The following is a 54,547-nucleotide window of genomic DNA, read 5'->3' on the forward strand; positions in this document are numbered from 1 at the left end:
CCGCACCGGACGATGACCGCGCGCGACGGCTCCTCGCCGGGGTTCGACTCCCGGTGGACCGCGCCGGCGGGGACCCGGATGAAGTCCCCCGGCCCCGCCTCGACGACGTGGCCGCCGCCCTCCCCCGACTCCAGCCGCATCCGGCCCGACACGATGTACAGCGTCGTCTCGTGGTCGCCGTGGTGGTGCCAGCCGGACACGGCGCCGGGCTCGGTGTCGACGAGTCCGGTCCACATGCCGTCCTCGTGCATCGCCAGGCTACGGGCCATCCCGGGGGTCGGGTCGGCGGGCGCGAGGTCGTCGCCGCTGACGTGGGTGCACGGCTCGGCGGCCCGGTCCGTGGTCATCGGCCGGCAGCGGCGTGTGTCGATGCCATGTCCCCACCGTAGGTCACGCGATCCGGCGTCGCCGCGAGCCGGCGCGACCGATGAGTCCGGTCGCTCGTCCGGGTCTGCCCGGACAGGAGGTGGGGCCGATGGAGGGTCACCTGTTCGCCGGCGTCCCCGTGAGTGACTTCGAGCGCGCCGTGGCCTGGTACACGCGGCTGTACGGCGTGCCCGAGTCGTTCCGCGCGCACGAGTCGGAGTACATCTGGACCCTCGCCGAGGACCGCTCGGTCTACGTGCTGCTCAAGCCGGAGTCGGCCGGGCACGGGCTGGTCACGGTGATGCTGGACGACCTCGACGGGTTCGCCGAGGCCGCCGCTGCGAGGGGCATCGAGCCGACGACGAGCGAGGACTACGGGGGCGGGGTGCGCAAGCTCGTCTACCGCGACCCCGACGGCAACGAGCTCGGCTTCGGGAGCGTGCCAGGCGACTAGGCACCTGGCCCGGTGTCAGGGGAGCACCATCGGGCTCGCACCGATCCTCGCCATCAGCGCCTCGCCCTCGGCGCGTGACCCCCCGCCGGCGAGCACCAGGGTCCGGGCCTGCTGGTACGGGCAGCCGGCTGCGCCCAGCGCCTCGGCCGCGGAGACCAGGCCCTCGTGGTCGCCGGCGTCGAGGGCGACGGCCCGCTCGACGACGGCCGCGGCGACCGGGTTCGCCCGTACGACGTACCGCGCACGGTCGAGGCGGTCCCGTCGGTCTGGCAGACGGGCCAGCACCCCCGCCTCCGCCCAGACAGCGGTGTACCACGGCCGCCAGGCGGAGTCGTGCCACGGCTTGAACGACTCCGGGTCGCCGGCCACGTCCCCGAGGGCGACGTCGACCTCACCGCGGTGGAGGGCCACCATCCCGTCGAACGCCGGCCGGTAGATGGTGTGCCTGCCCCGGGTGGGCGTGACCACCCGGTGCATGTCGTCGGTGATCTGGAGCCATTCGTCCCGGGCATCCGGTTCGCCGCGGATGCCGTACGCCATGGCTGCCGCAGCCGGCGCGAAGGCGATGCCCCCGAGCGTCGGGCGGCCGGCCTCCTTCCAGCCCCGGCGGAAGCGCTGGGCCAGGGAGTCTGCCTCGTCGAAGTCACCCGCGATCGCTGCGGTGGGGAGCAGCCACTCGACGGCGAGGTGCTCGGCCTCGCTGAGGAACGGCACCTCGCTCCGCTGCTGCGCATAGCGGCGGGCGGTGGCGAGGTCGCCCGCCGCCATGGACACCATCGGTGCCATGTGCAGGGCGTCCGTGTACTCCCAGGCCAGCTCGACGTCGTGGACCCGCGGCGCGAGCAGATCGAGACGCCGGCGGACGGCGGCGACCGCCCCGTCAACCTCACCGGACATGAGGCGCACCGCCGTCACCTGGTCGAGGGCGTGGCTCTCCAGCCGGGCATCGCCCACCCGGTGGGCCAGCTCGACGGCGCGCTCGGCCAGGTCGCCGTACCCCGGGTCGGACTCGTCCGCGGGTGTGGTGACGGTCAGCACGGCCGCCTCGACGTGGACGTCGCCGGCCGCCAGGGTGAGTGCCTCCCCCAGAAGGGCCTGCGCCTCACCGGGCGCCGGGAGCGTGGACATGATGCCGGGCGCGTTCGTGAACAGCTCCGCGACGGACACCAGCTCGAGGGCGGCGCGCGCGTCGTCGCCGGCCTCGCGCGCCGCGTCGGCGGCGGCGCGGAAGAACCCGACCGCGTGCTCCCCGTCGTGACGACCCCACGCCACGGCGGCCGCCAGGTGGAGCGCCTCGGCCGCCTCCGCGGGTCCGCCGGCAAGGGCGGCGGCCTGCTCGTAGCGCTCCTGCGTCTCGCTCAACCTGCCCCGTGCGTAGGAGAGCTCCGCGACCCGCACCGCCAGCCGGTGGGCGTCGGCCCGCAGCCCGGGGCGGCCGGCCGACTCGCGCAGCGCGGCGCGGAGCTCGTCGGCGACGGCATCGAAGGCCTGGGCGTCGGCGGGCCGCAGCCGGGCCGCGGTCTCCAGGCACCAGCGCAGGTGTCGGGCCAGGACGTCGTCCTGCTCCCCGTCGCGGCCCATCCGCTCGGCGCCGTACTGCCGGATCGTCTCGAGCATCCGGTAGCGGGTGCCGGACGGACGTTCGACCACCTCCAGGAGGTGGTGCTCGGCGAGGCTGGCGAGCGCCGTGGCCACCGAGGTGGGGCTGAGCGGTGCGAAGCCCGTGACCTCGGCCGCTGCCGCGGCGGTGAAGGCGGAGGCGAACACCGTCGACCGCCGGAGCGCGGCCTGCTCCTCGGGCGTGAGCAGGTCGAAGCTCCAGTCGAGCACCGCCCGCAGCGACTCGTGGCGCTGGTCCATCCGCGACCCGCCCGTGAGCAGACCGAGCGGGTCGGCGAGCTCCCGGTCCAGGCCGTCGAGGCCGAGCGTCGCCACCCGGGCGGCGGCCAGCTCGATCGCCAGTGCCATCCCGTCCAGCCGTCGGCACACGGACGCGATCCGCCGGTGGTCCTGCGGGTACGACGACCGCCAGCCCGTCATCGACGCGCGCTCGCGGAACAGGGCCACCGCGTCGCTCCGGTCGGCGTCCGACCCGTCCCCCTGCTCGAGCGACATCCCGGGCACCGGGAACACGAGCTCGAACGGCACCCGCAGCCGCGCCCGGCTGGTGGCCAGCACCACGACCCGTGGACACCGGGCCAGCAGCCGCTCCAGCAGGGCGCTGACCCCGTCGAGAAGGTGCTCGCAGTTGTCCAGCACGAGCAGCACGTCGACGTCGGCGAGCTTGGCGATCACCGTGTCCGCGGGTGACCGCCCCGGCTGCTCGCCGAACCCGAAGGCGCTCGCCACCGCGGCCCCGACCATCGTCGGGTCGGTCACCGGGACCAGGTCGACGTAGCAGGCGCCGCTCGTGTGGCGGCCCCCGACGTCGTCCGCCACCGCCAGGGCCAACCGGGTCTTCCCCACCCCGCCCGGGCCGACGGCGGTGACCAGACGGTGCGCGGACAGGGCCTCGGCGAGCGCGGCGCGCTCGGCGGCCCGGCCCACGAACGAGGTGAGCGCGGCAGGTGGTGACGCACCGACCAGCGGTGCGTCGGGTCGTGCGACGGCGAGCCCGGCCAGCTCGCGGCGATCGCCCACGCCGAGCTTGCGCAGCAGCGACGACACGTGGCTCTCGACGGTGCGGACGGACAGGAACAGGCGCTCCGCGATCTGCGCGTTGGTGAGGTGCTCCCCGACCAGCCCCAGCACCTCGGCCTCGCGCTCGGAGACACGGTCGTGGGTGCGGCCCGGGGTCGTGGTCATGTCGACGTCACCACGTCGAGCCGGACGGTGCGGTCCAGCGCCGGTACGTCGAGCCCGGTGCGCGGCTCGAACGACAGTCCCGACCCGGCCGTCAGGTCCCGCACCGTCGAGGTCACCCAGACCTCCCCGGTCGCGGCCCGGTCGGCGACGGCCTGGGCCACGGCCACCCCGGCACCGGAGACGTCGGCCCCGCGCCGCGCGACCTCCGCGGTGTGCAGGCCGATCGACGCCGCCAGGCCGGCAGCCCGGATGCGCTCGGCCAGGGCCAGGCCGCAGCGGATGGCCCGCCCCGGGCCGTCGAAGGTGGCCAGCACGGTCTCCTGCTCCGCCACGGCCGGCACCCCCCGGTGCGCCTCGAGGACCTCCCGCACGATCCCCCTCATCCACGCCGGGTCGATGGGTCTCTCGGGCCGGACGGCGAGCAGCGTCGTGAGCGACGTCTCGGCGGCCGCCGGTGATCCCAGCTCGCGGACGAACTCCTCGACGGGATCGAGGATCTGGTCCGGGTCGACGCCGACGAAGTGGTCGGCGCCCTCCAGCTCGACGAAGCGTGCACCGGGGATCCGGTCGGCCAGGTAGCGCCCCTCGTCGACGTGGCAGTCGATGTCGTCGCGGCGGTGCAGCACCAGGGTCGGCGCCCGCACCGCCCCCAGCACCTCGCGCACGTCGATCAGCGAGGCCATCTCGATCAGGGCGCGCGCCGCTCCCGGACTGGTGGCCGCCCGGCAGCGCTCGCCCCACCACCGGGCCATCTCGTCGTCGGCGTTCGGGGCCATGCGGCGCATGTCCGCCTCGAAGGCCCAGTCCTGCTCGAGCTGGAGCGAGTACCGGGCCCGGTCCTCGGGCCGGAACCCCCACGGGTAGTCGGGCGCCCACAGCCGCCTCGCATAGCTCGAGTAGATGACCAGGGCGCGCACCCGCTCGGGGTGGGTGGCCGCGTAGAGGATCGACATCGGTCCTCCCTCGGAGTAGCCGAACAGCACCGCCTGCTCCGACCTCGCGGCCTCCATCACCGCCCCGACGTCGCCCATCCGCGTCTCGAGGTCGGGCAGCGCGCCGGGCCGGTCGGACATCCCGGTGCCGCGCTTGTCGAACCTGATCAGGCGCGAGAACGTCCCCAGCCGGTTCAGGAAGTGGGCGTGGCGACGCTCGGTCCAGTCGAGCATCAGGTGCGAGACGAAGCCGGCGACCAGGACCAGGTCGTCGTCGCCGGATCCCGAGACCTGGTAGGCGATGTTGAGGTCGTCGCTGCGCGTGTAGCGCACCGGTGACGCGGCCACCGCACCCGGCACCTCCTGTGCCTCGCGCGGCGAGCCGGACCCGTCGGCGTACGACGCCAGCTCCCGCCGGCTGGTCACGTCGAGCTTGCGGAGCAGCGACGACACGTGGCTCTCGACGGTGCGCACGGAGATGACCAGGCGGCTCGCGATCTGCGCGTTGCTGAGGTGCGCCCCGACCAGGTCCAGCACCTCGGCCTCGCGCGCGGAGACGCCGGCGTCCGTCGGCACCCGCGACTCGGCCATGGCACTGATCGTCTGCCGTCGCCGGTCAGTGGTCAATCCGTGTCGGATCCGTGGTCGGCACGGATGCCATGCAGCGGCGCCGCAGCCGACGGTGGAGGCGTCCACGCAGCACACCTCCAGAAGAGGAGTTCCAGAGATGACCACCATCGACGCACCCATGAGCAACGGGGTCGACACCGCCCGGTTGTTCGCCACACTCGACGCGGTCAAGGGCGCCCCGGAGATCGCGAAGTTCCAGTTCCGGGCGAGCAACCGCTGGGTCAGCGGCACCCACAACCAGTCGACGATCCACGGCTTCTACGGGGCGGGCCAGGAGCTGGCGCACCGCCAGCCCAGCACCTTCGACGCCGACCACCCGGAGGTGCTCGTCGGGCAGGACAACGCGCCCACGCCGGTCGAGTTCCTGCTCCACGCGCTCGCCGCCTGCATCACCTCCGGCCTCGCCAACATCGCGGCCGCACGCGGCGTGAACCTGACCTCGGTCGAGTCCACCGTCGAGGGCGACATCGACCTGCTCGGGATCCTCGGGCTGTCCGACGACGTCCGCAACGGGTACGAGCGGATCCGGATCAGCTTCCACCTCGAGGGTGACGAGCCGGACAAGCTGCGCCGCGTCGTGGAGCAGTCGCGGCTGCGATCCGCGGTGTACGACGTGCTCACCAACGGCGTGCCCGTCGACGTCTCGGTCACGACGGGCTGATCGTCGTGGAGGACTTCGACGTCGTGGTCGTCGGGGCTCGGGTCGCCGGCGCGTCGACCGCCCTGCTGCTCGCGAGGGCCGGCGTACGGGTCGCGCTGGTCGATCGCGGGAGGTACGGCAGCGACACCGTGTCGACGCACGGCCTGATGCGGGCCGGCGTCCTCCAGCTGCACCGGTGGGGACTGCTCGACGACGTCGTCGCCCACGGCACCCCGGCGATCCGACGCACGAAGTTCCTCTACGCGCACGGCGAGACGACCGTCGTGGACATCCGGCCCAGCCCCGGCGTCCCGGCGCTCTACGCCCCCCGTCGCTTCCTCCTCGACCGGCTCCTGGTCGACGCGGCCGCCGAGGCCGGAGCGGTGGTGCTCCACGAGCACGCCGTCACCTCGGTGGTCCACGAGGGGAGGCGGGTGGCCGGCGTACGGGCCCAGGACCCGCAGGGGCGGACGGTCGAGCTGAGGGGGGCCGTGACGGTGGGGGCCGACGGCATCCGGTCGCTCGTGGCTGCCGACACGGGCGCACGCATCCACCACCGGGGGGAGGCGGCCGGTGCCGTGCTGTACCGCTACGTCCACGGACTCGGGTCCGACGGCTACGAGTGGGCGTACGGCGCCGGCGCCGCCGCCGGGCTGATCCCGACCAACGACGGGCTCTCCTGCGTCTTCGTCGGGACCTCGCCCGCACGGATGCGCGCGCTGCGGAGCCGGGGGTCGGAGCACGCGTTCCGGTGCCTGCTCGGGCAGTCCTTCGCCGGGCTGCCGGAGCGCGTGGCCGCCGCCGAGCCCGTGGGGCGCCTGCACGGCTGGGCAGGCGTGCCCGGCCATCTGCGGCAGTGCTGGGGGCCCGGGTGGGCCCTGGTCGGCGACGCCGGCTACTTCAAGGACCCGATCACCTCGCACGGCATCACCGACGCCCTGCGCGACGCCGAGCTGCTCAGCGACGCGCTGCTCGAGTCACTGGGCGGCGGGGTCGCGGAGCGGGAGGCCCTGGCGGCGTACCAGGCGACCCGGGACCGCGTGTCCACGCGGCTGTTCGCAGCCACCGAGGCGGTCGCGGCGTACGACTGGGGCTCCCACGACGCCGGGCGGCTGGTCCGCGAGGTGAGCGCGGCGATGGGGGACGAGGTGGAGCTCCTCCAGGACCGCCCCCTCCGGACGGCGGACGTGCGGCTCGGCTCGCGACCGGTCGGCGTCCTGGGCCACCGGCGATGATCCGGAGGTCCCCCGATCGGGGGACCCGCACGTCCACCTCCCCGTCCACCATCGGACGGACGGCCCCGGCGCCCGCCCTGGGGAAGTCTGAGGACACCGACACCGGAAACGTCCTCAGGAGAAAGCCATGTCACCCATCGAGATCATCGCCCTCATCGCACTCGCCGCGTACGCCGTCTACAAGCAGACCACCGTGAGCGAGGTCCGGGAGAACGGTCGCTTCAAGCTCGCGATCATCTACGCGGTCGTCGGAGTGGTGGTGGGCGGGTTCGCGCTGCCGCACGGTGCCCTCACCATCGGCCTCCTGGCCCTGAGCATCGCCCTCAGCGCCGTGGTCGGCCTGGTCCGTGGCTACAAGACCCGGGTCTGGCGCGAGGCCGACGGCCGGGTGCTGCGGCAGGGCACCGTGCTGACGATCACCCTGTTCCTCGGCCTGATCCTCGCGAAGTTCGGCATCGGCACCTACGAGTACCTGTCCGGCCTGCGTGACACCGCGGGCTTCGGCGAGGTCATGCTGATGATCGCCGTGATGGTGGCCGTCCAGGCCCAGATCGTCTGGATGCGGGGCCGGGAGCTCATGGGTGGCGTCCCCACGACCGGGACGCACAGCGACACCGGATCGGTGCTGGAGAACGCAGCAGCCTGAGACCGCCTCCCAACCCTGGGGTGGAGCCGCGAGGCTCCACCCCAGCTGTGTGTGCCCGGCCGGACCGGACACTGCCGCAACTCGCGGATCGTGGCTAGCCTTCACGTGGGACGACGGCGCCGTCGGAGGGACGGGTCGGGAGAGGCCACCGTGGAGCGCAGCCGCACCGGCTCGACCGCTTCCGCGACGTCCACCGGGCGCGCGACGGGGAGCGCACTCACCCGGGCCGTGGTCGTGGACGACCACGAGTTCTTCCGGGACGGGCTGGTCCGCGGCCTCCAGCAGAGTGGCTACGTGAAGGTGGTCGGCGAGGCCGGCGACGGACGAGCCGCCTTGGAGCTGCTGCGGGCCGAACGTCCGGACGTGGCCGTCGTCGACTACCAGATGCCCGACATCGACGGACTCGGCGTCGTACATGCCGTCGTCCGTGACGGGCTCCCGACGCGGGTGCTGATCCTGTCCGCCCTGACCGACGGCGCGGTGGTGTTCCAGGCTCTGCAGGAGGGGGCGGCCGGTTACCTCTCGAAGGACTCGCGGCGTGCCGAGATCGTCGATGCCGTGCTCCGGGTGGCCAAGGGGGAGACCATCGTGCCTCCCGAGCTCGCCGCCGGCCTCGCCACGCAGATCCGGCAGCAGGCGAAGGTCGCCGAGGTGGCTCTGAGCGACCGGGAGCACCAGGTGCTGTCCGGGTTCGCTCGCGGCCTGTCCATCCCGCAGCTGGCGACCGAGCTCTTCCTCGCTCCGAGCACCGTGAAGACCCACGCGCAGCGCCTCTACGAGAAGCTCGGCGTCTCCGACCGGGCGGCAGCGGTGGCCGAGGGCATGCGGCGCGGACTGCTCGAATGAGCCCCGCGCGGCGGCCGAGCGACCTCCTCGCTCCGGTGCCGGCCCTCGAGCGTCCCGACCTGCGGGCACTGCTGCTCGCCCACTTCTACCAGGGGGCACGCATCCAGCGGGCACTCCGGCTGCTGCTGGTCGGGTTCTTCGTGGTCACCCTGCTGACGGTGCCGCCCGCGGAGGACCAGGCACTGTGCTGGGTGATCGTGATCTGTTACGCCGTCTGGTCGGTGGTGGTCGGCATCCTGGTCCGGCTCGCCAGCGCCGCGGCGGCGCCGTACGTGTGGCTGGCGTTGTTCTTCGACGTCCTGGCCGTCACCGCGTTCGCGCTGGTCGCAGACGTCTCCGCAGAGCGGACGTGGACGGCGTTCGTCGCGGTGTTCGCGTTATTCGTCATCCCCGTGCTCGCGGCTGCGCAGCTGAACCCCTGGGCCTGTGGCGTGGTGTCGGCGGCCGCAGTGGGGATGCACCTCGTGGCCAGCGTCTCGACCCGGCATGCCGACGCCGAGCCGTGGGCATCGGTCCTGCTGCGCACCGGGCTCCTCGGTGTGGTCGGGATCGGGTGCGTGATGCTGTCGGCGCTGCACCGTTCGCGCGTCACCGCCATCAGTGGGCTCGCCGCCGACCGGGCGCGACTGGTCGACGAGCTGGTCGAGATCGAGCAGCGCGAACGCAGCGATCTCGCCGAGCACCTGCACGACGGAGCCCTGCAGTACGTCCTGGCCGCCCGGCAGGACCTCGAGGACGTCGCCTCCGACCCGGTGGCGGCCGAACGGGTGGAGCACGCTCTCGGCCAGGCGGTCGGCATGCTGCGGTCGACGCTGACCCAGCTGCACCCGGCGGTGGTGCGCGAGGCAGGACTGCCGGCAGCCCTTGCCGACCTCGCCGACGACATCGGGCGCCGCAGTCGTCTGCGTGTCGAGCTCTCGGCCGAGTCCTGGGGCGACACCGGGACATCGGGCGACGAGCTGTTGCTGCGTACCGCGCAGGAGCTGCTGACCAATGTCGTCAAGCACGCGGGTGCGACCCACGCGTTGGTGGAGCTGGGGCTGGAGGCGGACGGCGCCACCCCCCTGGCCGTGCTGAGGGTGACCGACGACGGTCGTGGGATCGACCCGGACGAGGAGGCAAGACGGGCCCGGATCGGTCACGTGGGGCTGGCGTCCCGCCGAATCCACGTCGAGGCGGCTGGAGGACACCTGCGTCTCGAGCGTGTACCGCCGCAGGGAACCCGGGCGGAGGTGAGGTTGCCCGTGGTCGTCCGGCAGTGAGGCGCCGTCATCCGGCTGCCAGCGTCCTCACTGTCCGCTCGTCACCTGATCGTGCGCCGCGTGAGGGGACGGCGCCCCCGACGTGGGGTCGTGACCGCCGACGCCGAGGACCAACGCCGTCACCAGACCTGCGGCCGCGAGCGCGGCCACCGCGATGCAGGCAACGATCGCCGCACGGTGGGACCGGGACTCCTGCGCCGGTCGATCCGTGCTGACGCCTCCGCCCGGTCGGGGCGACCACGCGCCCCCGTCGTCGCGGGGGGGCCCGTGCGTGCCCTGACTGCCGCTGATCCGGCTCATGTCTCGCCTCCTCCGGGGCGCTGGTTCCCTGCCTTCGAGCCTGCAGCCGGGCCGTCCTCCGCGTCGTCCGCCGACCAGTGGATGGAGGGGTGGAGCCCGGGTCCCCCGATCGGGGGACTCGGGACCTCGGCGATCTTCGGTCGACACCCCTGCGATGGATTTCTCGACACCTGTAGAGCGCCACTCTCTCGACATCTGTAGAGGGAGTGAGGACTCCTGTGGGCACCATCGCGACCGTCGTCGTGATCATCGCCGCCGCCTGGATCGGCTTCTCCGCCTTCAGCCTGCTGACCCGGAAGGCCTTCGTGGTCGACAACCTCGCCGACTGCGGGGTCCCGGAACGCTGGTGGCCGTGGCTCGGCGCCGCCAAGGCCCTCGGCGCTGTCGGCCTGCTCGTCGGCCTGGCCGTCCCCGCGGTCGGCGTGGCCGCCGCGGCGGGCCTGATCGTCTACTTCGCCGGGGCCGTCGTCACCATCGTCAAGGCTCGCGCCTACGGCCACGTGCCGTTTCCCGCTCCTGTACCTGGTGCCCGCACTGGCCGCCGGCGCGCTGATCGCAGGAGCGTGAGCGAGGGAGGCGCACTCCCCCAGCTGGTCGGGCAGGTCCCCGCCGCGACCGCTGCGGTGTGCCGACCTGACGCCCGGCGCGCCACCGGGCGAGGCGTGGCGCTCCACGCCGGCCCGGGGCAGACTGGAGATCTCTCGGGTCCGCCGCCCGGAAGGAGCACCATGCCCATCGTCCTCGACGCTGACGTGCTCCCGCCGGCCGACCGGGCCGAGGCGATCCGCACCCTGATCTGGGACTCGGTCGTGCGCGTGGAGATCGAGCACCAGCCCGACCCGGCGGCCATCCGCGCCCAGGGCCGGATCACCGACGCCGGTCACCTCAACATCTGCTCCATCCGTTCCAACGCCACGACCGTCACCCGGACTCCTCGGCTGGCGCACGACCCCGACGACCCCTACCTGTTCCTGGGCCTCCAGGTCACCGGCGAGAGCATGGTGGTCCAGCACGGCCGCGAGGCCGTGCTGCGGCCCGGCGACCTGGCGGTCTACGACACCCGCCAGCCCTACACGCTGGTCAACGAGCACGGCATCCACCAGCACTTCTTCCGGGTCCCGATCGCCGACCTCGAGCTCTCCGCCAGGGCCGTCGACGCGGTGACCGCCGTCAGGCTCGACGGCGCCCGGCCGCTGGCGCGGGTCGCCGGCAGGCACTTGCGCGAGCTCGCCGAGAATGTCGGCAGGCTCACCGAACAGGAGATCGGGCACCTCGCCGAGCCCAGCCTCGCGCTGATCCGGGCCCTGGTCGCCGCACAGCTCGACGACCTCCCGGAGGCGCGCGAGCACGTCGAGAGGACCCTGGAGCACCGGATCGTCCACTACCTGCGCGCCCACGTGCACGAGCCCGACCTGTCGGCGGCCAAGGTCGCCCATGAGCACCACGTCTCGGTCCGGCACCTCTACCGGCTGCTTGCCGGCTCCGGCATCGTGCTCGGCGACTGGGTCCGCCAGCAACGCCTCGACGCGTGCCGCCGTACCCTCGCGGAGCCGGGCGACACCCGAACCATCGCGGCCGTCGCCCACCAGTGGGGCTTCGTCGACGTCACCTACTTCGGCCGGGCGTTCAAGGCGGCGTACGGGATGACGCCGCGTGAGTGGCGTACGACGAGCCGCGCGCGCCACCTGGACCTCAGGACGGCGGACGACGTGGCGCAGGAGGCCGAGGACGGGTCACGCTGGGCCGAGACGCCCACCCATGAGTCCTCCTAGCCTTCCTGGATCGACGGCGTCCGCGCCGCGCGGCGCCCACCACCGAGGAGGGATCATGTCCGACGCACCTGACACGGCGACCACGTTGACGGCCGCCGAGCTCGAGGAGATCGGGCGAGCCAACGAGAGCGGGAGACGACCGGTCGTGTTCGTGCACGGCCTGTGGCTGCTCTCGAGCAGCTGGGACCGCTGGCGCCGGCTCTTCGAGGACCACGGCTACGTGACGATCGCGCCCGGGTGGCCCGACGACCCCGCGACCGTCGCCGAGGCGAGGGAGCACCCGGAGGTCTTCGCCCACAAGATGGTCCAGGCCGTCACCGACCACTACCTGGCGGCGATCGACGCCCTGGCCGTCGAGCCCGCCGTCGTCGGGCACTCCTTCGGCGGACTGATCGCCCAGAAGATCGCCGGGGAGGGCGTTTCCGCGGCCACCGTGGCCATCGACCCCGCACCGGGTCGCGGGGTGCTGCCCCTGCCGGCCTCGGCGCTCAAGGCGGGGTCGCCGGTGCTCGGCAACCCGGCCAACGCCCGCCGGTCGGTCACCCTGACCTTCGAGGAGTTCACCTACGGCTGGGCCAACAACCTCGACGAGGCCGAGGCGCGGCAGCTCTACGACGAGTTCCACGTCGCCGCGTCGGGTGTCCCGATCTTCCAGGCCGCGGCGGCGAACCTGAACCCGTTCAGCGAGACCAAGGTGAGGTACAAGGCGGCCGACCGTGGCCCGATCCTGCTGATCTCCGGCGAGAAGGACCACACGGTGCCGCACGCGATCACCCACGCGGCGTACAAGAAGCACGCGAAGAACGACGGCGTCACCGAGTTCACCGAGATCCCGGACCGCGGCCACTCGCTCACCATCGATCACGGCTGGGCGGAGGTCGCCCGAACGGCGCTCGACTTCGTGAGCAAGCACGCGCCGACCGAGGGCTGACCGCGATGCAGGCGGTCGACAGTGCGGCCGCGCCGCAGGTCGGTACGGCGGGCATGTATCCGAGGGGCACTGACCCGCCTCTTCTCTGCTAGGGGTGACCGAGGACCGGGCACCCCCGAGGGGAGGCGGGTGGACCGTGACCACCGTGAGCATCGGAAAGCAGGCCGTCGGCGCGCCAGGCCTGCCCGGCCGCGTCCGCGACGCGCTGAAGTCCTCGGTGATCTACCGGACCGCGGTCGCCGCGTGGATGAACGTCCTCATCGGGGTGGTGGCCGTCGGGACGGTCATGCTGGCGCACGTCATCCCGCAGCAGACCTTCCCGGATCCCGAGGTGTGGGCCGAGGGCGCGTTGAAGCTGTTCGGCCTCTGGTGCCTCGCGTTCGTGCCCGGCTGGCTCTACGTCCGCTTCCTCGGGCTGCGCGCCGGCGTGCTGTGGGCGGAGTACGTGCTGCACCTCCACCGGATGGGGTGGGACGACAAGGCGAACCTGCCGGCCCCTCCCCCGGGAGCGACTGCCGGAAGCGACATCGTGACCGGGACGGCGGCCGAGTCCAACGTCTACCGGCAGAAGTTCGACGCCTACTACGGACGCCGGGTGTCGAGCCTGGGGGCCGACCCCTCGGACAACGACAACTTCCGGGTGTCCGTGGAGACCCTCTTCCCCGTGTTCCTGTGCACCACGGTGCTGGCCGTCGGATGGGCCGCCGTGCTGTGGGACACCGACTTCGTGCTGACGCCGTCGGGCCCTTGGGACGCCCTGAAGTTCGGCTTCCTCGGCGCGTACGCCTTCGCCATCACGATGCTGATCCGCCGCTTCTACCAGAGCGACCTCCGGCCCAGCGCGTACGCCGGCGTCGTGCTCCGCATCGTCCTGGTGCTGCTGATCGTGGCGGTCCTGCACCAGTTCTTCGCGCTCAGCTCCGCGCCCGGGACTCCCCTGAGCAACACGGAGATGGTCACCGCGTTCGTCGTCGGCTTCTTCCCGCTCGTCGGCCTGCAGGCGCTGCAGCGGGTGGCCTCGAAGGCGCTGCGGGTCGTCGTCCCGCAGCTGTCGCCGGACTACCCGCTGGACCAGCTCGACGGGCTGAACGTCTGGTACGAGGCCCGGCTGACCGAGGAGGGGGTCGAGGACATGCAGAACCTCACCACCATGAACCTGGTGGACGTCATCCTCCACACGCGCGTGCCCGTCGGGCGGCTCGTCGACTGGGTCGACCAGGCCTTCCTGCTGATCCACCTGGAGCCGGTCGACCGCAAGCTGCTCGCCGCGCAGCGCGCCGGAGCACCATCGGCGTGCCTGGACCCGCGCAGCGGCGTGCGCACCCGGATCGCCCTGCGCCGCGTCGGCATCCGCACCGCCACCGACCTGCTCAAGGCGATGCCCGAGCCGGACGCCCCCAGCGACGCCATGAAGAACTCCGGCGTCGACGTCGACCAGCTGCGGGTCCTCGCGACGGTCCTCGGCAACGAGGAGGCCCTCGCGCCCGTCTGGAACTGGCAGCAGAACGGCGTGCCGGCCGCGGCCTCGTAGGCGTGGGCGCCTCCTCGGGGTCGCGGTGGCGTTGGTCCGCTCACGTCGCCGGACGGGTCGCCACCCAGAGCTCCTCGGCGGGCCACCGGGTCGCCCACTGCTTCGACACGATCTCGTAGAAGTCGTGGTCGGCGGCGTCGGACGGCGCGTAGAGCTCGTGCATCGCCTCGACCACGAAGCCCGCCGCGCGGAGCAGCCGCACCCAGTCCCCGTGTGAGGGATGGAACTCGACGCCACCTCCCGGCCAGGCCACTCGGTAGGCCTCACGCTGACCCCGCAGCAGGCGCTCCCCCGCCACCCCTTCCCCGGTCGGGACGCACAACGCGGACAGCAGACTGTTGGTGAGGAAGACCAGGCGACCTCCCGGTCGCAGGACCCGGGCCGCCTCGGGCAGCCAGCGCTCGGGGTCACACCACGCCGCGGCTCCGTGCTCACTCACGACCAGGTCGCAGGATCCGCTGGACAGCGGGAGCTGCTCCCCGTCGCACTGGACCAGGGCGAACACCGGTCCCACCTGGTGCTGCATCCTGCGTGCGGTCATCAGCTGCTCGTGCGAGACGTCGACGGCCACCGTCCTGGCACCGGAACGCGCGAGCCACCCCGAGAAGTAGGCGGTGCCGCACGCCACCTCCACCACGTCGAGCCCGTCGACGTCCCCCAGGACCCCCAGGTCTCGCTCCGGCACCGCGAAGAGCCCCCAGACCATCTGCTCACGGGCCCACATGTCCTCGGCCGCCGCGTCGGTGAATCGCTCGTTCATGACCGCCCACAGCGCCCGGTTCCGCGCCAGGGCGGCGGCCCTGAGCTCCGTCACGCGCTCATGCTAGGCCGAGCGGCGACGACCGGCTCGGCGTACGCGATGGCCGACCAGCGTCAGCGGTCCGACCTCGGCCAGAGCACGTCGGCGCGGCTGTAGTGGCCGGCCGCGTCGAACCAGCGCTTGGCGTGGAGCGTCTCCCGGAGGTCGCAGTCGGCGACGACGATGCCCTCGGCGTCGTACAGCGGGCCAGCGATGACCTCGCCGGACGCGGGCGCGACGATGGCCGCGCCACCGCGGCCGAAGACCTCGGTGTCGGGGAGCGGCCAGGCGAAGTCTTCGCCGAAGGCGGCGCGCTGGATGTACTGGGGCGCTGACACCACGAAGGCGCCGGACTCGATGGCGACGTGCCGGATCGTGGCCTGCCACCCCTCCGAGTCGTCGGCGGTCGGCGCCAGCCAGATCTGGGGACCCCCCTGGTAGACGGCCCACCGCGCCAGCGGCATCCGGTTCTCCCAGCAGATCAGCCCTCCGAGCCGACCCACGTCCGTCGCGACGACCTGGAGGTCGTCGCCGGCGCCGACACCGTGGAAGAGCCGTTCGTGGTAGGTCGGCATCAGCTTGCGGTGCTTGCCGAGCAGGCCGTCGGGCCCGACGAGCAGCATCGTGTTGTAGAGGCTGCCCGGGCGCTCGGTCTCGCGCTCGTTGACGCCGACGGCGCAGATGACGTCGTGCTCCCTGCACGCGGCGGCGAGCCGGTCGACGACGGGACCGGGGACCTCGACCGAGCTGGCCCACAGCCGCTCCCACAGTGCGTCGCCGTCGCCGCCCGGCAGGTGGGCCCACGCGTACGACGGGTAGAGCGAGAGGAAGGTCTCCGGGAACACGACGAGCCGGGCTCCCTGTCCGGCGGCCTCCGCGACGAGGCCCAGCAGCTTCTCGAGGCTGGCCTCCAGGTCGAGGACCACCGGCATCGCCTGGACCGCAGCCACCCGGACCGTGGGCAGTGCGGACTGGGTCTCCATGTCAGCAGGGTACGGCGCCCGGGACCCGCGTCACTGGGTCCTCGGGGGCGCTGCGCCACGGCCCCACGCTGCCTCGACGCAGTCCGAGCCCGACGTTCCTGGTGCTGGTAGACCGGTGTCATGCGCCGTCTGTTGCTGACCGAGAACATCACCGCCGACGGGCGGATCGAGATGCTCGACGACTGGTTCAACCCGTCGCCGGAGGGAGGCATCCAGGAATGGCTGGACGGGATGGAGCGCTGGGGCGCGAGTTCCGGCTCAGTCCTGGTCGGGAGGCAGACCTTCGAGGACTTCCGCGGCTACTGGCCTCAGCATACGGACGAGCCCGCGGGTGCGTACCTCGACCGGGTGCAGAAGTACGTCGTCTCCACCTCGCTGACGGACGCGCAGTGGCGCAACTCGACGATCCTCTCCGGTGACCCGGTCGAGGAGGTGCGTCGGCTCAAGGACTCCGACGGCGGTGACATCACGTTGTGCGGAAGCATCACCTTGGCGCACGCCGTGCTCGCGGCCGGGCTCGTCGACGAGATCCGGCTGCTCGTCTTCCCTGCCGTCCAGGGACGCGGCAAGGCCCTGGCCCCCGAAGGCACCTCGATGCCACGCCTCGAGCTGCTCGGGTCGGACACGTTCCGTTCCGGGGTGGCGCTGCTTCGGTATGCCGTGCGGCACAGGTGACTCGCCGGCCGAGCCGGAGCCCCGCCTGCGCGAGGACGGCTCCACCGGACGCGCCGGTGGAGCCGTTTCCTCGAGCCCCATCGAGATGGGCGGCCGTGGTTGGTTGGGTGGAGCTGGCGGGAATCGAACCCGCGTCCTCGAGCGCCGAACCAGGTCTTCTCCGGGTGCAGTCAGTGGTGTCGCTTTTCTCGGCCCCGGCGCTGGCACTGACACCTCGCCGACGGGCTCAGTCAGGAAAGAGTCCCGCTCACCCCTCCTGACAGGAGATGAGCAGCGAGTCCTCTAGATGAGGCCTGGGTCCGGGACGAGGACGGGTGCCCGGTCAGACCCTTCGATCACCGCAATCAGGCGGCGAGAGCGAAGTCGTTGCGCTCAGAGTTGGCAACTATGGTTTCCAGCGATCGTTTACGAGATGACGCTGGCTCCTCGACCCGCTTCCCCTGGAACTAGCGTCCCAAGTCGAAACCGATCAGCCCCTGTGGTGTTGTCAATCGAACTGCTCGACGCAGTCTACGGCCCAACGCCCACGGCCGTCGCGCGCATTCCCTCTCCACAGGCCTTGACAACACCCTGTCGTTCGAACTCTTGTTCGAATAGAATGGAGGCATGACCGCAGCACTCGACCTCCACGCCGACCCCGGCCACCCGGTCGCGGTGGTTGCTGCCGTCCATGAGGCGCTCGACGGGTTGGGGCCGGTCGACGACGCCGGCGGCGTGGCCGGCCTGGTGGTCGAGTGCGAGCGCGCCGTACGCCGCTTGGAGGCGCTCAGGCTGAGGCTGCTGTCCCTCGCCGACTCCTCGCGCGTGGCCGCGACGACGGGGCACGCGTCGACCGGCGCCTGGCTCGCCTCTCGCACGCACGGCGCACCTGCCCGGTGTGCGCGTGACGTCCGGCTCGCGGCCGACCTCGGCTCCGGGATGAGGGCGACCGGCCGCGCCCTCGACGACGGTGCGATGTCCACCGAGCACGCCACGGTCATCGCCGAGGCGACCCGACGACTGCCCGACTCGCTCTCCCCCAGCCAGGTCGACCGCGTGGAGGAGCGGCTGGTCGAGAAGGCGAAGACCCTCGACCCGGTGCGGCTCCGTCGGGTCGCCAGGCGGGCCCTCGAGGCCGTCGAACGCGACTGCGCGAAGGTCGACGCCCACGAGGAGTCACTGGTGCGTGACGAGGAGCAGCGCGCGCTCGACCGCACCCGGCTGACCCTCCACGACAACGGCGACGGCACCATCTCCGGCCACTTCACGGTGCCGCTGCTCGCGGGGTCGATCCTGCAGAAGGCGATCCACGCGCTGACCGCTCCCCGACGCGCCGGTCTCGGCGCCTCGTCGGCCCAGGCGGGCGACCCCGAGCGACGTCGCGACCCGGCCCATCGGGCCGGGCTGGCGCTGGTCGAGCTGCTCGAGCACCTGCCCACCGACCGGCTCCACGGGAAGGTCGCCGCCACGGTCGTGGTCACTCTCGACCTGGAGACCCTCCGCGAGCGGCTCCGGGCCGCCGGCCTCGACACCGGCGACCTGGTGTCCGCGTCCGAGGCACGGCGACTGGCCTGTCAGGCCGGACTGGTGCCCGCGGTCCTCGGCGGCCGGTCCCAGCCGCTCGACCTCGGCCGCAGCTCGCGGCTGTTCACCGAGGCGCAGCGCACCGCGCTCGCCACCTGCCACGCCACGTGCGCCGCAGACGGGTGCGAACGCCCGTACGCCTGGTGTGAGCTCCACCACCGACGCCCGTGGGGGCCTGGCGGCCGGACCGACCTGTCCGAGGCGGTCCCCCTCTGCGGCTTCCATCACCGCCGGATCCACGACCCCGCCTACGACCACCGGACGCGGCCCGACGGCGGCGTCGTGTTCCACAGGCGGACGTGACGACCGTCTGCTTGCCCACGGATCGGGGGACGAGGAACCTGAAGGCGCAGGGCAACCTCCCGCCGACGCCAGGGCGTCTTGGGAGAGACGCCGGCACCGGGTCGGCGGATCACCGCGAAGGTCGTGGTCGCATGGCGGACAAGAGGGAGTTCGACGCCTTCGTCGTCACCCGCTCCCCGGCCCTGCTGCGCACGGCCTACCTGCTGGTGCACGACGAGGGACGCGCCGAGGACCTGCTGCAGACGTCGCTGACCAAGGCATGGTTCGCGTGGAGCCGGATCGAGGACCCCGAGGCCTACGTGCGTCGGATCATCGTCACCACGTCGGCGTCGTGGTGGCGCCGGCGCTGGAACGCGGAGATGCCCAGCGCCGACCTGCCGGACCGCGCTCCCGACGCCGTCGACGACCACCGAGACGCCGACCGTGACCTCTGGGTCGCCGTCGGCCGCCTGCCCCGGCGGCAGCGCGCGGTCGTGGTGCTGCGCTACCTCGAGGACCGCACCGAGGCCGAGACCGCCGAGCTGCTCGGCTGCTCGGTCGGCACCGTCAAGAGCCAGGCGTCGAAGGCTCTCGCCAAGCTGCGGCTCGACGCCGCCCTCGCATCCCCCACCGAGGAGAGGAGCCGGTCGTGAACACCGAGCAGCTGACCCGTCTCGCCGCGCGCGCCGACCAGGTCACCGGTCACGGCCACGACCGGCTCGGCGAGGTCCACGACCGGATCCGGGCCCGCCGCCGTCGACGGGCGGCCGGCGCCGTGGTCGGCGCGGGCATGCTGGTCCTGGCCGTCGTCGGTGGCACCGTCGCGGTGCGGGCAGGTCTCGACGACCCGGCCGTCGAGCCCGCGGGGCCGACCCCGGACGTCCGCAACGGCGCTCTCGTCTCGCTCTCCGACAACGGGCTCGACGTGGTGGAGGTCGAGGGCGACGTCGCCCACCTCCCCGACGACGGCGTCCCGTTCACCCGCCTCCAGTTCACCGCCGACGGCAGCGAGCTGGTCTACGTCGCCTTCGACCGGCAGGTCACCGCGCTGGACGTGGCGACCGGGTCGAGCCGGGTGCTGACCACCTGCCCCGGGGACTGCCTGCCGTCGCTGGCCCCCGACGGGCGCACCGTGGCCATGGAAGGCGAGGAGGGGCTGGTCCTCCAGGACGTCGAGGGCGGGCCCGCGGTGCCGCTGGGGGTCCGCGGATCGTCCCCGACGTGGTCGCCGGACGGCGAGCGGATCGCCTACCTCGATCGTCGGGGCCTCATGGTCGTCGGACGCGACGGGGGCGGGGCGCAGCGACTGGCGACGTACGACGTCCGCACGCTGCACCCACCGGCCTGGTCGCCCGACGGCACCTGGCTGGTGTTCGTGATCGCCGAGAAGCGGAGCGAGTACGAGGGCATGCCGATCTACGACCACACCCTCGCCACGGTGGGGCTCGACGGCGCCCCGCCGGTCCGGCTCGCCGACCTGGGGCACTGCGTCTGCCTCGGGGTCTCGGCACCGACGGCCACCTGGAGCCCCGACGGCGAGCTGCTGGCCTACACCCGCATCGATCCGGGGCCGCCCCGCGACCCGGGGGCAGCCCGGGCCGCCGGGGTGCACGTGATGCGTCCGGGCGGCACCGGCGCCGAGCCGGTCGGCGACGGCGAGGCCATCCTCGCCTGGCAGCCGGTCCCCCGCGAGTGAGTCAGCGGTCGAGCAGGCCGGCGGCGTTGCCCCACAGGACCGCCCGCAGCCAGTCGTCGCCGAGCTCGAGCCGCTCCAGCGCCTCCAGCTGGTGGGTCCACGGGTAGGGGATGTTCGGGAAGTCGCTGCCGAGGTAGACCTTGCCGGCGAGGCCGAGGTCGCGCAGCCTGGGCAGCAGCGCGTCCGGGTACGCGGCGCCCATCCCGTCGAAGAAGTCGGTGAACACCATCGTGGTGTCCAGGCCGACCCGCTCGTGGCGCTCGGCGAGCTCGAGGAACTCCGCGTACTCGGGGGCGCCCGCGTGGGCGATCACCAGCCGCAGCAGCGGGTGCCGCGCCAGCAGCTCGGCCACCGGGGCGGGGCCCGTGAACTCGGTGCCGACCGGCCCGCTCCCGGCATGGATCACCACCGGCGTCCCGGCCTCGGCGAGCGGGTCCCACACGTCGTCGAGCCGCGGGTCGCGGACGTCGAAGGCCCCGACCTGCACGTGGATCTTGAACACCTGGGCGCCGGCCGCGAGACGCTCCCCGACGTACGTCGCCACCCCCGGCTCCGGGTAGAACGTCGCACAGCGCAACGCCTCCGGCACCCGGTCGGCGAAGCCGGCGGTCCACTCGTTGAGGAACTCGGCCATTCCGGGTCGGTGCGCGTAGGCCAGGGCGGTGAACCGGCGCACCCCGAGGCCGCGCAGCACCTCCACCAGCGCGTCGTCGGTGTCGCGGTAGTGCAGCGGCCACGGCCGGCCGATCAACGGGCCCGCGGCGTCGAATTGGGCCCGTACCTTGGCCATCACCCGCGGTGGCAGGAAATGGGTGTGCAGGTCGAACACCCCGGGCAGACCCAGCGTCGCGACAATCCCGGGAGCAGCCATGGACGGATACTCGCAGCCCGTCAGGGACGCGCCAGAACCTCCCCGTGCAGCAGCGTGAACCAGGCGTCCGGCGAGGCGGCCCACACCCGCCAGCCCTCGGCGATCCGGGCCAGGTCGGCCGCCGATGCCCCCAGTCGCTGGGCGTCGTCGGCGAACCGCCCCTCGACCACGCGGTCGGCCCACAGGTCTCCCCACCAGACCGCCTCGTCGCCCGTGTAGAGCCAGGTGCCCGTGGACGCCTCGACCGAGCCGGCGCCCGCCTCCCGCGCCCAGGCGTGGAGCCGGCGGCCGGCGTCGGGCTCGCCCCCGTTGGCGCGGGCGACCCGCAGGTACAGGTCCAGCCACTCCTCGAGCAGCGGCGCTTCCGGGTACCAGGTGAACGCCGAGTAGTCGCTGTCGCGGACGGCGACCAGCCCGTCGTCCGCGGTGACCCGGAGCATCTCGCGGAGCGCCACCACCGGCCCGTCGACGTGCTGCAGCACCTGGTGGGCGTGCACGACGTCGTACGTGCGGTCGGGGAGGTCCAGCCGGTGCACGTCGCCCACCAGGCAGGTCACCCCGGACAGGCCGCGGCGCTCGAGCTCGGCCCGGGTCAGCGAGATCGCCTCGTCGGTGTGCTCCAGCGCCGTGGTCGTCGCGGGGCCCACCCGCTCGGCGAGGTCGGCGGTGATCGTGCCGGGCCCCGACCCGATGTCGAGGAGCCTCGTCCCGGGCTGCAGGTGGGGCAGCAGGTGGGGCGCGGAGTTCTCGGCGGTGCGCCAGCGGTGGCTGCGCAGCACCGGCTCGGTGTGGCCGTGGGTGTAGCGGGTCGGCATGCACCAGATTGTGCACAAAAAGGGCCCCTGGACGCCAGACCCCTTGACAGATCGGCTGTCTTGCATACAGTCGCAGGCATCTCGGAATGGAGAGGAACAACCGCATGAGAGGCGAGAGAACCCCCGGTCGCGAGCCGATCACGATGCCGTGGCTCTGGGTGGCCGTGGTCGGCATCATCCTCATCGGAATCCCCTGGTACCTCCCCCCGGGGACGCTGGGCGTGACCCTGTTCCACGTCCCTGCCTGGTTCTGGGTCTCGATCCTCGCGGCGGTGGCGCTGTCGGCCGTGTGCTGCTACGCCTGCCTGTCGCTGTGGGACCTCGAGGACCACGAGGACTGGAGCGACGTCGACGACCCGGCCCGCGACGGTGAGGGGAGCCTCCGGTGAACCTGACCTTCGCCGGCCCCGCCGGAGTGACCATCCTGATCGTGTACGCCGTGATCATGCTCGGCCTGGGTGTCCTGGCCGGCCGTGAGCAACCCGGCGCCAACAAGTCGCTCAGCGGCTACTTCCTCGCCGGGCGCGACCTCGGCATCATCGCGCTCTTCTTCACCCTCTACGCGACCCAGTACTCCGGGAACTCCGTGGTCGGCTACGCGCCGACGGCGTACCGCACCGGCGTCGCCTGGTGGCAGTCGGTGCCCTTCATGACCGCGGTGATCGTGGCGTACCTGCTGTTCGCGCCGCGGCTCTACATCATCGCCAAGCGCCGGCAGTTCATCACGCCGATCGACTGGATCCACTACCGCTTCCGCTCCAAGCCGCTCGCCTACGTGGTGACCTTCCTGCTGCTCTGGGGGCTGGGCAACTACCTGCTCGAGCAGCTGGTCGCGATGGGCCAGGGCATCTCGGGCCTCACCGGCAACACCGTCCCCTACCAGGTGGGCGTGGTCGGCTTCGTGCTCGTGATGCTCGCCTACTCCTGGGTCGGCGGGATGCGCGCGGTGGCCCTCACCGACGTGATGCAGGGCATCGCGCTCCTGATCGGCATCCTGGCCCTGCTCGTCGGCGCGCTCTACCTCACCGGCGGGCTGGGCGAGGTGACCTCCTACCTGGCCGCGAACGAGCCGGAGAAGATCGCCGTGCCGGAGCAGGCGAGCATGGTCACCTGGTTGTCGATGATCGTGATGGTCGGGCTGGCGGCAGCGATGTACCCGCACGCGATCCAGCGGGTGTACGCCGCCGAGAGCGAGCGGACCCTGCGCCGGTCCCTGGCGGGCATGTCGTTCATGCCACTGGTGACGACCGGCGTGGTCTTCGTGATCGGCATCGCCGGCATCACCCTCTACCCCGGGCTCGGCGAGGCCGAGTCCGAGCAGCTGGTCGGGATGATGGCCAACGACGTCGCCGCCCTGAACCCCGTGATGTACCTGCTGATGGTGCTGTTCTTCGGTGGCGTGGTCGCCGCGATCGTGTCCACGGCGGACTCCGCGCTTCTCTCGTTCGCGTCGATGGTGTCGCGCGACGTCTACGCGCCGCTGTTCGGCAGGGGCACGTCGGAGGCCCGCCAGGTGCTGGTCGGCAAGGTGGTCTCGGTGGTCGCGATCGGCGTCCTCCTGGTGATCGCCTGGAACCCGCCGGGCACGCTCTACCAGATCTTCGTGCTGAAGCTGGAGCTGCTGGCCCAGATCGCGCCGGCGTTCATCCTGGGGCTCTACTGGCGCCGGATGTCGGCCGTCGCCGCCCTGGGCGGCGTGGTGGTCGGCGCCGCGGTCGCGGGGTCGCTGGCCTGGGTGAGCTACGAGTCCCCCACCGGCGTGCCCAACGGCCTGATCGGCCTCGGCCTCAACCTCGCGATCTGCGTGGTCGGGTCGCTCCTGCTGCCCGACAAGGACGCACCCGAGCTGCGGCCCCGGCAACGGGCCAGGGCCGAGGTGGCATGAGCACCACCCCCACCACCGAGGCCTACGACCGGCTGCTGGCGATGCTGCTGGCCGGGACCTGGGCCCCGCAGACCCCGCTCCGGGAGGAGTCCCTGGCCACGTTGCTGGGGACCTCCCGGACGCCGGTCCGCGACGCGCTGCGCCGGCTCGAGGGCGACGGCCTGGTGCAGATCACGCCCCGTCGGGGCGCGCGGGTGATCGGGTACTCGGCCGAGGAGATCGACTCGATCTACGACCTCCGGGCGGTGCTCGAGGGGCTCGCGGCCCGGTGGGCGGCCGAGCGTGGCGAGGTCGACCTCGACGCGATGACCCGGCTGGCGGAGCGGATGGAGATCGTGGCCGGGACGGGCGAACGGCAGGAGATCGGCCAGCTCAACCTCGCCTTCCACCAGCTGGTGCACGACCAGGCCGGCAACCCGCTGCTCGCCCGCACCCTCCAGCACGTCATCGTCACCGCCCTGGTCCACGGCGCCTTCGCGGCGTACACCCCGCAGGAGCTGGCCCGCAGCTTCGGCCACCACCGCGAGCTGGTCGAGGCGCTGCGGGCCCGCGACGGCGCCTGGGCGGAGTCGGTGATGGTCGCCCACATCCGCGCCGCCCACATCGTCGTCCAGCGCACCCGAGCCGAGCAGGAGGGTCCATGACCACGTCGTACGACGCCGCCACCGACGCGCCGGCCGGGCCGCTCGCCGGCGTCCGGGTGGTGGAGATGGGCAGCCTGATCGCCGGCCCCTTCTGCGGACAGCTGCTCGGCGACTTCGGCGCCGAGGTCATCAAGCTCGAGGACCCTGCCTCCGGCGACCCGATGCGGCGCTGGCAGGTCGACGAGGCGTCCGGGGAGTCGCTGTGGTGGCCGGTGATCGCGCGCAACAAGCGCTCGGTCACCGTCGACCTGCGCACCCCTGAGGGGCAGGACCTCGCGCGCCGGCTGATCGCGGAGTCCGACGTGGTCGTCGAGAACTTCCGGCCCGGCACCATGGAGCGCTGGGGGCTGGGCTACGAGGAGCTGTCCCGGCTCAACCCCGGCCTGGTGATGACCCGGGTCACGGGCTACGGCCAGGACGGCCCGTACGCCGGCCGTGCCGGCTTCGGCTCCATCGGCGAGGCCATGGGCGGCCTGCGCCACGTCACCGGCGACCCGGCCTCACCACCGAGCCGGGTCGGCATCTCGATCGGCGACTCGCTCGCCGGCACCTTCTCCGCGCTCGGCACCACGATGGCGCTGGTGGCCCGGCACCGCACCGGTCGTGGCCAGGTGGTCGACACCGCGATCTACGAGGCGGTGCTCGCGGTGATGGAGGGCCTGGTCCCGCTCTACCAGCACACCGGCGAGGTGCGGGAGCGCACCGGGTCGATCCTGCCGGGCGTCGCCCCGAGCAACGTCTACCCCACGGCCGACGGGGACGCGGTGCTGATCGGGGCCAACCGCGACACGGTCTTCGCCCGGCTGGTCGAGGTGATGGACCGGCCGGAGCTGCTCACCGGGTTCGGCACCCACGACCAGCGCGGCGAGCGGCAGCACGAGCTCGACGAGGCCATCGCCGCCTGGACCGCCACCCAGGAGACCGAGGCGCTGCTGAAGGCGCTGCACGGCGCCGGCGTCCCGGCCGGGCGCCTCTACACGGCTCCCGACATGCTGGCCGACGAGCACTTCGCCGCCCGGGGGGCGCTGACCACGCTGGTGCACCGCACCCTGGGCGAGTTCACCCAGCAGAGCCCCACCCCCCACCTGTCCGACACCCCCGGCAGCCTGCGGTGGCTCGGGCCGGAGCTCGGGGCCGACACCGTCGCGGTGCTGACCGGCGTGCTCGGCCTGGACGAGGCCGAGGTCCGCGACCTCGCCGCGCGGAAGGTGGTGTGAGGTGACCGGCGTCCAGGTCGTCGAGGTCGGCCCCCGCGACGGCCTCCAGAACGAGCCGGAGCACCTCTCCCCCGCGGTGCGGGCCGAGCTGGTCCGGCGGCTCGCGGCGACCGGGCTCACCCGGATCGAGGTCGGCAGCTTCGTGAACCCCACGCGGGTGCCGCAGATGGCCGGCACCGAGGAGGTCGTCGCCGACAGCGACGTGCCGGGGGTGACCCGCAGCGCCCTGGTCCTCAACCCACGCGGCTACGAGCGGCTCCGGGACCACCCGGTGCCCGAGGTCCACCTGGCGCTGTGCGTGACCGAGACCTTCAACCAGCGCAACCAGGGCCGGTCGGTCGAGCAGTCGCTCGCGGAGGTCAACGACCTGGTCCGTGCTGCCCACGTCGACGGCCGCCGGGTGACGGTCACCCTGGCCGCGTCGTTCGGCTGTCCCTTCGAGGGGAAGGTCGACCCGGAGGTGCCGCTGGACCTCGCGCACCGGCTCGAGGCTCCCGACGAGGTGCTGTTCGCCGACACGATCGGCGTCGGCGTACCGTCCCAGGTCCACGCGCTGCTGCGCGGCTCACAGGACCTCGGGATCCCGCTCGGGCTGCACCTCCACAACACCCGCAACACCGGCTACGCGAACGCGTACGCCGCCCTGGAGGACGGCGTGGCGGTGCTCGACGCCAGCGTCGCCGGCCTCGGCGGCTGTCCGTTCGCCCCGAACGCGACCGGCAACGTCGCCACCGAGGACCTGCTCTACCTGCTCGAGCGGGAGGGCGTCAGCACGGGCGTCGACCTCGACCGGCTGCTCGAGGTGTCGCAGTGGGTGACCGACCTGCTGGGCCGCGAGCTGCCCGGCCAGCTGCTGCGTGCGGGGATCGCACCCTAGTCCTGGATTCCCTTGAGCCGCCGGCCGATGGCCTGCTGCTTCTCCCGCTCGGCCGTCCGGGCGGCGATCGTGTGCCGCTTGTCGTACTGCTTCTTGCCGCGCGCGACGGCGAGCTCGACCTTGGCGCGACCGTCCTTGAAGTACAGCGCCAGCGGCACCAGCGTGTACCCCTTCTCCATGGTCTGGCGCTGGATCCGGGCGATCTCGGTGGCGTGCAGCAGCAGCTTGCGCTTGCGGCGTGCGGAGTGGTTGGTCCAGGTGCCCTGGGAGTACTCGGGGATGTGCACGTTGTGCAGCCAGGCCTCGCCGCCCTCGATGTCGGCGAAGCCGTCGACCAGCGACGCGCGCCCCTGCCGCAGTGACTTGACCTCGGTCCCGACCAGGACCAGCCCGGCCTCGTAGGTGTCGTCGATGTGGTAGTCGTGCCGCGCCTTCTTGTTCTGCGCGATCATCCTGCGCCCCTGCTCCCTGGCCATGGGGCCAATTCTCACATCCAGTTCATCGGGTTCACGGGCTGGCCGTTGACCAGCACCGTGAAGTGCAGGTGGCAGGCCGTGGACCAGCCGGTGGTGCCCATGTACCCGATGGTCTGTCCGCGCCCCACCGTCGCCCCGACGCCGACGTTGTAGCCCGAGGCGTGGTTGTAGACGATCGTGAGGTTCTTGCCGTTGACGGTGCCGACGCTGACGTAGAGCCGGTTGCCGTAGACCGAGGAGTAGGTCCGCGAGATCACCCGGCCGGAGGCGGCCGCGACCAGGGGTGCGCCGCAGCCCTTCCCGATGTCGGTGCCGTCGTGGAGGCTGTAGTAGCCGTAGATCGGGTGGGTGCGGTAGCCGAACGGCGAGGTGACGTAGCCCCCCGGCACCGGCCAGCCGAGGAAGCTGCCGGTCGACCCGGTGTAGCTGCTGCCGCCGCCCGACGACCGCGCGGCGCGGCGGGCGCGGGCCAGGATCAGCGCCTTGACCTTCGCCTCCTGCTGCTTGAGCTCCTGCAGCTCCCGGAGGTCCTGCGCCTTGGCCGCCGCCGCCTGGTTGCGCGCGGTGCGCCGGGCGTCGACGGTGGTCCGGACCTGGGCCCGGGCGTCGCGGGCCTGCTGGGTGAGGTCCTGGGTCTCGAGCAGGTGCTGGGCGGCCCGCTCACGCTGCACCTCGACCAGCTGCTCGGCCTCGGCGACCTGCTCCTCGCGGACCTCGAGCAGGACCTCCGCGGCCCGCAGCTCGTCGTAGGCCCGGGTCTCGTCGCGGACGACGACGTCGCGCGCCTCCTCGGCCCAGGTCAGGTCGGCGGGGTCCTCGGCGTTCATCATCGAGGTCAGCGCCTGCAGGTGGGGGTCCTCGTCCTGGTAGAGGGTGGTGACCAGCTCGGTCACGGCGTCCTTCTGTTCCGCCAGGTCGGCGCGGCCGAGCTCGAGGTCGGCCTGGGCCTGCTCGAGCCGGTCACGGGCCAGCTCCAGCTTCTCCTGCATCTCGAGGTCGCGCTCACGAGCCGCGGCCAGGGCGACCTTGGCCCGGTCGAGCTCCGCGCGCGCGTTGTCGAGCGCCGTCTGGGCGGCGCCGAGCGCGTCCATCGCCCGGCGCATCCGGGCACTGGAGTGGTCGAGGTCGTCGTCGGCGTGCGCGATCCGGTCCTCGAGGCGCTCGCGACGGTCCTTGAGGTCGTCGGCCTGGGCCTGCGGGACACTCAGCACGCCCAGCGCCAGGGCGCCCACGGAGAGGACGCCGACCAGGCGGTGACGGGCGGTACGGGGGAAGGGACGCACCGGGTCTGCCTTCGTTCGGGGAAGTTCGTGCGCGACGAACGTAACCGAGCGGGGTCAGACTTTGAGGTATTTGCGCGTCAGCACGAGTGTCGGAAGCAGGGTGAGCACCGGACCGAGGATCGCCACCGCCGTCAGCGAGTAGACGTACTCCGGCCAGCCGACCCAGGGGATGAAGCCGGCGAAGTCGCTGAGCCGCTGCGCGATGCCGAAGTACATGAACGCCGCCATCGACGCGCCGGCGAGCGCGACGCCGAGGACGGCCGTGACCAGCGCCTCGAGCAGGAACGGCAGCGTGATGTAGAGCGTCGAGGCGCCGACCAGTCGCATGATGCCGATCTCCCGACGGCGCGCCAGGGCGGCGAGCCGGATCGTGTTGGCGACCAGCAGCAGCGCGGCGACGATGAGGAACGCGGCGGCGAGCAGTGCACCCCACTGGATCGCCTCGATCCCGCCGAGCACCGGGCCCACCGTCTCGCGCTGGTCGCGGATCTGGCTCACCCCGTCGAGGCCCTCGACGGCGCTGGTGATGCCGGCGAACTCCGCGGGGTCGTCGAGGGTGATCCAGATCGACTTCGGCATGTCGGCCACGGTGGCGGCGGCGTTCGGGCCCTCGAACTTCTCGGCTCCGACCAGCTCCTTGACCTTCTCGAAGGCCTGCGACTTGGACTCGACGTACCAGTCGGCGACCTCGGGGTTCTCGTCGACGACGTCCTCGATCGCCCGCTGCTGCGGCGCCGTGACCTCGGTCGGGCACGCCGGGTCGGGGTCGTTGTCGCGGCAGAGGAAGACCGTGATCTGCAGCTCGTTGCCCCACTGCTCGCTCATCCGGTCGGCCTGCTGGATCAACAGGGTGCCGAGGCCCACCAGGGTCAGCGACACGAACAGGGTCAGGATCACCGCGATGTGCATCGACAGGTTGCGGCGCAGACCCTGGCCGAGCTCGGAGAAGACGTAACGCAGCTGCATCGTGAGGTGGTAGCTCTCTGTTCGGGGGTGTGGGTCAGTGCTGGAAGCCGTAGACGCCCTGGGCCTGGTCGCGGACCACGCGACCACCCTCCAGCTCGATGACCCGCTTGCGCATCTGGTCGACGATGCCCGAGTCGTGGGTCGCCATCACCACGGTGGTGCCGGTGCGCTGGATCCGGTCGAGCAGCTTCATGATCCCGACCGAGGTCGCCGGGTCGAGGTTTCCGGTCGGCTCGTCGGCGATCAGGATCATCGGCCGGTTGACGAAGGCGCGGGCCACGGCGACGCGCTGCTGCTCACCGCCGGAGAGCTCGTCGGGGAAGCGCTCGCCCTTGCCCTCGAGACCCACCAGCTCCAGGGTCTCGGGGACCAGGCTGCGGATCTCCGAGGCGCCCTTGCCGATCACCTGCAGCGCGAAGGCGACGTTCTCGGAGACGGTCTTGTTGGGCAGCAGCCGGAAGTCCTGGAACACGGTGCCGATCTGGCGGCGCAGCCGCGGCACCTTCCAGCCGGCCAGCCGGTTGATCTCCTTGCCGGCGACGTAGACCCGACCGCTGGTGGGGCGGGACTCGCGGAGCACCAGCCGCAGGAAGGTGGACTTGCCCGAGCCGGAGGCGCCGACGAGGAAGACGAACTCGCCCTTCTCGACGTCGACGGTCACGTTGTCGAGGGCGGGAGCGCCCTGTCCGGGGTAGGCCTTGACGACCTTCTCGAAGCGAATCACCGCATCGAGGGTAGTCGAGCCACACCACGGGTTCCCAAACCACGCGTCCCGGCGTGGCACAGTCTCCCCATGGGGCACCAGCGGAGGGGCCGTACGGCGACGGCGGCCGCCCTCGTCGTCCTGCTGGGCGGGTGCTCCACCGGCTCCCCGGAGCCGGCTCCCGCGGCCCCGGACGACACCCACGCGGTCGAGCGGACCACGCTCGAGACCTACGACACCGCCGGGGTGACCGTGGAGCGCTCCCCCTTCTGCGACCGGGTCTCCCCCACCGGGATCGAGCACGCCCTCGACCAGGCCGCGACCTCCCACCGCGACTACGGCAACGGGGACCGGATCCAGCTCCCCGACGGCAGCCGCACCCTCGCCCACGAGTACGGCTGCGCGTGGACCGGTGAGGGGGTGACCGCCCGGGCCTGGGTCTTCGTGCCCCCCGTGACCCGCGGTCGCGCCGGCCGGCTGGTCGAGGAGGCCCTCGACGGCCGGTGCCGGCGCACCGGCTCGGGCGGGTTCGGTACGCCGTCGGTCGCCACCCGGTGCCGGACCGACGAGGGGGTCGAACGCTCGTGGCGCGGACGGTTCGGCGACGCCTGGCTGGTCTGCGCGCTGGCCGGCCGGGACGCCTCGGTCGTGACCGAGCGTCGTACCAGCGAGTGGTGCGTGTCGGTGCTCGACGCCGCCCGCACCTGAACCGCCTCAGGCGAGGTCGAGCCGGGCCAGCACGTCGTCGGTGATCTGCTCCGGAGGGTCGGCAGGGTCGACGACCAGGCCGGCCTCGTCCGGGCCCAGCATCTCGAGGGTGTCGAGCTGCGACTCCAGCAGGCTCGGCGGCATGAAGTGGTCACGGCCGCCCATCCGCTCGAGCATCAGTCCCTTGTCGCCGTGCAGGTGGACGAAGAAGGTGCGCTCGCCACCGCGGCGGAGGAGGTCGCGGTAGCTGCGCCTGAGCGCGGAGCAGGTCATCAGCGTGGGTCGTCCGGCGGCGTCGTGCTCGCGCGTCCAGGCGACCAGGAGCTCCAGCCACGGCAGCCGGTCCTCGTCGGACAGCGGCCGCCCGGCCGACATCTTCTCGACGTTGGCCGCGGGGTGGAAGTCGTCCCCCTCGGCGAAGTCCCAGCCGAGCCGCTGCTGCACCGCCCTGGCCGCCGTCGACTTCCCGGAGCCGGAGACCCCCATGAAGACCAGGTGCCAGACCGGTGCCGTCACAGCAGCATCCAGAGCACGGCGGCGATCGCGAACGCCGAGACTCCGAGCGTGGTCTCCATGACGGTCCAGGTCTTCAGGGTGGTCTTCTCGTCCATCTGGAAGAACCGGCTGACCAGCCAGAAGCCGGAGTCGTTGACGTGGGAGAGCACCGTCGCCCCGGCCGCGATGGCGACGACGAGGAGGGTGAGCTGGACCTGGCCCAGGTCGGCCGCCGCCGCCGGGGCCGCGATCAGGCCACCGGTGGTGGTGAGCGCGACCGTGGCCGATCCCTGGGCCACCCGGAGCAGCGTGGCGATCACGAACGCCTGGAGGATCAGGGACATGCCGAGGTCGGACAGCGACGAGCTGAGGGCCGCGCCGATCCCGCTCAGCTCCAGGACGCCGCCGAACATGCCACCGGCACCGGTGATCAGGATGATCGCGCAGATCGGGCCCAGCGCGTGGTCGAGGATCGTGGTGATCCGCGCCATCGAGGCGTTCGGACGACCGAGCACGAAGATCGCGACCAGCACGGTGATCAGCAGCGCCACCGGGGTCTGGCCCAGCAGGCCGAGGAAGTCGATCCAGCCGGCCTCCTCGAGGGTGCCGGTGGCGACGAGGGTGTCGAGGACGGTGTCGAAGGAGATCAGGACCAGCGGGATCAGCAGCAGCATCAGCACGACGCCGAACGGCGGTGGCCCCTGACCGAGGGAGTCGTCGGCACCCTGCCCGTCCTCGGCCTGGCCGAAGACCACGTCGGCCACGGGCACGTAGATACGGGCTCCGAGGAACCGTGAGACCAGGTAGACGCCGACGTACCACGCCAGGACGGCGATCGGCAGGCCGACGAGCAGCGTCAGCCCGATGTCGGCGCCGATCTGCTGGGCGGCCGCGACCGGGCCCGGGTGGGGCGGCACGATCGCGTGCATGGCCGCGAACGCACCCGCAGCCGGCAGGGCGTAGTAGAGCAGCGATCCTCCGAACCGCCGCGCCACGGTCAGGATGATCGGGAGGAACACGACGAGGCCGGCGTCGAAGAAGATCGGGAAGCCGAAGATCAGCGCCGCCACGCCGAGCGCGAACGGCGCCCGTTTCTCCCCGAACCGGCCGATGAGGGTGTCGGCCAGCACCTGGGCGCCGCCGGTCACCTCGAGCAGGCGCCCGAGCATCACCCCGAACGCGACGAGCAACGCGACCGACCCGATGGTGTCCGCGAATCCGAACAACAGCACGTCGGGGATCTCCGCGAGGTCGAAGCCGACGACGATCGCCGTCACCAGGCTGACCAGGACCAGGGAGATGAACGCGTGCAGCTTGACGCCGATGATCAGGACGAGCAGCAGGGCCACGGCCCCCGCCGCGATCAGGAGCAGCGTGGTGGTCCCGTAGACCGGGTCGATCGGTTCCAAGAGGGGTCCTTCCCGAGCAGGTGGACCCTCACCCTGCCGCCGGTCAGGAGCCGCCGCAACCACCCGGACGGTGACCGGACGGGGATCGGGTCGGGCCAGATCGCCCTCCTGTGCGCGTGACCCCTACGGCGGTCCCTCGACGTCGACGGGTGGAGGGTGCCAGCTGACCATGGGTGGCAGCCGGACGCGACGTCCCGGCGCATCGAGCAGCAGGTCCACGAGCCCTTGCGCTGTCCGGGACGTCGGCCGGTCCGGGTGCTGGACCAGGGAGATCTCGCGGGTCACGACGGGGTCGACCAGCGGACGCCACTCCAGGCCGGCGAACTCCATCATGGGGAGCACCAGCCCGGGGGCCACGGTCACTCCGAGGCCGCCGGCCGTGAGTCCGGCCACCGCCCCGATGTTGCGCGCCTCGGTCAGGACACCCAGCTCGATCCGCTGCTTCCGCAGCACCTGGTCGGTGTGCTCCCGGATGCTGGAGGTCTCGTCGAAGGCCACGAAGGGCCGGCCCGACAGCTCCGACCAGCGGACCGTGGGGTCCCGGGCAAGCGCGTGCCCCGCCGGGACCACGCACGCGAACTCGTCGACGGCGATCGGCCGGGAGAGCAGGTCGGGGGGAAGGTACGTCGCCACGGTGAGAGCCATGTCGACCGCACCCGAGCGCACCTGCTCCAGCACCTCGCCCGAGAGGCCGTCCCGCACGGCGACGGACACCGCCGGTCGCTCGTCCCGGAAGCCGGCAAGCAGGGCCGGCAGGAGGGTGGCGGCGACGGACGGCAGCGCCGCGACCGAGACATGCCCACGGGTGCCGGCGAGGTAGCCGTCGAAGTGGGCCAGCATGGTGTCCATCTCGGCCAGCACCCGACGGGCGGCAGCGACCAGCTCGATCCCGTCCCGCGTCGGTTCCACGCGGCGGGTGGTGCGCTCGAACAGCGGCACCCCCAACCGCCGCTCGGCCTCGAGCACGGTTCGCGACAACGAGGACTGGGCGACGCCGAGGGTTCGAGCGGCCGAGGAGTAGCCGCCGTGGTCGGCGACCGCGACGATCGCGCGCAGGTGGCGAACCCCGATGTCGATGCTCACGGCGAATGAATCTATCGGATATTGATGTTGGACCTGCGTAGGTGAGCGCCGTCACACTGGCCAACGCCCACGCCGTACGGCCCCCACCTCCTCGGAAGGCACACCATGCTGTCGCTCATCGGCTACCTGACGGTGGCCGTGATCCTGACCCTGCTCCTCACCAACCGGGTGGCCGCGGTGGTCGCCCTGGCCGGCGTGCCGGTCCTCGGCGCCCTCGTCGCGGGGTTCAGCCCCACCGAGATCGGGGAGTTCGTGACCGCGGGGCTCGGTGGGGTGGTCGGCACCGCGACCATGTTCGTCTTCGCCATCGTGTTCTTCGGGTTGATGCGCGATGCCGGCATGTTCGACCCGATCATCTCCGGCATCGTCCGCTTCGCCGGGAATGCTCCGGTCACGATCTGCGTCGGTACCACGCTCCTCGCGATGGCCGCACACCTGGACGGCGCCGGTGCCACCACCTTCCTGATCACGATCCCGGCGATGCTGCCGATCTTCGACCGTCTGGGGATGAGCAGGCTGGTCCTCACGACCTGTGTCGGTCTCGGCGCCGGCGTGATGAACCTGTTGCCGTGGGGTGGGCCCACCGCGCGGGCGGCCGCCACCACCGGTGTGGACGTCAACGAGCTCTGGGTTCCCCTGATCCCGGCCCAGGTCGTGGGCATGCTGGCAGCGCTGGTGATCGCCTGGTGGCTCGGCCGGCGCGAGAGCCGACGGTTGTCCGCCCCGGGCGCCGACGCCGCCCCCGCCGATCGCACCGCCACCGGAGGAGGCGCCGGGCCGGACTCGCGGCCCTCCCGCGGCGCGACGTCCGACGCCGTGGTCGGCGAGCTCCCCGACCCCTCCAGCGCCACACGCGGCGGGACGATGGTGGACGTCCAGCAGACCGAGGACGAGCTCCGCCGCCCACGCCTCTTCTGGTTCAACGTCCTGCTGACCGTGGCGGTGATCGCACTGCTGGTGTCCGCCGTGGCGCTTCCGGAGGTCGTGTTCCTGGTCGGTGTGGTCGTGGCTCTCGTCGTCAACTACCCGGGACTGCACCAGCAGACCCAGCGGATCGAGGCGCACTCCAAGGGCGCGATGCTCATGGCCACGACGCTGCTCGCGGCCGGCGTCTTCCTGGGCATCCTCGACGGCAGCGGGATGATCGAGGCGATGGCGAGGTCGGGCGCCTCGGTGATCCCCGAGCAGGCCGCGCCCGGCCTCCCGCTGATCGCGGGCGTCCTCGGCGTCCCGCTCAGCCTGGTGTTCGGACCGGATGCGTACTACTTCGGCGTGCTGCCGGTGCTGATGGGCATCGGGGAGCAGTTCGGCGTCAGTGGAGCGGACATCGCACGGGCGTCCCTGGTCGGTGAGGAGACGGTGGGCTTCCCGATCAGCCCGCTCACCGGCTCCTTCTTCCTCCTGGTGGGCCTGGCCGGCGTCGACATCGGGCGCCACATCCGGCACCTGATCGGGTGGGCCTGGCTGGTGAGCATCATCATGCTGGTGGCCGCGGTCATCACCGGCGCGGTGCCGCTGTGGGCGTGAACCGGTCGGCACTGCGCCTCGGCGCCGGCGCGGGCTTCGCCGGGGACCGGATCGACCCCGCGGTCGCGCTGGCGCGGGACGCCGCCCTCGACCACCTGGTCTTCGAGTGCCTGGGGGAACGGACCGTCGCCGCGGGTCATGCCCGCCGGCTCGCGGATCCGCAGTCGGGACACGACCCGCTGCTCGCCACGCGGCTGCGCGCGGTGCTGCCCCACACGCTCCCGGGCGACACCACGGTGCTCACCAACTCAGGAGCCGCCAACCCTCGCGCCGCCGGCGAGGTCGCGGTCCGCACCGCGAAGGACCTCGGCCTCGACTGCCGAGTGGCGGTCGTGACCGGGGACGAGGTGCTGGACCTGGTGCGCGACCTGGATCCCGTCGTGTGGGAGACCGGACGGCCCCTCTCCGAGGAGGCCTCGGAGATCATCTCCGCCAACGCCTACCTCGGGCACGAGCCCGTCGTGCAGGCCCTCGAGGAGGATGCAGACCTCGTGATCACCGGCCGGTTGGCCGACCCCTCGCTCTACCTCGGGCCGCTGGTGCACGCGTTCGGCTGGGAGCAGGACGACTGGGAGCGCCTCGGCGCGGGCACGGTCGTGGGACACCTCCTGGAGTGTGCCGGCCAGCTCACCGGGGGCTACTTCGCCGACCCGGTCACCAAGCCCGTGGCCGACCTGGCCCGACTCGGGTTCCCCTTCGCCGAGGTCGCGCCCACCGGCGACGCCCGACTGGCGAAGCTCCCCGGCACCGGAGGTCGTCTGGACCGACGCACCTGCGCCGAGCAGCTGTTGTACGAGGTCGCCGACCCCACGGCGTACGTCACCCCGGACGTGGTGGCCGACTTCTCCGAGGTCCGGTTCACAGAGCTGTCCGGGAACGAGGTGGCCGTCTCGGGTGGCCGCGGCCGCACGCGTCCTGAGCAGCTCAAGGTGACGGTCGGCTTCCGCGGGGGGTGGCTCGGGGAGGGCCAGATCAGCTACGCCGGGCCACGTGCCCTGGACCGCGCCCGACTGGCGGGGGACGTCGTGGTCCAGCGGCTGGTCGAGGTGCACGGGGTTGCCGAGTCAGACCTGAACGTCGAGCTCGTGGGGGCGGGTGCCGCGTTCCGCGGCCGGCGGCCTCCCGGCGACCCGGCCGAGGTCCGGCTCAGGGTGTCTGCCCAGGTCGCGGACCCTGAGCGGGCCCAGGCCATCGGATGGGAGGTCGAGTCGCTCTACACCAACGGCCCCGCCGGAGGTGGGGGCGCCAGGCGGCACCAGCAGCCGCTCGTGACGATCCGGTCCTGCGTCGTGCCTCGCCGGCTGGTGACGCCCGTGGTCGAGGTGCTGCGATGAGCACGCCCGTGGACGAGCTGGCCGACGTACGCGCCGGGGACAAGGGCGACACCCTGATCCTGGCGGTGCTGCCGCGCAGCGACGCGGCGCACGCGCGCCTGGTCGCGCAGCTCACCGCCGAGCGGGTCGCGGACCACTTCGGCGGCTCCGAGGGCGCACGCCGGGTCGTGGTCGAGGGGCTCCCCGGCCTGGTCTTCTCGCTGCCGGGCGTGCTCGGCGGAGGAGTCACCGGGTCCACCCTGCTGGACAGCCACGGGAAGACCCTCGGCTACCACCTGCTCGAGCTGGAGCTGGACGACTGAGTGGTCAGTTCTGCGCGGCGGCCTTGTCGGCGCCGCGGCGCCACCGGATGCCGGCCTCGAGGAAGTCGTCGAGCTCGCCGTCGAAGACCGCCTGCGGGTTGCCCGACTCGTGGCCGGTCCGCAGGTCCTTCACGATCTGGTAGGGGTTGAGCACGTAGTTGCGCATCTGGTCGCCCCACGACGCGGCGACGTCACCCTTGAGCTCCTTGAGCTGCGCCTCCTCCTCGGCCTTCTTCGCCGCGAGGAGCTTGGCCTTGAGCACGATCATCGCCGCCGCCTTGTTCTGCAGCTGCGACTTCTCGTTCTGGCAGGACACGACGATGCCGGTCGGCAGGTGGGTCAGTCGCACCGCCGAGTCGGTGGTGTTGACCGACTGCCCGCCGGGGCCCGAGGAGCGGTAGACGTCGACCTTGATCTCGTTCTCGTCGACCTCGATCTCGTCGGTCTGCTCGAGGACGGGCACCACCTCGACGGCGGCGAAGCTGGTCTGCCGGCGGCCCTGGTTGTCGAAGGGGCTGATCCGCACCAGCCGGTGGGTGCCGGCCTCGACGCTGAGCGTGCCGTAGGCGTACGGCGCGTGGATGGCGAAGGTGGCGGACTTCAGGCCCGCCTCCTCGGCGTAGGAGGTGTCGAACACCTCGACGCCGTACTTGTGCTGCTCGGCCCAGCGCGTGTACATCCGCATCAGCATCTCGGCGAAGTCGGCCGCGTCGACCCCGCCCGCGCCGGAGCGGATGGTGACCAGCGCCTCACGCGCGTCGAACTCGCCGGAGAGGAGCGTGCGGATCTCGAGGCTCTCGACCGACTTCTGGACCTTGCCCAGCTCGCGCTCGGCGTCCGCCAGCATCTCGGCGTCGTCCTCGCCGCGGCCGAGCTCGACCATCACCTCGAGGTCGTCGATGCGGTTGGCGAGGTCGGTGAAGCGCTCCAGCTCGCCCTGGAGCAGCGAGAGCCGACCGGTGACCCGGGTCGCGTTGTCCTGGTCGTCCCAGAGGTCGGGCGCGGCGACCTGCTCGCCGAGGTCGGCGATCTCGGCGCGCATGCCGTCGAGGTCGAGCACCTGGCCGATGGTCCTCATCGTCGCCTGGAGCTGCTTGATCTCGCTGTCGTAGTCGGGTCCTGCCACGAGGAGCAAGGCTACCGCCGGGCCGTGCGGCCGCTCCCATCGACGGCGGCAACCGGCTCGGCGGCCTCGCCCGTCTGCACCGCCCACAGGGCGGCGTACGCCCCGCCGTCGGCGACCAGCTCGTCGTGGGTGCCGGCCTCGACGACCCGTCCGGCGTCCAGCACCCAGATCCGGTGGGCGTGGCGGACGGTGGAGAGCCGGTGGGCCACCACGATCGTCGTGCACCGCTCGCTCGTCCGCCGCAGCGAGGTCTGGATGGCCGCCTCGGTCTCGTTGTCGACGGCGCTGGTCGCCTCGTCGAGCACCAGGATCGCGGGGTCGCGCAGCAGCGCCCGGGCCAGCGCGATCCGCTGCCGCTGACCGCCGGAGAGGGTGACGCCGCGCTCGCCGACGTGGGCGTCGTACCCGCCGGGGAGGGCCTCGATGAAGTCGTCGGCGGCCGCGGCGACGGCCGCGTCGCACACGTCGGCGCGGGTGGCGTCGGGGCGCCCGTAGGCGATGTTGTCGGCGATCGTGCCCTCGAACAGGAAGACGTCCTGGGCGACGTACCCCATCGACCCGCGCAGCGAGTCCCAGACGAGGTCGCGCACGTCCTCGCCGTCGAGCAGCACCGAGCCCGACCGGGGGTCGTCGAAGCGCAGCACCAGTCGCAGCAGGCTGGACTTGCCGGCTCCCGTGGGCCCGACGATGGCGTGCGTCTCCCCTGCCGGTACGACGACGTCGAGGCCGTGCAGCACGTCGGGACCGCCGGCGTACCCGGCCCGCACCTCGCGCAGCTCGACCCGTCCCGCGACCGGGCGGGCCAGGCTCCGGTGGCCCTGCGGGACCGTGACCGGCTCGCCCAGCAGGCCGAGGATCCGGGCCGTCGACGCGCGGCCGCGCTGGTAGAGGTCGAGCACCTCCGCGACGTCGGTCAGTGGCCAGAGCAGCCGCTGGGTCATGAACACCAGCACGGAGTAGAGGCCGACCTCGAGGGTGCCGTCGAGCGTGGCCCAGCCGCCGAGCAGCAGGGTGCAGGTGAAGCCGGCGAGGATCGCCATCCGCACCAGGGGCACGAATGCCGCCGACGACCGGATCGCGGAGACGTTGGCGTCGCGGTAGGCGGCCGACACCGAGCCGACCCGGTCGCGCTCGCGGTCCTCGGCGGTGAACGCCTTGATGGTCGAGATGCCCGAGAGGTTGGCCGACAGCACTCCCGACAGGTCGGCGACGGCGGAGCGCACCCGGTCGTAGAGCGGCTCCAGCCGGCGCTGGAAGACCAGCGACCCCGCGACGATGAGCGGGATCGGGAGGAAGGCGAGGACCAGCAGCTCCCAGGAGGCGTACGCGAAGACCGCGCCCACGAGGACGACGTTGAGCGCGGTCTGCAGGATCGCGGGCGCCCCGATGTCGAGGAACCGCTCGAGCTGGTTGACGTCGTCGTTGAGGGTGGCCAGCGTCGAGCCCTGCGGCCGCGACTCGTGCCAGCCCAGGTCGAGGTGCTGGGCGTGGTCGTAGGCCTCGACGCGCAGCTCGTGCTCGATCCCCTGCGCGAGGCCGCGCCACAGCACGTTCGCGACGTACTCGCTGAGGGACTCGACGAGCCAGACCACGACGTTGATCGCGGCCAGCCAGCCGAGCTGTGCGTAGCGCGACTCGACCCCGAGCACGCCGGCGACCCACGCGTCGTCGCCGCGCACCACGACGTCGACGGCCGCGCCGATCAGCAGCTCCGGCACAACGTCGGCGACCTTGTTGACCGTGGACGCGGCGACCGCGGCGACGAAGCGTCCGCGGAACCGCTGCTGGCGTCGCCAGAGGGCTCGCAACGGGTGCTCGACGACGGTGCTCTCGCTCATGGGACCCCTCCTGCCGGTCGTCGTACCGGCAGGAGGAACCTTAGGTGAGGGTCACCTAACCCCGGCGGCCCGGGCCGTGCTCAGTGGCGGCCGAACACCTGGGCGGCGTACATCGTGCCGTCGTTGTCGCGAGCAGCGGCCATGCCGAGCAGTCGGAAGCGACCGTTGAGGATGTTGCGCCGGTGTCCCTGCGACCGCATCCAGGCCTGCACGACCCGGCGTCCGGTCGGGTAGCCGTAGGCGACGTTCTCGCCGGCCGTGGAGAGGTTGCAGCGCCGCATGACCTTGCCGAGGTCCTGGTGGTACATCCGTTCCTGCCGGGCCATCCGCCGCGCCTGACGCTCGGCGAAGCGCTGGACGCAGGCGCCCTTCCGGAACCTGGCGAGGTCGTGCCCGTCACGCTTGTTGTTGGTGACGACGCGCGCCTGGTCCTCGTACCGGTCTGGGCTCTGGGCCTGGGCGGGGGCTGCCATCAGGGTCAGGGGGAGGGTGAGGGTGATCAGGACCGCCGCAACGGCGGCCCGTGGCCTTGGGGTGCTCACGGGGGGCTCCTTCGTGGGGGGCGTTCAGGAGTTGCCGTGAGGGTAACGCGTCCAGGCGCCCGGCCGCGAGGGGTTCCTGGCTACTCGCAGCCTGGTCTAGGCCCGAGCGTGACCGCCTGCGCGCTCAGAGCCAGCGCCGCACCTGCCGGCGGTAGAGGTCGTACTCCTCGCCGAGCCGTTCGTGCAGGTAGCGCTCCTCGGGCAGGACGGCGCCCCAGTGCAGCAGCCACCACGCGACCGGCAGCAGCACCAGCGCCCCGACGGACCCGACGAGCAGCGCGACACCCGCGTAGAGCGCGAGCAGCCCGACGTACAGCGGGTTGCGGCTGACCCGGAACGGGCCGCGGACCATCAGGGTCGTGGTCGTCTGCCCGGGCAGCAGGCCGGTGCGCCGGTGACGGAAGAGCAGCAGGCACCACCCGTTCCAGACGACGAACGCCACGACGAGCCCGGCCCCGAGCACCGTCCAGACGGGTCCACCCCGACCGAGGTCGAACCACAGCCGGTCGGCGACGTACCCGACCAGCCACGGCACCGAGATCGCCACCGGCGGCCAGACCCGGAAGGCAGGGGCCGCGTCGGCGGTCGTGCTCCCGTCGCCCGGCATCGTGCGTCAGGCCGCGGCCGGCTCCTCGCAGGGGGACTCGTCGGCGTCGTGGTCCGCGCTCCGCGAGGGCAGCGTCAGCACCAGCACGACGACCACCAGCGAGATCAGCGCCGCCGCACCGAACGCCCACTGCACGCCACCGACGAAGGCGGCCGACGGGGTCGCCCCGCCCTCGAGCAGCGAGGTCGTGCGCGAGGAGAGCACGGTCACCGAGACGGCCGTGCCGATCGCCGCGGAGACCTGCTGGGTGGTGCCGAGCAGCGAGGAGCCGTGGGAGTAGAGCTGCGGGGGCAGCGCACCGAGGCTCAGCGTGAACACCGGCGTGAACAGCGCCGCCAGGCTGACCATCATCAGCACGTGCGTACCCAGCACCACGCCGTACGACGTGGTCTCCGAGACCTGGCTCAGCACACCGAGCGCCACCACGACGCCGATGCTGCCGGGCACGACGAGCGGTCGGGCGCCGAACCGGTCGAAGGCGTGGCCGACGCGCGGGCCGAGCAGCCCCATCGCCAGCCCGCCGGGGGCGACCAGCAGCCCGGTCTGCAGCGGGCTGAGCCCGCGCAGCTCCTGCAGGTAGAGCGGCAGCAGGATCATCGCGCCCATCATCGCCAGGAACGACACCGACTGGATGGTGACGCCGACGGCGTACGTGCGGTGGCTCAGCACGCGCAGGTCGAGCAGCGGGGTGTCGCGCTTCTGCAGCGAGCGCTGCCGCAGCAGGAACGCGACGACCACGGCGAGCCCGGCGACGACCAGCGCCCACGCCGGGACGGCGGTCTCGACCTCGGCGCCGATCCGGCTGAGGCCGTAGACCAGGGTCCCGAAGCCGAGGGCGGCCAGCAGCACGCTGGGGACGTCGAGCGCGCTCTCGCGGGTCTCGCCGACGTCGGTGAGCCGGCGCATCGAGACCCAGGTGATCAGGCCGGCGACCGGCAGCACCAGGCCGAACAGCCAGCGCCACGACGCCACCTCGAGCACGACGCCGGAGACGGCGGGGCCGAGGGCGGGCGCGACCGAGATCGCCAGCATCACGTTGCCCATGACCCGGCCGCGGTCGTGCTCGGGGACGATCGTCATCAGCGTCGTCATCAGCAGCGGCAGCATCACCGCGGTACCGGCGGCCTGCACGACACGACCCGCGACCAGCAGCCAGAACACCGGCGCCAGGGCGGACAGCAGGGTCCCGGCGAGGAACACGGTCATCGCGGTCAGGAACGCCTGCCGGGTGGTGACCCGCTGCAGGAACCAGCCCGTCACCGGGATCACGACGGCCATGGTGAGCATGAAGGCGGTGGACAGCCACTGCGCGCTGCGGGCGGAGACCTCGAGCTCGACCATCAGCCGCGGGATCGCGTTGACCATGATCGTCTCGTTGAGGATGACCACGAACGTCGCGAGCACCAGCCAGCGCAGGACGGCGTACGGCGACTCGACCCGGGCCTCGGTCGGCTCGTGGTTCGTCGTCTCGTTCTCGGGCACGCTGAAGTCCTCGGTGTCGTGGGTGGCGAAGGTGGTCATGCCGGTGTCGACCGGCGACGGGGGAGGAACTCATCGCACCACGGGGCGATTCCCGGCCGCGACCGATTTTCCTCGGATCGGTCCCCACGCGGCTCCGGTCCGCGAGAAGATGGCACGTCGGGTGTGGTCGTGTCGCGTGTGAAAGGGTCTGTCCGTGCGTGGGGTTGGTGGCGGTCTGGTGGCCGCTCTGTCGGTGGTGGTCTCGGTGACCGGTGCCGCGCCGGCGCTCGCGACCGTCGACCCGGGCGCACCCACACCCCCGCAGGACATCGTGCAGGGCCTGGTGATCCGCAAGGCCCCGGAGCCGAAACGGGACCCGCTCGCCGACGCCGTCGAGGCGCAGGCCAAGGCGGACCGGAAGCGCCGCCCGGCGCCGCCCACCGAGATGGACGTCCGGATGGTGCAGGCCAACATCAAGCGCACCCTCGGCCCCGACGCCTTCGCGGCCGACCTGCGGGAGGCCACCGCCGGGGCGCCCGACTTCGTCACCCTCAACGAGGCGGTGCGACCGCCGGAGGCGCTGGCCCTGCCCAGCTACGCGCACTACCGCAGCACCGACAACCGCTGGACCACCGAGACGACCGTGATGTGGCGCACCGACCGGTGGGACGCGCTGTCGACCGGCACCCGCTACCTCCACCAGCGCGGCGGCACCTGGGGCACCCGGGCGGTCAACTGGGTGACGCTGGAGTCGCTCGAGACCGGCAAGGTCGTCTCGGTGGTCTCCACCCACGCCTCCCCCGTCGGCAAGGGCACGCCCGACCTGCTGCCGGTCTACGCGGGCGCGCTCTCCGCCCTGGTGCGCGAGCTGTCGGCCCAGGGGCCGGTCTTCGCCGGTGGCGACCTCAACGCCCACTACGGGTCCGGCCGGTTCCCTCGCGCGGGCCTGTCGGCCGGTGGGTTGGCCACGACGTACGACGTCCACGGCATCCCGCCCGGCGGCACCGGCGACCACGGCGGCTCGACCATCGACTACCTGCTGTACCAGCCTTCCGCCGGCGTCACCTCGACGAGCCAGTGGAAGATGGAGCTGCTCTCCGACCACGACGCCGTGGCCGGTGACTTCCACCTCGAGTGGTGACGCCGGCCCGGTCCGCTAGCAGCTGACCCGGACCTCGGCGTCGCAGGCGTCCCGCCCGGGACCACCCCAGGCTCGGTCGAGACCCGCACCCCCTCCCGCGAAGTCCCGGCCGGTCCCGCCGCGGAGCCGGTCGTCCTCGGGCCCGCCGAACAACACGTCGCGGTCGGCCTCGCCGAGCAGGGAGTCGGCCCCGCGTCCTCCCCTGAGCGTGTCCCGCAGTCCGTCCCCCAACAGCCGGTCCTGACCGCGTCCGCCGAGGAGCCGGTCCAGGTTGTTGCCGCCCGTGAGCCGGTCGTCGCCCGCTCCGCCACGCATGACCGGGACCAGGTGTGGGTCTCCGTCGCGCGGGCCCTGACGGTAGATCCGGTCATCGCCCGGTCCGCCGCTGAGGGTCAGCTCGCGCACCACGTCCGTACGCCGGAAACCCAGCAGCCGGTCGTGCCCCGGGCCTCCCACGATGTGGCCGTTGGTGCAGATCCGGTCGCCCCCGTCGAGGCCGAAGACCCGCACGAAGCGGCCCGTCACCACCATCACGTCCGGGCCGGGGGTGCCGACGACGTCGGACTCCGCGTGTCGTACCTCGATCGTGGCGGGCTCCCCGAAGCAGGTGGCCGGGCCCGCGTGCGCGGCCGGCGCCCCCGCAGCGAGCAGCGGCGCCGTCAGGACCCCGGCGAGCCAGAGCGGACGCGTCCTCCGTGGTCGCATCAGGTCACCAGGAGGTGGGCTTCTCCGGGGTGCGCACCCACACGTCGAAGAACGCGCCCAGGTCCTGGCCGGAGACCTCTTCCATGAGCGCCTCGAAGTCGGCGGTGCTCGCCGTCCCGTCGTCGTAGCGCGCCACCCACTCGCGGGCGCCCTCGAGGAAGGCGTCGTCGCCGATCTTCTGCCGCAACGCGAACAGGGTGGCCGCGCCGCGGCTGTAGATCGCGCCGGAGAACAGCCCGAATGGCCCGGGGTCGGCCACGACGACGTCCCAGAACGAGCTGGTCGCCGGGATCCCCATCACCTGGTCGAACGCCTGTTGGGCGGTGTCGCCGCCCTGGTCCTCCGACCAGATCCACTGCGCGTAGGTCGCCCAGCCCTCGTTGAGCCAGATGTCGGCCCATCGGTACGGACTGACCGCGTTGCCGAACCACTGGTGGGCCAGCTCGTGCATCACCGTCGACTCGTCGGCCACCTCGGAGTAGACCGGCCGGGTCTGGCACTCCAGTGCGTAGCCGACGCTGTCGTCGTCGACGATGGAGCCGGCCGAGTTGAACGGGTAGGGCCCGAACTGCTCGAGGAAGCCGATCATCTCCGGCTCGAGCGCGAGGCTGGCCTCGGTCTCGGCCAGGTCGGCCGGCGTCAGGGCGTCGTCGACCGCGTCGATGATCGGCAGCCCGCTCGCCGTCTCCGACTCCCGCAGGTCGTAGTCGCCGACCGACGCGGTGCTCAGGTAGCTCGCCATCTGGTCGGGCGCGTCCCACCACCAGGTCGTCCAGCCGCGGCGGGTCCGGGGCTCGCGCGCGGGCAGGCCGTTGGCGACGGCGACCTTGCCCTTCGGCACCGTGACCTTGAAGTCGTACGTCGCCTTGTCGGTCGGGTGGTCGCTGACCGGGTACCAGGTCATCGCGCCGTCGGGCTCGTTGACCACCATCGCGCCGTCGCGGGTGGTGACCCACCCGTAGGGCACGCCCTCGATGTCGGTGGGCACGGTGGTGGCGCCGCCGTAGCGGACCACCACGGTGACCGTGCGTCCGGCCCTGATCCCGGCGCGGGGCTGCACGGTCAGCTCCCACTCGCGCTCGGCGTCGTCCTGGACGTGCCAGAAGACCCGGCCCTTCACCGAGGTGCCGGCCGGCGGCGCCGTCACCTCGTGCGCCTTCATCCCGTCGATCCTCACGCTGTCCACCTCGAGCCCACGCAGGTCGAGGTTGAAGCGGGACAGGTCCTGGGTCGCGCGCAGCTTGATCCTGGCCTTGCCGTCGAGCTGTCCGGTCAGCGGCGCTGGGGCCGCCTCCGGCGGGGTGTAGGTGAGGTCGAGGTCGTAGTGCAGGACGTCGTACCCGCCGTTGCCCGAGAACGGGAAGTAGGGGTCGCCGGCGCCGCTGGCCCCCGGCTCGAAGTCGCCACCGGACCCGGCGGCCGCGGCTGGTGCGACCAGCAGGGCGAGCCCGACTCCCCCCGTGACCAGTGTCCGACGCAGCCTCGACCCAGTCTCCATGACGCTCTCCCCTTCGCCAGACCGCGAGAGTAACCCCGATGGCCCGTGACCCGGCACCCCCTTTCGGCTCTCCGTGTGGGATCCGTGTCGCCCGGTGACCCGGATCCCCCGCGGTCGGCTCAGTCGAGCCGGACGGTCGCCGAGGCGGTGGCGCTGACGGGTGCGGTCTCGGGTGCGCCGGGGAAGGTGAGCGGCAGGTCGAGCGGGGCGCTGACCCGGACGACGACGCTGTCGCCGTCGTCGGCCAGGGTCACGGTCCAGCGCAGACCCGGGTAGGCGGCGCTGGCGCCGGTGGCCTCGAGGTGGTCGGCCACGGCTGCCCGCGCGACCTGCTGGCGCAGCCGGAGCCGGCGGTCGCCGGTGAGGCCGTCGCCGTACAGGTCGGCCTCGTTGCGCGACCCGGCGTCGGCGCCCGCGAGGGCAGCACCGTCGGCCACGGTGGCCAGGCCCTGGCGCTGGAGGAACGCCGCGGTCGCGTCGACCACGACGGCGACCGCCGTCATCAGCACCACCGCGAGTCCCACGATCAGGAGCGACATCTGGCCGGTCTGGTCGCGCCTCCCCATCAGAGGTCCCGGAACTGGCCGACGGGCACGGTGTGGGTCGCGTCGAGGGCGACACTCGGGGCGTCTCCGCCGAGGATGCCCGGCAGCAGCGGCAGGTCGACGCGGGTCCAGACGCGCACCGTGATCACCTCGCCCGCCGTGTGGCAGTCGGCGCTGCCGCAGCTCACCGCGAACCGGAAGTCACGCCCCGCTCCGCCCTGGTCGTCGAACGCCTGGCGGATCGCGGCGCGCGCGTCGGCCTCGCCTGCGGCGTCGGTGTCGGCGAGGGCGAACGCGCGAGCCGCCGATCGGGCGGCGCTGGTGCTCGCGAACGCCCCACGCTGCACCTCGAACACCGACAGGAGGACCCAGACCAGTGGCACCAGCAGGATGATGCCGAGCAACACGAGCTCGACCAGGGCGGTGCCGTCCTCTCCCCGCCGACTCACGGCGTCTCCTCGACGGCGTGGCCCTGCACCGAGATCGAGACGCCCGGCCCGGCCAGTCCCAGGGCGGGCACGGTCGCCCGCACCGTCACGCGGACGCTCGGTCGGCCGTCGATCGCGACGGTCGTGGCGTCGACGTCGTCGGCGAACCGCCCGGACAGCGCGCCGTCGATCTGGGCGCGGGTGCGGGCCTCGCCGTCGGCGAGGTCGCGGTCGAGCGCGGCGGCGTGCCGGGCTCCCTCGGCGGCCGCCGAGGCGAGGGTGTTGCGGACCATCAGCACCAGCCCGACCTGCAGGACGCCGAGGAAGAGCGGCACCAGGATCGTCAGGACGAGCACGAAGTCGACGACCGCAGCGCCACGCGCCGGTCGGCACCGTCGACGCGCCATCGTGGCGTCAGTTGACGCTGCGCAGCGCCGCACGCAGCAACCGGGTCAGCTCGTCCCCGGCCACCGCGCTGATGATCGCGACCAGCCCGACGGTCATCACCGTGATCAGGACCCAGCCGGGGACGTCCCCCCGGTCGTCACGCCGGTGCGGTGGGTGCAGGAGGACGTGGAGCCGGGCGGCCCAGGCGGTCAGGTGGTGCATGGCGAACCTCGATCTCTCGGTGTCAGGGGACGGTCAGGGAGAGCCCGACGACGCCGGGCCAGAACGCGAAGAAGACGGTCACGGGGAGCACCAGGAAGACCACGGGCACGAGCATGAGCACTTCCTTGCGGGCGGCGACCTCGATCAGCTCGCGGCGGCCGGCTTCGCGGACGTCGGCCGCTTGCGCGTGGAGGACGTCGGCGAGCGGGGTGCCGCGCTCGACCGCCACGGCGATCCCCTGGGCGAACCGGGCCACGATGGGCTGGGTCGTCGACGCGGCCCAGCGGTCGAACGCGTCGCCCACCGGCTGACCGGTGCGGACGTCGGCCAGGACGACGGCGAGGTCGCGGGACAGCTCTCCTCCGCTGCGGCGGACGACCCGGTCGAGGGCGGCCACCGGGCCCTCCCCCGCGGCCACCGCCAGCGCGAGCAGCTCCGCAACGGTCGGGAACTCGCGGACGATCTGCCGCTCGCGGTCGCGGACCTGGCCGGTCAGGTGGTGGTCGCGCCAGATCACCCCCACCGCGAAGCCGACCAGGCAGAGCAGGACCCTGGTGACCACGCCTCCGTCGCCGGTCAGCGTGCCGACCAGCGCCCAGCCGGCGGCGAGGCCGAAGCCGGTCAGCCCCCACACTACCTGCTGCACCCGGAAGTCGGCGACGGTCAGGGCCAGGCCGGCGCGGTCGAGCCGCCGGCGAACGGATGCGGCACCGCCGAGCACCCGCTCGACCCCTCCGGCGAGCGAGCGCAGCAGCGGACCGAAGACGGCGACGGCCGCGGGCAACGGCGAGTACGCCGACGCCGTGGGCGTCCGGGGACGCTCGAAGGCCGGCAGGTCCTGCAGGTAGGGCAGCACCCGGATCGCGAGCTGCGGACGACGGATCGCCGCGACCCGGGCGACGACCAGGAGCAGGCCGGCCGCGGCCAGCAGCCCGAGCAGCGCGCCCCACCAGGCGGCGGTCATGTGAGGATCCGCCGTTCGGTCGGCAGCCGCCCGATCCGCATCATCAGGACGTAGGCGACCAGGCACGAGGCGGCGCCGGTCGTCAGCACGACGATGCCGCCGAGCGAGTCGTAGCGGCGTACGGCCTCGGTCTGGAAGCTCATGAACAGCAGCACCACCCACGGGGCGGCGACGGCGAGCCGGGCGCCGTTGACCGCCCACGCCTGGCGCGCCTCCATCTCCGACCGGGTCCGGGCCTCGTCGCGCAGGTAGCCGGACAGGTTGCGCAGCAGCCGGCCGAGCTCGCCACCTCCGACCTCGCGGGCCACCCGCAGGCCTTCGACGACGCGGTCGCCGACCGGGTCGGCGAGCCGCTCCTTGAGCCTGTCGAGACTCTCGTGGAAGCGGCCACTCATCTGGTAGTCGGCCGCGAACGCCCGGAACGCCGGGCGCAGCGGCTCGGGACCCCGGCTGCCGAGGTTGCCGAGCGCCTCCGGCAGCGACAGGCCCGCCCGCACGGCGGAAGCCAGGTTGTCGACCGCCTCCGGCCACGGGTCGGCCAGCTCGCGCGACCGTCTCCGGGCCCGTCCGGACACGACCGCGACCGGCAGCCCGGCCGCCACGAGCGCGAAGCAGACCGCGACCGGTGTGGTCCGGGACACCAGCTGCACCAGCAGCCCGGCGGCCCCGCCGAGCACGGCACAGAGGACCACGAAGCCGACCGTGCTGACGCCACCCAACCCGGCGAGGACCAGCCGGCGCCGGAGCCGGCCCGGTGCGCGCGGCGTACGGGTCCCGCGCGGCAGGAAGAACGCCGACCACACCAGCATCAGCCCGATGCCGACCCCGAGCCCGACCAGCGCCCCCATCAGCGGGCCCCCTCGAGCACCTGGTGGACGTCGATGCCGAGCCGGGCGAACCGGTCCAGCCGCGGCGGCATCCCGTGGGCGCGACGGAGCTCCTCGCCGGACTGCTCGAACACCGCCTCGGTCTCGATCACGTCGGCCTCGACCCGGCCGGGGACGGCCACGATCTCGCGCACCCGGCGTACGCCCTGCTCGTCGATGCCGAGGTGGACCACCAGGTCGACCGACGACGCGACCGTCGGGACCACGAAGCGGGCCGAGATGTTCTCGCCGGCCAGCAAAGGCAGCGTGCACATCTTGACCAGCGCCTCGCGCGCGGAGTTGGCGTGGATGGTGCACATGCCGGGCAGCCCCGACTTACCATTCGGCACATGAGCACTTCCACGACGGCAGGCCGCGCGATCGGATATGTCCGACTGAGCGATTGGCGCGGCAAGGAAGATCCCTCTACCTCTCCCGCGCGTCAGCGCGACGTGATCCGTTCCTTCTGTCAGGCGAAGGGGTGGGACCTCGTCGAGATCGTCGAGGACCTGGACGTCTCCGGCTCCGATCGGGGGCTCCGGCTGGATCGTCCTGGTCTGGCGGCTGTCCGAGATCTGTACCCGCGCGCTGACCACCTTGTCATTCCGGCGATCGACCGGCTAGCGCGGAATACGAGCGACTTCCTGGCGGTCGCTGAGGAGGCTCAGGAGCACGGCGTCGCTCTGGTGTCGGTGAAGGAGTCGCTGGATATGTCGACGCCGAACGGTCGCTTCGTCGCGACGATCCTGGCGGCGTTCGCTCAGATGGAGGCGGAGACGATCCGGGCTCGTGTCCTGGACGGGATCGAGCGCGTGAAGATGCTCGGGCGGTACGCGGGCGGGAACAACCTCCCCTATGGCTACCGGAGCGAGGCGGGTCCGGACGGCGGGAAGATCCTGGTCCCAGACCCAGAGCAGGCCGCGATCGTCCGCGAGGCTGCGGAGCGCGTCCTGGCTGGGGAGACGACCTACGCGGTGACTCGCGATCTGAACGCGCGCGGCGTGCGATCGAAGACGGGGAAGGACTGGAGCATCCAGGCTGTCCGGCAGATGCTCACTGGTCCCGCGATCGTCGGGCGGATCACGCACCGGGGCGAGGTCGTCCGTGATGCTGACGGGCTCCCGCTCCAGGCGTTCGAGCCGGTCCTCTCTCTGGAGTCCTGGCGGTCGCTGCGGTCGCTCCTGGAGGTCGACAAGCCGACCGCTCAGCGGAGCCCGCGCAAGCGCGCGACGCGGCTCCTGAGCGGCATCGTGTCGTGCGGTCGCTGCGGCGGCGTGATGTACCCGGCCTCCTCGGGTGGCGGGAAGTCCTACCGGTGCTCGACGGCGTCGCGTGGCCGCGACTGTGTCGGCGTCTCGATCCGTTGCGAGCCGCTGGAGGCGATGGTCGAGGAGGAGTTCCTCCGGCGCTGGGGCCGTCTCCCGGTCACGGTTCGGCGCGAGACGGTTCCCCCGGAGCCCGCTGAACTCGTCGAGATCGAGCACGCGATCCAGGAGACGGCGTCGGCTATGGCGTCTGACGATGCTGACGTCGTCGCGCTCGCGGAGCGTCTGGCGGCGCTGAAGGTCCGGCGTGCGGATCTGCGGTCGGCTCCGGCTGAGCCGGTCGTCGAGGAGGTCGAGACGGGTCGGACGTTCCGCGAGGTCTGGGAGGACGAGGAGACCGACGTCGCTGTCCGGCGCGAGTTCCTGGAGCGTGTCCTGGTCTCGCTGGCCGTTGCTCCTGGCCGTGCCGGTCGGCGTCCGTTCGCGCCGGAGCGCGTCGCGGTCGAGTGGCTGACGGACTACCTGGAGGGCGCGGACCTGGACTGACGGGGTCTCTGTAACGGTGCGATAACGAAGAGAGCCCGCCGAATGTCCGATTCTCGCGGCTAGTCCTGCCGCTTTCTTTGGCTGACCTGGGCAGACGATCCTCTCGCGCGTTCGAGCCCGTGTCACACCGCTGGCGGATTACAGATCCGAAGGCGGGAGAGGACTGCGCTCACGCGAGCGGCAGAGGCTCTCAGGCCCACTTCCCTACCGAAGCGAATGAAGGAGACGACCCCATGACGACCCCTGACTACCCCCGAACCGACGCGCCGGACGCGTGCCTGTGGTGCGGCGATCCACTTCCCGCGCGTGTCCCAGGGAAGCGTGGCCGTCCGAAGGTGACGCACGACGGCGAGTGCGCGCGGCGACACAAGAACCGGCGCACGCTCGATAACCGGATCGCTCGCTGGCGGCGCGAGGTCGCGCGCGAGACGGATCGCGGGCTGGCGGCGGATCGCTCCCTGCCGGGGCTGCACGACGCCGTGACCGGCTCTTTCGGCGACGACGAGCCGGTCGGGCAGTCCCTCGCTGACAAGGGCTACACGCTCCAGGATTCAGACCCGACGCGCGGGCTCTCTGGGGATGGGCTCCTGGCGGCGCTGGAGGAGTGGGAGAAGGCTCGCGCGGCTCAGAACCGGATCGACGAGTGCGAGCGCGGTCTCCGCGAGGAGGAGCGGTCTCGTCCGGTCGAGGAGTGGCTCACTGACTCTGGGCGTCTCTGGGGTGAACTGAGCGAGGAGGAGCAGCGCGAGCGGCTCCGCTTCCGCGTCGAGCAGCGCCGGGCTCGTGCGGCGGAGTCCCCCGTCGACACCGACGAATAAACGACTCAGGTTCCTACGGGGAGGGGGACGGTGCCGATCCTGGTCCCCTCCGGCGCGTGCTGCGGTCCTGGTAGGGAGTCGCTCCGCGCATGACGGAGTCCCGGCGCTCCCTGGTTGGGGCTGGGTCGAAGCGCGGGGCTCCGTCTCGACTTTCGTAAGCCTGTGAGGGCGGTCAGTGGACCGTCCTCTTTCTCTTTCCCCTGAACCGCTAACTACTACTGAGAGGAACTCACGATGGACACGAGGACGTGCGGCTACTGCGGCGGCTCCCTCCAGGGGATGCGTCCGCAAGCCCGTTACTGCAAGGCGTCCTGCCGGGTCATGGCGACGAACCGGCGACGCGAGGAGCGGCAGATCCGGGAGGCGACCCTCGTCGCGTTCAGGCACTTCGTCCGCGACCACGGCACCGACGAGGAGCAAGCGGCCTACGAGGACCTTGCTGGTCGTTTCCCCGACTTCGAGAAGACGAACGCTCGCGCGCTGCGCGGCGACTGAACAGACCTCCCGGGCTGAGATCCGGGCAGGGCGTCGGGGTGACGCTGAGGAAGAGCCGGAGGACTGATCCCCTCCGGCTCTTCCTCTCCCGCGAGCGGCACCCGGCGACGTTTACACCCCGAACCCTGGAAGGCTTTCCATGCTGACTCTTGACTCTCTGGCCGCGCTGACTGGCGCGGACGAACACCCGACGCGACCCGATGCTCCGCTCCAGGGCGAGTGCCCGGTCTGCGGTCGTCGTCGCTATCTGGAGGCGCTCCCCTTCGAGGACGGGACCGCGCTGGTCCGATGCCTTGCGGGCTGCAAGCCGCGCGAGGTCCTGACGGCGCTCCGCGTCGACGAGCGGGACGTCCGGCTCACGGACGACGCGCTGGGCTTCGAGGTCTCGCACGATCGGACGCTCCGGGACGCGGCTGCGGACCCGTTGGGCGCGCTGGCGCTCTCGCGCGGCGACCTGGACCGGCTCCCGGAGCCGGAGCCGCTGATCGCGGAGACGATCGACCTCCGGACCGTGGCTCTCCTGGCGGGCGCTCCTGCGTCGCGGAAGTCGTTCGTTGCTCTGGACTGGTGCGCGAGCGTGGCGACGGGCTCCTCCTGGCAGGGCCGGACGGTCCGGCAGGGGCGAGTCCTCTACGTCGCTGGAGAGGGCGCGTACGGGCTCGGGCGGCGTCTCGCGGCGTGGGAGATCACGCGCGGGACGAAGATCCCGGACGAAGCGCTGACGGTCCTTCCGGAGCCGGTGCAACTCTCCAGGCCGGAGCACGTTGAGCGGCTGAAGGACTACGTCGAGCGCGGCGGCTTCTCCCTGGTCGTGATTGACACCCTGGCCCGCGCGAGCGTCGGAGTCGACGAGAACAGCGCGGAGGGCATGGGTCGCGTGATCGACGCGGTCGAGCGAGTGAAGCGCGCGACTGGCGACGGGACGGTCCTCCTGGTCCACCACACCGGGAAGGACGGGCGCTCCGTCCGTGGCTCGGGGGCGCTGGAGGGCGCTATGGACTCGGTCTATCGGACGTTCCTCATGGACGGCGTCACGCGTCTGGTCCGCACGAAGCGGAAGGACGGTCCTCCGGAGGACGAGCACGACCTCCACGCGGTCGAGGTCGAGGTCGACGACGAGGGATCGACGTCGATCGTTCTGGACGTCGTCGACGAGACGAAGGAGGAGCGGCGCGACCGGCTGCGCTCGAACATCGACCGCGCGTGGGTCGCGTGGGTCCACACGTTCGCGCGCGGCGTGGCGACGAAGGCTGACTTCTCGCGTGTGCTGCGGGAGGACTACGGCATCCCTCGCGGCTCGGTTCACTCCGCGATTCAGTCGCTCGTCGAGGTCGAGGTCCTGGTGAACCTCGCGAAGAAGCCGACCGACACGCCGCGCTTCGTCGCGGACTACGAGGAGGCGAAGCGCTGCGCGCTTCTCTCGCACGTCGAGCCCTTCGGGCTGGAGCCCGGAGAGTGGCCGAACGTCGGGGGCGCTGAGTGACTATCTCGGCGCTTCCGGGCGTGACTATCGGTGACTATCGGGGGCTCCGCACCCCCTCTGACCTGTGACTATGCAACGGACCCGGTGGTAGTCACTCGATAGTCACTGACCCGGCGACACAACCGAATAGCCCCACCTGAACAGCCCGCGAGCGACCTCCGCTCGGCGGGCTTCGTCATGCCCCGAAGGAGGCATCCCTACCCATGAAACCGAAGACGATCACGGCGTCCGTCGACGGCGGCGAGCCGGAGCCCTTCCGTCTCGTCGACTGGCACGCGCGACGCGACTGGTCGAAGTACCCGACTGGCGCTCTCTTCCTGTCGATCGACTACCGGCGAACGGTCGTCGTCCTGGTCGAGAAGCCACCGCGAGGCCGACCGGCCTACGTCCAGACCGTCGCTCCGCTCTCGGAGTCCGGCGACCCGGAGCCGGGACGGATCACACGCGAGGACGTGCTCTCGCTCTTCCGAGAGGGGGACGCGTGAGTCCTTCTCTCGACTACCTGGGCGCGGTCCTGGAGGCCCGCGTCGATCACTTCCTGACGACGGGAGCCCTGAGCCCGTCGACACGTACTCCAGCGGCGACCTTCGTCGCGGAGCCCCACGAGGAGAAGCACCCATGACCACGACCGGCAACATGTCCCGCCGCGAGCGGGATCACGAGGACT

58 protein-coding genes and 1 other RNA gene (2 of these 59 only partly in view) are annotated in these 54,547 nt (G+C 72.3%); 30 read left to right on the forward strand and 29 right to left on the reverse strand.

Translation table 11 applies throughout. The features are described 5' to 3' along the window. Window positions 1-347, reverse strand: partial view of a cupin domain-containing protein gene (locus ACQ1X7_RS05350; protein ID WP_432477131.1) — the 5' portion only. It extends 40 nt beyond the left edge of the window; only the first 347 of its 387 coding nucleotides appear in the window; the start codon lies at window positions 345-347; its stop codon lies beyond the left edge, outside the window. Between the two features lie 128 nt (window positions 348-475). Between ACQ1X7_RS05350 and ACQ1X7_RS05355 the strand changes: the two genes are divergently transcribed. Then, complete coding sequence (locus ACQ1X7_RS05355; protein WP_432477132.1) at window positions 476-820, forward strand: VOC family protein; 345 nt, start codon at window positions 476-478, stop codon at window positions 818-820. Between the two features lie 15 nt (window positions 821-835). Here the strand turns inward: ACQ1X7_RS05355 and ACQ1X7_RS05360 are convergent, their stop codons facing one another. Together ACQ1X7_RS05360 and ACQ1X7_RS05365 are read right to left on the reverse strand one after the other, a co-directional pair. Further along, on the reverse strand, window positions 836-3,625 hold the full coding sequence (locus ACQ1X7_RS05360; protein WP_432477133.1) for an ATP-binding protein: 2,790 nt from the start codon (window positions 3,623-3,625) through the stop codon (window positions 836-838). Further along, window positions 3,622-5,148, reverse strand: coding sequence for an alpha/beta fold hydrolase (locus ACQ1X7_RS05365; RefSeq protein ID WP_432477134.1), 1,527 nt, complete (start codon window positions 5,146-5,148; stop codon window positions 3,622-3,624). The genes ACQ1X7_RS05360 and ACQ1X7_RS05365 overlap by 4 nt, the downstream gene beginning before the upstream one ends. A 136-nt stretch (window positions 5,149-5,284) precedes the next feature. On the opposite strand from ACQ1X7_RS05365, the gene ACQ1X7_RS05370 reads away from it, so the two are divergent. From ACQ1X7_RS05370 to ACQ1X7_RS05405, 8 genes are all read left to right on the forward strand, one after another. Next, window positions 5,285-5,848: an OsmC family protein gene (locus tag ACQ1X7_RS05370; protein WP_432477135.1), complete on the forward strand. Its 564-nt coding sequence runs from the start codon at window positions 5,285-5,287 to the stop codon at window positions 5,846-5,848. 5 nt (window positions 5,849-5,853) lie between these two features. Next, window positions 5,854-7,062 (forward strand): NAD(P)/FAD-dependent oxidoreductase, encoded by a 1,209-nt coding sequence (locus ACQ1X7_RS05375; protein ID WP_432477136.1) that lies wholly within the window; start codon window positions 5,854-5,856, stop codon window positions 7,060-7,062. Window positions 7,063-7,189: 127 nt separating this feature from the next. Next, window positions 7,190-7,708 carry a hypothetical protein gene (locus ACQ1X7_RS05380; protein WP_432477137.1) on the forward strand — a complete coding sequence of 173 codons (519 nt, stop codon included), beginning with the start codon at window positions 7,190-7,192 and terminating at the stop codon, window positions 7,706-7,708. Between the two features lie 150 nt (window positions 7,709-7,858). After that, on the forward strand, window positions 7,859-8,554 hold the full coding sequence (locus ACQ1X7_RS05385; protein ID WP_432477138.1) for a response regulator: 696 nt from the start codon (window positions 7,859-7,861) through the stop codon (window positions 8,552-8,554). Then, the gene (locus ACQ1X7_RS05390; protein WP_432477139.1) at window positions 8,551-9,816 is read left to right on the forward strand and encodes a sensor histidine kinase; all 1,266 of its coding nucleotides are present in this window, start codon (window positions 8,551-8,553) and stop codon (window positions 9,814-9,816) included. Before ACQ1X7_RS05385 ends, ACQ1X7_RS05390 begins: the two co-directional genes overlap by 4 nt. Before the next feature lie 506 nt (window positions 9,817-10,322). Further along, window positions 10,323-11,888: a DoxX family protein gene (locus ACQ1X7_RS05395; RefSeq protein ID WP_432477140.1), complete on the forward strand. Its 1,566-nt coding sequence runs from the start codon at window positions 10,323-10,325 to the stop codon at window positions 11,886-11,888. A 55-nt stretch (window positions 11,889-11,943) separates the two neighbouring features. Continuing rightward, a complete protein-coding gene (locus ACQ1X7_RS05400) occupies window positions 11,944-12,819 on the forward strand; it encodes an alpha/beta hydrolase (protein ID WP_432477141.1) in 876 nt (291 codons plus the stop codon). Between the two features lie 145 nt (window positions 12,820-12,964). Then, window positions 12,965-14,350, forward strand: coding sequence for a hypothetical protein (locus tag ACQ1X7_RS05405; RefSeq protein ID WP_432477142.1), 1,386 nt, complete (start codon window positions 12,965-12,967; stop codon window positions 14,348-14,350). Between the two features lie 40 nt (window positions 14,351-14,390). On the opposite strand, the gene ACQ1X7_RS05410 is transcribed toward ACQ1X7_RS05405, so the two are convergent. Both ACQ1X7_RS05410 and ACQ1X7_RS05415 read right to left on the reverse strand, forming a co-directional pair. Then, window positions 14,391-15,164: a class I SAM-dependent methyltransferase gene (locus ACQ1X7_RS05410; RefSeq protein WP_432477143.1), complete on the reverse strand. Its 774-nt coding sequence runs from the start codon at window positions 15,162-15,164 to the stop codon at window positions 14,391-14,393. A gap of 59 nt (window positions 15,165-15,223) precedes the next feature. Then, complete coding sequence (locus tag ACQ1X7_RS05415) at window positions 15,224-16,132, reverse strand: carbon-nitrogen hydrolase family protein (RefSeq protein ID WP_432477144.1); 909 nt, start codon at window positions 16,130-16,132, stop codon at window positions 15,224-15,226. 120 nt (window positions 16,133-16,252) lie between these two features. On the opposite strand from ACQ1X7_RS05415, the gene ACQ1X7_RS05420 reads away from it, so the two are divergent. Continuing rightward, window positions 16,253-16,807 carry a dihydrofolate reductase family protein gene (locus ACQ1X7_RS05420; RefSeq protein ID WP_432477145.1) on the forward strand — a complete coding sequence of 185 codons (555 nt, stop codon included), beginning with the start codon at window positions 16,253-16,255 and terminating at the stop codon, window positions 16,805-16,807. Between the two features lie 105 nt (window positions 16,808-16,912). Here the strand turns inward: ACQ1X7_RS05420 and ssrA are convergent. Beyond that, window positions 16,913-17,284: a transfer-messenger RNA gene (gene ssrA, locus ACQ1X7_RS05425) on the reverse strand. Between the two features lie 129 nt (window positions 17,285-17,413). Between ssrA and ACQ1X7_RS05430 the strand changes: the two genes are divergently transcribed. The 3 genes from ACQ1X7_RS05430 (at window position 17,414) to ACQ1X7_RS05440 (ending at window position 20,348) form a co-directional block, all read left to right on the forward strand. After that, entirely contained in the window at window positions 17,414-18,673 is a 1,260-nt protein-coding gene (locus tag ACQ1X7_RS05430) for a DUF222 domain-containing protein (RefSeq protein WP_432477146.1), read from the forward strand. Window positions 18,674-18,804: 131 nt separating this feature from the next. Then, the gene (locus ACQ1X7_RS05435) at window positions 18,805-19,305 is read left to right on the forward strand and encodes a SigE family RNA polymerase sigma factor (protein WP_432477147.1); all 501 of its coding nucleotides are present in this window, start codon (window positions 18,805-18,807) and stop codon (window positions 19,303-19,305) included. After that, window positions 19,302-20,348: a TolB family protein gene (locus tag ACQ1X7_RS05440; protein WP_432477148.1), complete on the forward strand. Its 1,047-nt coding sequence runs from the start codon at window positions 19,302-19,304 to the stop codon at window positions 20,346-20,348. Before ACQ1X7_RS05435 ends, ACQ1X7_RS05440 begins: the two co-directional genes overlap by 4 nt. A gap of 1 nt (window position 20,349) precedes the next feature. Here ACQ1X7_RS05440 and ACQ1X7_RS05445 read toward each other — a convergent pair whose 3' ends face one another. Together ACQ1X7_RS05445 and ACQ1X7_RS05450 are read right to left on the reverse strand one after the other, a co-directional pair. Continuing rightward, complete coding sequence (locus ACQ1X7_RS05445; RefSeq protein ID WP_432477149.1) at window positions 20,350-21,219, reverse strand: amidohydrolase family protein; 870 nt, start codon at window positions 21,217-21,219, stop codon at window positions 20,350-20,352. Window positions 21,220-21,239: 20 nt separating this feature from the next. Continuing rightward, on the reverse strand, window positions 21,240-22,034 hold the full coding sequence (locus tag ACQ1X7_RS05450; RefSeq protein WP_432477150.1) for a class I SAM-dependent methyltransferase: 795 nt from the start codon (window positions 22,032-22,034) through the stop codon (window positions 21,240-21,242). A 104-nt stretch (window positions 22,035-22,138) separates the two neighbouring features. On the opposite strand from ACQ1X7_RS05450, the gene ACQ1X7_RS05455 reads away from it, so the two are divergent. The 5 genes from ACQ1X7_RS05455 to ACQ1X7_RS05475 are packed head-to-tail and all read left to right on the forward strand — an operon-like array spanning window position 22,139 to window position 26,657. Beyond that, window positions 22,139-22,423, forward strand: coding sequence for a hypothetical protein (locus tag ACQ1X7_RS05455; RefSeq protein WP_432477151.1), 285 nt, complete (start codon window positions 22,139-22,141; stop codon window positions 22,421-22,423). Beyond that, window positions 22,420-23,919, forward strand: coding sequence for a sodium:solute symporter family protein (locus tag ACQ1X7_RS05460; RefSeq protein WP_432477152.1), 1,500 nt, complete (start codon window positions 22,420-22,422; stop codon window positions 23,917-23,919). The genes ACQ1X7_RS05455 and ACQ1X7_RS05460 overlap by 4 nt, the downstream gene beginning before the upstream one ends. Continuing rightward, on the forward strand, window positions 23,916-24,563 hold the full coding sequence (locus ACQ1X7_RS05465) for a GntR family transcriptional regulator (RefSeq protein ID WP_432477153.1): 648 nt from the start codon (window positions 23,916-23,918) through the stop codon (window positions 24,561-24,563). Before ACQ1X7_RS05460 ends, ACQ1X7_RS05465 begins: the two co-directional genes overlap by 4 nt. Continuing rightward, window positions 24,560-25,780 carry a CaiB/BaiF CoA transferase family protein gene (locus ACQ1X7_RS05470; RefSeq protein ID WP_432477154.1) on the forward strand — a complete coding sequence of 407 codons (1,221 nt, stop codon included), beginning with the start codon at window positions 24,560-24,562 and terminating at the stop codon, window positions 25,778-25,780. Before ACQ1X7_RS05465 ends, ACQ1X7_RS05470 begins: the two co-directional genes overlap by 4 nt. A 1-nt stretch (window position 25,781) precedes the next feature. Then, window positions 25,782-26,657: a hydroxymethylglutaryl-CoA lyase gene (locus tag ACQ1X7_RS05475; protein WP_432477155.1), complete on the forward strand. Its 876-nt coding sequence runs from the start codon at window positions 25,782-25,784 to the stop codon at window positions 26,655-26,657. On the opposite strand, the gene smpB is transcribed toward ACQ1X7_RS05475, so the two are convergent. From smpB to ftsE, 4 genes are read right to left on the reverse strand one after another with little or no spacing between them, the layout of a single operon-like run. Further along, window positions 26,654-27,133, reverse strand: coding sequence for an SsrA-binding protein SmpB (gene smpB, locus ACQ1X7_RS05480; protein WP_432477156.1), 480 nt, complete (start codon window positions 27,131-27,133; stop codon window positions 26,654-26,656). The two genes, ACQ1X7_RS05475 and smpB, sit on opposite strands and share 4 nt — an antisense overlap. An 11-nt stretch (window positions 27,134-27,144) precedes the next feature. Then, on the reverse strand, window positions 27,145-28,416 hold the full coding sequence (locus ACQ1X7_RS05485) for a peptidoglycan DD-metalloendopeptidase family protein (RefSeq protein ID WP_432477157.1): 1,272 nt from the start codon (window positions 28,414-28,416) through the stop codon (window positions 27,145-27,147). A 54-nt stretch (window positions 28,417-28,470) separates the two neighbouring features. Next, on the reverse strand, window positions 28,471-29,382 hold the full coding sequence (gene ftsX / locus ACQ1X7_RS05490; protein WP_432477158.1) for a permease-like cell division protein FtsX: 912 nt from the start codon (window positions 29,380-29,382) through the stop codon (window positions 28,471-28,473). Window positions 29,383-29,416: 34 nt separating this feature from the next. Beyond that, window positions 29,417-30,106 carry a cell division ATP-binding protein FtsE gene (gene ftsE / locus ACQ1X7_RS05495; RefSeq protein WP_432477159.1) on the reverse strand — a complete coding sequence of 230 codons (690 nt, stop codon included), beginning with the start codon at window positions 30,104-30,106 and terminating at the stop codon, window positions 29,417-29,419. A 69-nt stretch (window positions 30,107-30,175) separates the two neighbouring features. Here ftsE and ACQ1X7_RS05500 point away from each other — a divergent pair, with 69 nt between their 5' ends. Further along, window positions 30,176-30,793, forward strand: coding sequence for a hypothetical protein (locus ACQ1X7_RS05500; RefSeq protein ID WP_432477160.1), 618 nt, complete (start codon window positions 30,176-30,178; stop codon window positions 30,791-30,793). A gap of 6 nt (window positions 30,794-30,799) precedes the next feature. Here ACQ1X7_RS05500 and ACQ1X7_RS05505 read toward each other — a convergent pair whose 3' ends face one another. The 3 genes from ACQ1X7_RS05505 to ACQ1X7_RS05515 all read right to left on the reverse strand — a co-directional run bounded on the left by ACQ1X7_RS05505 (window position 30,800) and on the right by ACQ1X7_RS05515 (window position 33,780). After that, window positions 30,800-31,309: a gluconokinase gene (locus tag ACQ1X7_RS05505; protein WP_432477161.1), complete on the reverse strand. Its 510-nt coding sequence runs from the start codon at window positions 31,307-31,309 to the stop codon at window positions 30,800-30,802. Further along, window positions 31,306-32,697 (reverse strand): GntP family permease, encoded by a 1,392-nt coding sequence (locus ACQ1X7_RS05510; protein WP_432477162.1) that lies wholly within the window; start codon window positions 32,695-32,697, stop codon window positions 31,306-31,308. Before ACQ1X7_RS05510 ends, ACQ1X7_RS05505 begins: the two co-directional genes overlap by 4 nt. Window positions 32,698-32,820: 123 nt before the next feature. After that, window positions 32,821-33,780 (reverse strand): LysR family transcriptional regulator, encoded by a 960-nt coding sequence (locus ACQ1X7_RS05515; protein ID WP_432477163.1) that lies wholly within the window; start codon window positions 33,778-33,780, stop codon window positions 32,821-32,823. A 105-nt stretch (window positions 33,781-33,885) separates the two neighbouring features. On the opposite strand from ACQ1X7_RS05515, the gene ACQ1X7_RS05520 reads away from it, so the two are divergent. The 3 genes from ACQ1X7_RS05520 to ACQ1X7_RS05530 are packed head-to-tail and all read left to right on the forward strand — an operon-like array spanning window position 33,886 to window position 36,943. Further along, window positions 33,886-35,307, forward strand: coding sequence for a CitMHS family transporter (locus tag ACQ1X7_RS05520; RefSeq protein WP_432477164.1), 1,422 nt, complete (start codon window positions 33,886-33,888; stop codon window positions 35,305-35,307). Beyond that, window positions 35,304-36,641 (forward strand): acyclic terpene utilization AtuA family protein, encoded by a 1,338-nt coding sequence (locus ACQ1X7_RS05525; RefSeq protein WP_432477165.1) that lies wholly within the window; start codon window positions 35,304-35,306, stop codon window positions 36,639-36,641. The genes ACQ1X7_RS05520 and ACQ1X7_RS05525 overlap by 4 nt, the downstream gene beginning before the upstream one ends. Beyond that, window positions 36,638-36,943 carry an AtuA-related protein gene (locus ACQ1X7_RS05530; RefSeq protein WP_432477166.1) on the forward strand — a complete coding sequence of 102 codons (306 nt, stop codon included), beginning with the start codon at window positions 36,638-36,640 and terminating at the stop codon, window positions 36,941-36,943. The genes ACQ1X7_RS05525 and ACQ1X7_RS05530 overlap by 4 nt, the downstream gene beginning before the upstream one ends. A 4-nt stretch (window positions 36,944-36,947) precedes the next feature. On the opposite strand, the gene prfB is transcribed toward ACQ1X7_RS05530, so the two are convergent. The 5 genes from prfB to ACQ1X7_RS05555 form a co-directional block, all read right to left on the reverse strand. Beyond that, window positions 36,948-38,069 (reverse strand): peptide chain release factor 2, encoded by a 1,122-nt coding sequence (gene prfB, locus ACQ1X7_RS05535; RefSeq protein ID WP_432477167.1) that lies wholly within the window; start codon window positions 38,067-38,069, stop codon window positions 36,948-36,950. An 11-nt stretch (window positions 38,070-38,080) separates the two neighbouring features. Further along, window positions 38,081-39,907, reverse strand: a complete 1,827-nt coding sequence (locus ACQ1X7_RS05540) for an ABC transporter ATP-binding protein (RefSeq protein WP_432477168.1) — start codon at window positions 39,905-39,907, stop codon at window positions 38,081-38,083. A gap of 80 nt (window positions 39,908-39,987) precedes the next feature. Then, a complete protein-coding gene (locus ACQ1X7_RS05545) occupies window positions 39,988-40,449 on the reverse strand; it encodes a CAP domain-containing protein (protein ID WP_432477169.1) in 462 nt (153 codons plus the stop codon). Window positions 40,450-40,573: 124 nt separating this feature from the next. Beyond that, window positions 40,574-41,056, reverse strand: a complete 483-nt coding sequence (locus ACQ1X7_RS05550) for a methyltransferase family protein (protein WP_432477170.1) — start codon at window positions 41,054-41,056, stop codon at window positions 40,574-40,576. A 6-nt stretch (window positions 41,057-41,062) separates the two neighbouring features. Further along, window positions 41,063-42,577, reverse strand: a complete 1,515-nt coding sequence (locus ACQ1X7_RS05555; RefSeq protein ID WP_432477171.1) for an MDR family MFS transporter — start codon at window positions 42,575-42,577, stop codon at window positions 41,063-41,065. 154 nt (window positions 42,578-42,731) lie between these two features. On the opposite strand from ACQ1X7_RS05555, the gene ACQ1X7_RS05560 reads away from it, so the two are divergent. After that, window positions 42,732-43,658, forward strand: a complete 927-nt coding sequence (locus ACQ1X7_RS05560; RefSeq protein ID WP_432477172.1) for an endonuclease/exonuclease/phosphatase family protein — start codon at window positions 42,732-42,734, stop codon at window positions 43,656-43,658. A 15-nt stretch (window positions 43,659-43,673) separates the two neighbouring features. On the opposite strand, the gene ACQ1X7_RS05565 is transcribed toward ACQ1X7_RS05560, so the two are convergent. The 9 genes from ACQ1X7_RS05565 to ACQ1X7_RS05605 all read right to left on the reverse strand — a co-directional run bounded on the left by ACQ1X7_RS05565 (window position 43,674) and on the right by ACQ1X7_RS05605 (window position 49,593). Further along, complete coding sequence (locus ACQ1X7_RS05565) at window positions 43,674-44,363, reverse strand: calcium-binding protein (RefSeq protein ID WP_432477173.1); 690 nt, start codon at window positions 44,361-44,363, stop codon at window positions 43,674-43,676. A gap of 4 nt (window positions 44,364-44,367) precedes the next feature. Then, window positions 44,368-45,861, reverse strand: a complete 1,494-nt coding sequence (locus ACQ1X7_RS05570; RefSeq protein ID WP_432477174.1) for a M1 family metallopeptidase — start codon at window positions 45,859-45,861, stop codon at window positions 44,368-44,370. Window positions 45,862-45,980: 119 nt separating this feature from the next. Further along, window positions 45,981-46,427 (reverse strand): pilus assembly protein TadG-related protein, encoded by a 447-nt coding sequence (locus tag ACQ1X7_RS05575; protein ID WP_432477175.1) that lies wholly within the window; start codon window positions 46,425-46,427, stop codon window positions 45,981-45,983. Beyond that, a complete protein-coding gene (locus tag ACQ1X7_RS05580) occupies window positions 46,427-46,855 on the reverse strand; it encodes a hypothetical protein (RefSeq protein ID WP_432477176.1) in 429 nt (142 codons plus the stop codon). Before ACQ1X7_RS05580 ends, ACQ1X7_RS05575 begins: the two co-directional genes overlap by 1 nt. Beyond that, the gene (locus ACQ1X7_RS05585) at window positions 46,852-47,241 is read right to left on the reverse strand and encodes a TadE family protein (RefSeq protein WP_432477177.1); all 390 of its coding nucleotides are present in this window, start codon (window positions 47,239-47,241) and stop codon (window positions 46,852-46,854) included. Before ACQ1X7_RS05585 ends, ACQ1X7_RS05580 begins: the two co-directional genes overlap by 4 nt. A gap of 7 nt (window positions 47,242-47,248) precedes the next feature. Continuing rightward, window positions 47,249-47,443 (reverse strand): hypothetical protein, encoded by a 195-nt coding sequence (locus ACQ1X7_RS05590; RefSeq protein ID WP_432477178.1) that lies wholly within the window; start codon window positions 47,441-47,443, stop codon window positions 47,249-47,251. A gap of 22 nt (window positions 47,444-47,465) precedes the next feature. Beyond that, window positions 47,466-48,407, reverse strand: a complete 942-nt coding sequence (locus ACQ1X7_RS05595; protein ID WP_432477179.1) for a type II secretion system F family protein — start codon at window positions 48,405-48,407, stop codon at window positions 47,466-47,468. Further along, complete coding sequence (locus tag ACQ1X7_RS05600; protein ID WP_432477180.1) at window positions 48,404-49,255, reverse strand: type II secretion system F family protein; 852 nt, start codon at window positions 49,253-49,255, stop codon at window positions 48,404-48,406. The genes ACQ1X7_RS05595 and ACQ1X7_RS05600 overlap by 4 nt, the downstream gene beginning before the upstream one ends. Further along, complete coding sequence (locus tag ACQ1X7_RS05605; protein ID WP_432477181.1) at window positions 49,255-49,593, reverse strand: hypothetical protein; 339 nt, start codon at window positions 49,591-49,593, stop codon at window positions 49,255-49,257. Before ACQ1X7_RS05605 ends, ACQ1X7_RS05600 begins: the two co-directional genes overlap by 1 nt. A 30-nt stretch (window positions 49,594-49,623) precedes the next feature. Between ACQ1X7_RS05605 and ACQ1X7_RS05610 the strand changes: the two genes are divergently transcribed. From ACQ1X7_RS05610 to ACQ1X7_RS05640, 7 genes are all read left to right on the forward strand, one after another. Then, window positions 49,624-51,084: a recombinase family protein gene (locus ACQ1X7_RS05610; protein WP_432477182.1), complete on the forward strand. Its 1,461-nt coding sequence runs from the start codon at window positions 49,624-49,626 to the stop codon at window positions 51,082-51,084. A gap of 233 nt (window positions 51,085-51,317) precedes the next feature. Next, complete coding sequence (locus ACQ1X7_RS05615) at window positions 51,318-51,902, forward strand: hypothetical protein (protein ID WP_432477183.1); 585 nt, start codon at window positions 51,318-51,320, stop codon at window positions 51,900-51,902. A 234-nt stretch (window positions 51,903-52,136) separates the two neighbouring features. Next, window positions 52,137-52,397, forward strand: a complete 261-nt coding sequence (locus ACQ1X7_RS05620; RefSeq protein WP_432477184.1) for a hypothetical protein — start codon at window positions 52,137-52,139, stop codon at window positions 52,395-52,397. Between the two features lie 139 nt (window positions 52,398-52,536). Further along, window positions 52,537-53,880, forward strand: coding sequence for an AAA family ATPase (locus ACQ1X7_RS05625; protein ID WP_432477185.1), 1,344 nt, complete (start codon window positions 52,537-52,539; stop codon window positions 53,878-53,880). A 203-nt stretch (window positions 53,881-54,083) separates the two neighbouring features. After that, a complete protein-coding gene (locus ACQ1X7_RS05630; RefSeq protein ID WP_432477186.1) occupies window positions 54,084-54,365 on the forward strand; it encodes a hypothetical protein in 282 nt (93 codons plus the stop codon). Further along, a complete protein-coding gene (locus ACQ1X7_RS05635; protein ID WP_432477187.1) occupies window positions 54,362-54,502 on the forward strand; it encodes a hypothetical protein in 141 nt (46 codons plus the stop codon). Before ACQ1X7_RS05630 ends, ACQ1X7_RS05635 begins: the two co-directional genes overlap by 4 nt. After that, window positions 54,499-54,547: the 5' portion of a hypothetical protein gene (locus ACQ1X7_RS05640; RefSeq protein ID WP_432477188.1), read on the forward strand. It continues 422 nt past the right edge of the window; 49 of the gene's 471 nt are visible here — the first part of the coding sequence; the start codon lies at window positions 54,499-54,501; its stop codon lies beyond the right edge, outside the window. The genes ACQ1X7_RS05635 and ACQ1X7_RS05640 overlap by 4 nt, the downstream gene beginning before the upstream one ends.

The sequence above is a fragment of the Nocardioides sp. GXQ0305 genome (assembly GCF_050880345.1).
GTDB lineage: Bacteria > Actinomycetota > Actinomycetes > Propionibacteriales > Nocardioidaceae > Nocardioides.

What these genes read in the sequence shown, in the direction of transcription:
- ACQ1X7_RS05355 (WP_432477132.1), top strand. Translation starts at nt 476, where the DNA reads ATGGAGGGTCACCTGTTCGCCGGCGTCCCCGTGAGTGACTTCGAGCGC.
- ACQ1X7_RS05360 (WP_432477133.1), bottom strand. Translation starts at nt 3,625, where the DNA reads ATGACCACGACCCCGGGCCGCACCCACGACCGTGTCTCCGAGCGCGAG.
- ACQ1X7_RS05365 (WP_432477134.1), bottom strand. Translation starts at nt 5,148, where the DNA reads ATGGCCGAGTCGCGGGTGCCGACGGACGCCGGCGTCTCCGCGCGCGAG.
- ACQ1X7_RS05370 (WP_432477135.1), top strand. Translation starts at nt 5,285, where the DNA reads ATGACCACCATCGACGCACCCATGAGCAACGGGGTCGACACCGCCCGG.
- ACQ1X7_RS05380 (WP_432477137.1), top strand. Translation starts at nt 7,190, where the DNA reads ATGTCACCCATCGAGATCATCGCCCTCATCGCACTCGCCGCGTACGCC.
- ACQ1X7_RS05390 (WP_432477139.1), top strand. Translation starts at nt 8,551, where the DNA reads ATGAGCCCCGCGCGGCGGCCGAGCGACCTCCTCGCTCCGGTGCCGGCC.
- ACQ1X7_RS05400 (WP_432477141.1), top strand. Translation starts at nt 11,944, where the DNA reads ATGTCCGACGCACCTGACACGGCGACCACGTTGACGGCCGCCGAGCTC.
- ACQ1X7_RS05415 (WP_432477144.1), bottom strand. Translation starts at nt 16,132, where the DNA reads ATGGAGACCCAGTCCGCACTGCCCACGGTCCGGGTGGCTGCGGTCCAG.
- ACQ1X7_RS05420 (WP_432477145.1), top strand. Translation starts at nt 16,253, where the DNA reads ATGCGCCGTCTGTTGCTGACCGAGAACATCACCGCCGACGGGCGGATC.
- ACQ1X7_RS05430 (WP_432477146.1), top strand. Translation starts at nt 17,414, where the DNA reads ATGACCGCAGCACTCGACCTCCACGCCGACCCCGGCCACCCGGTCGCG.
- ACQ1X7_RS05435 (WP_432477147.1), top strand. Translation starts at nt 18,805, where the DNA reads ATGGCGGACAAGAGGGAGTTCGACGCCTTCGTCGTCACCCGCTCCCCG.
- ACQ1X7_RS05445 (WP_432477149.1), bottom strand. Translation starts at nt 21,219, where the DNA reads ATGGCTGCTCCCGGGATTGTCGCGACGCTGGGTCTGCCCGGGGTGTTC.
- ACQ1X7_RS05450 (WP_432477150.1), bottom strand. Translation starts at nt 22,034, where the DNA reads ATGCCGACCCGCTACACCCACGGCCACACCGAGCCGGTGCTGCGCAGC.
- ACQ1X7_RS05455 (WP_432477151.1), top strand. Translation starts at nt 22,139, where the DNA reads ATGAGAGGCGAGAGAACCCCCGGTCGCGAGCCGATCACGATGCCGTGG.
- ACQ1X7_RS05465 (WP_432477153.1), top strand. Translation starts at nt 23,916, where the DNA reads ATGAGCACCACCCCCACCACCGAGGCCTACGACCGGCTGCTGGCGATG.
- ACQ1X7_RS05470 (WP_432477154.1), top strand. Translation starts at nt 24,560, where the DNA reads ATGACCACGTCGTACGACGCCGCCACCGACGCGCCGGCCGGGCCGCTC.
- smpB (WP_432477156.1), bottom strand. Translation starts at nt 27,133, where the DNA reads ATGGCCAGGGAGCAGGGGCGCAGGATGATCGCGCAGAACAAGAAGGCG.
- ftsX (WP_432477158.1), bottom strand. Translation starts at nt 29,382, where the DNA reads ATGCAGCTGCGTTACGTCTTCTCCGAGCTCGGCCAGGGTCTGCGCCGC.
- ACQ1X7_RS05500 (WP_432477160.1), top strand. Translation starts at nt 30,176, where the DNA reads ATGGGGCACCAGCGGAGGGGCCGTACGGCGACGGCGGCCGCCCTCGTC.
- ACQ1X7_RS05520 (WP_432477164.1), top strand. Translation starts at nt 33,886, where the DNA reads ATGCTGTCGCTCATCGGCTACCTGACGGTGGCCGTGATCCTGACCCTG.
- ACQ1X7_RS05530 (WP_432477166.1), top strand. Translation starts at nt 36,638, where the DNA reads ATGAGCACGCCCGTGGACGAGCTGGCCGACGTACGCGCCGGGGACAAG.
- ACQ1X7_RS05540 (WP_432477168.1), bottom strand. Translation starts at nt 39,907, where the DNA reads ATGAGCGAGAGCACCGTCGTCGAGCACCCGTTGCGAGCCCTCTGGCGA.
- ACQ1X7_RS05550 (WP_432477170.1), bottom strand. Translation starts at nt 41,056, where the DNA reads ATGCCGGGCGACGGGAGCACGACCGCCGACGCGGCCCCTGCCTTCCGG.
- ACQ1X7_RS05555 (WP_432477171.1), bottom strand. Translation starts at nt 42,577, where the DNA reads ATGACCACCTTCGCCACCCACGACACCGAGGACTTCAGCGTGCCCGAG.
- ACQ1X7_RS05565 (WP_432477173.1), bottom strand. Translation starts at nt 44,363, where the DNA reads ATGCGACCACGGAGGACGCGTCCGCTCTGGCTCGCCGGGGTCCTGACG.
- ACQ1X7_RS05570 (WP_432477174.1), bottom strand. Translation starts at nt 45,861, where the DNA reads ATGGAGACTGGGTCGAGGCTGCGTCGGACACTGGTCACGGGGGGAGTC.
- ACQ1X7_RS05575 (WP_432477175.1), bottom strand. Translation starts at nt 46,427, where the DNA reads ATGGGGAGGCGCGACCAGACCGGCCAGATGTCGCTCCTGATCGTGGGA.
- ACQ1X7_RS05585 (WP_432477177.1), bottom strand. Translation starts at nt 47,241, where the DNA reads ATGGCGCGTCGACGGTGCCGACCGGCGCGTGGCGCTGCGGTCGTCGAC.
- ACQ1X7_RS05590 (WP_432477178.1), bottom strand. Translation starts at nt 47,443, where the DNA reads ATGCACCACCTGACCGCCTGGGCCGCCCGGCTCCACGTCCTCCTGCAC.
- ACQ1X7_RS05595 (WP_432477179.1), bottom strand. Translation starts at nt 48,407, where the DNA reads ATGACCGCCGCCTGGTGGGGCGCGCTGCTCGGGCTGCTGGCCGCGGCC.
- ACQ1X7_RS05600 (WP_432477180.1), bottom strand. Translation starts at nt 49,255, where the DNA reads ATGGGGGCGCTGGTCGGGCTCGGGGTCGGCATCGGGCTGATGCTGGTG.
- ACQ1X7_RS05605 (WP_432477181.1), bottom strand. Translation starts at nt 49,593, where the DNA reads ATGTGCACCATCCACGCCAACTCCGCGCGCGAGGCGCTGGTCAAGATG.
- ACQ1X7_RS05610 (WP_432477182.1), top strand. Translation starts at nt 49,624, where the DNA reads ATGAGCACTTCCACGACGGCAGGCCGCGCGATCGGATATGTCCGACTG.
- ACQ1X7_RS05615 (WP_432477183.1), top strand. Translation starts at nt 51,318, where the DNA reads ATGACGACCCCTGACTACCCCCGAACCGACGCGCCGGACGCGTGCCTG.
- ACQ1X7_RS05620 (WP_432477184.1), top strand. Translation starts at nt 52,137, where the DNA reads ATGGACACGAGGACGTGCGGCTACTGCGGCGGCTCCCTCCAGGGGATG.
- ACQ1X7_RS05625 (WP_432477185.1), top strand. Translation starts at nt 52,537, where the DNA reads ATGCTGACTCTTGACTCTCTGGCCGCGCTGACTGGCGCGGACGAACAC.
- ACQ1X7_RS05630 (WP_432477186.1), top strand. Translation starts at nt 54,084, where the DNA reads ATGAAACCGAAGACGATCACGGCGTCCGTCGACGGCGGCGAGCCGGAG.